The sequence below is a fragment of the Pandoraea sp. E26 genome (assembly GCF_000681415.1).
GTDB lineage: Bacteria > Pseudomonadota > Gammaproteobacteria > Burkholderiales > Burkholderiaceae > Pandoraea > Pandoraea pnomenusa.
The window spans coordinates 1-57,054 of sequence record NZ_AYXJ01000009.1; the positions used below are offsets into that span (position 1 = coordinate 1).

At 64.7% G+C, this 57,054-nt stretch carries 52 protein-coding genes and 1 pseudogene; 19 read left to right on the plus strand and 34 right to left on the minus strand.

Going from position 1 to position 57,054, the window contains the following annotated elements:
• The 5 genes from W930_RS0105455 to W930_RS0105475 all read right to left on the minus strand — a co-directional run.
• Positions 1-1,479, minus strand: a 1,479-nt coding sequence (locus W930_RS0105455) for a triacylglycerol lipase (RefSeq protein ID WP_051610631.1), incomplete at its 3' end; no start/stop codon positions are given.
• A complete protein-coding gene (locus W930_RS0105460; protein WP_174554935.1) occupies positions 1,476-2,429 on the minus strand; it encodes a DUF4105 domain-containing protein in 954 nt (317 codons plus the stop codon). The genes W930_RS0105455 and W930_RS0105460, both read right to left, overlap by 4 nt.
• Before the next feature lie 467 nt (positions 2,430-2,896).
• The gene (locus tag W930_RS0105465) at positions 2,897-3,901 is read right to left on the minus strand and encodes a sterol desaturase family protein (protein ID WP_023596076.1); all 1,005 of its coding nucleotides are present in this window, start codon (positions 3,899-3,901) and stop codon (positions 2,897-2,899) included.
• Between the two features lie 12 nt (positions 3,902-3,913).
• The gene (locus tag W930_RS0105470; RefSeq protein ID WP_023874266.1) at positions 3,914-4,945 is read right to left on the minus strand and encodes a beta-propeller fold lactonase family protein; all 1,032 of its coding nucleotides are present in this window, start codon (positions 4,943-4,945) and stop codon (positions 3,914-3,916) included.
• Between the two features lie 204 nt (positions 4,946-5,149).
• Complete coding sequence (locus W930_RS0105475) at positions 5,150-5,722, minus strand: PadR family transcriptional regulator (protein WP_023874268.1); 573 nt, start codon at positions 5,720-5,722, stop codon at positions 5,150-5,152.
• A 187-nt stretch (positions 5,723-5,909) separates the two neighbouring features.
• Here W930_RS0105475 and W930_RS0105480 point away from each other — a divergent pair, with 187 nt between their 5' ends.
• Together W930_RS0105480 and W930_RS0105485 are read left to right on the plus strand one after the other, a co-directional pair.
• Entirely contained in the window at positions 5,910-7,931 is a 2,022-nt protein-coding gene (locus tag W930_RS0105480; protein ID WP_023874270.1) for an NADPH-dependent 2,4-dienoyl-CoA reductase, read from the plus strand.
• Between the two features lie 197 nt (positions 7,932-8,128).
• Positions 8,129-9,904: a diguanylate cyclase gene (locus tag W930_RS0105485; RefSeq protein ID WP_023596072.1), complete on the plus strand. Its 1,776-nt coding sequence runs from the start codon at positions 8,129-8,131 to the stop codon at positions 9,902-9,904.
• Between the two features lie 69 nt (positions 9,905-9,973).
• On the opposite strand, the gene W930_RS26190 is transcribed toward W930_RS0105485, so the two are convergent.
• A complete protein-coding gene (locus W930_RS26190) occupies positions 9,974-11,353 on the minus strand; it encodes a CoA transferase (RefSeq protein ID WP_051399359.1) in 1,380 nt (459 codons plus the stop codon).
• A gap of 235 nt (positions 11,354-11,588) precedes the next feature.
• Between W930_RS26190 and W930_RS0105495 the strand changes: the two genes are divergently transcribed.
• A complete protein-coding gene (locus W930_RS0105495) occupies positions 11,589-12,794 on the plus strand; it encodes a citrate synthase family protein (protein ID WP_023874274.1) in 1,206 nt (401 codons plus the stop codon).
• 24 nt (positions 12,795-12,818) lie between these two features.
• Here W930_RS0105495 and W930_RS26195 read toward each other — a convergent pair whose 3' ends face one another.
• Together W930_RS26195 and W930_RS26200 are read right to left on the minus strand one after the other, a co-directional pair.
• Entirely contained in the window at positions 12,819-14,339 is a 1,521-nt protein-coding gene (locus W930_RS26195) for a PepSY domain-containing protein (RefSeq protein ID WP_023874275.1), read from the minus strand.
• A 168-nt stretch (positions 14,340-14,507) separates the two neighbouring features.
• Positions 14,508-14,930 carry a DUF2946 domain-containing protein gene (locus W930_RS26200; RefSeq protein ID WP_024788897.1) on the minus strand — a complete coding sequence of 141 codons (423 nt, stop codon included), beginning with the start codon at positions 14,928-14,930 and terminating at the stop codon, positions 14,508-14,510.
• Between the two features lie 234 nt (positions 14,931-15,164).
• Between W930_RS26200 and W930_RS0105510 the strand changes: the two genes are divergently transcribed.
• Positions 15,165-16,190, plus strand: coding sequence for an alpha/beta hydrolase (locus W930_RS0105510; RefSeq protein WP_023874279.1), 1,026 nt, complete (start codon positions 15,165-15,167; stop codon positions 16,188-16,190).
• A 68-nt stretch (positions 16,191-16,258) separates the two neighbouring features.
• Here W930_RS0105510 and W930_RS0105515 read toward each other — a convergent pair whose 3' ends face one another.
• Complete coding sequence (locus W930_RS0105515; protein ID WP_141571576.1) at positions 16,259-17,149, minus strand: hypothetical protein; 891 nt, start codon at positions 17,147-17,149, stop codon at positions 16,259-16,261.
• Positions 17,150-17,456: 307 nt separating this feature from the next.
• Here W930_RS0105515 and maiA point away from each other — a divergent pair, with 307 nt between their 5' ends.
• Positions 17,457-18,101: a maleylacetoacetate isomerase gene (maiA, locus tag W930_RS0105520; RefSeq protein WP_023596065.1), complete on the plus strand. Its 645-nt coding sequence runs from the start codon at positions 17,457-17,459 to the stop codon at positions 18,099-18,101.
• A gap of 77 nt (positions 18,102-18,178) precedes the next feature.
• Here maiA and W930_RS0105525 read toward each other — a convergent pair whose 3' ends face one another.
• Complete coding sequence (locus W930_RS0105525) at positions 18,179-19,045, minus strand: SAM-dependent methyltransferase (RefSeq protein WP_023874281.1); 867 nt, start codon at positions 19,043-19,045, stop codon at positions 18,179-18,181.
• Positions 19,046-19,431: 386 nt separating this feature from the next.
• Between W930_RS0105525 and W930_RS26205 the strand changes: the two genes are divergently transcribed.
• Positions 19,432-20,634, plus strand: coding sequence for a HipA domain-containing protein (locus tag W930_RS26205; protein WP_063599313.1), 1,203 nt, complete (start codon positions 19,432-19,434; stop codon positions 20,632-20,634).
• Between the two features lie 78 nt (positions 20,635-20,712).
• On the opposite strand, the gene arsB is transcribed toward W930_RS26205, so the two are convergent.
• Positions 20,713-21,798: an ACR3 family arsenite efflux transporter gene (gene arsB, locus W930_RS0105535; RefSeq protein WP_023596062.1), complete on the minus strand. Its 1,086-nt coding sequence runs from the start codon at positions 21,796-21,798 to the stop codon at positions 20,713-20,715.
• The gene (locus W930_RS0105540) at positions 21,798-22,319 is read right to left on the minus strand and encodes an arsenate reductase ArsC (protein ID WP_023596061.1); all 522 of its coding nucleotides are present in this window, start codon (positions 22,317-22,319) and stop codon (positions 21,798-21,800) included. Before W930_RS0105540 ends, arsB begins: the two co-directional genes overlap by 1 nt.
• Before the next feature lie 110 nt (positions 22,320-22,429).
• On the opposite strand from W930_RS0105540, the gene W930_RS0105545 reads away from it, so the two are divergent.
• Complete coding sequence (locus W930_RS0105545) at positions 22,430-22,753, plus strand: helix-turn-helix transcriptional regulator (RefSeq protein ID WP_023596060.1); 324 nt, start codon at positions 22,430-22,432, stop codon at positions 22,751-22,753.
• Between the two features lie 9 nt (positions 22,754-22,762).
• On the opposite strand, the gene arsH is transcribed toward W930_RS0105545, so the two are convergent.
• From arsH to W930_RS0105560, 3 genes are all read right to left on the minus strand, one after another.
• Positions 22,763-23,533 carry an arsenical resistance protein ArsH gene (gene arsH, locus W930_RS0105550; RefSeq protein ID WP_023596059.1) on the minus strand — a complete coding sequence of 257 codons (771 nt, stop codon included), beginning with the start codon at positions 23,531-23,533 and terminating at the stop codon, positions 22,763-22,765.
• Positions 23,534-23,683: 150 nt separating this feature from the next.
• Positions 23,684-26,152: a cation-translocating P-type ATPase gene (locus tag W930_RS0105555; protein ID WP_023874284.1), complete on the minus strand. Its 2,469-nt coding sequence runs from the start codon at positions 26,150-26,152 to the stop codon at positions 23,684-23,686.
• A gap of 90 nt (positions 26,153-26,242) precedes the next feature.
• Positions 26,243-26,722: a hypothetical protein gene (locus W930_RS0105560; protein WP_023874286.1), complete on the minus strand. Its 480-nt coding sequence runs from the start codon at positions 26,720-26,722 to the stop codon at positions 26,243-26,245.
• 244 nt (positions 26,723-26,966) lie between these two features.
• Here W930_RS0105560 and W930_RS0105565 point away from each other — a divergent pair, with 244 nt between their 5' ends.
• The gene (locus W930_RS0105565; RefSeq protein WP_025249192.1) at positions 26,967-27,413 is read left to right on the plus strand and encodes a hypothetical protein; all 447 of its coding nucleotides are present in this window, start codon (positions 26,967-26,969) and stop codon (positions 27,411-27,413) included.
• A 45-nt stretch (positions 27,414-27,458) separates the two neighbouring features.
• On the opposite strand, the gene W930_RS0105570 is transcribed toward W930_RS0105565, so the two are convergent.
• The 5 genes from W930_RS0105570 to W930_RS26210 form a co-directional block, all read right to left on the minus strand.
• Positions 27,459-28,325 (minus strand): sulfurtransferase, encoded by an 867-nt coding sequence (locus W930_RS0105570; protein ID WP_023596055.1) that lies wholly within the window; start codon positions 28,323-28,325, stop codon positions 27,459-27,461.
• A gap of 162 nt (positions 28,326-28,487) precedes the next feature.
• Complete coding sequence (locus W930_RS0105575; RefSeq protein ID WP_023596054.1) at positions 28,488-29,033, minus strand: hypothetical protein; 546 nt, start codon at positions 29,031-29,033, stop codon at positions 28,488-28,490.
• A 156-nt stretch (positions 29,034-29,189) separates the two neighbouring features.
• Entirely contained in the window at positions 29,190-30,590 is a 1,401-nt protein-coding gene (locus W930_RS0105580) for a HAMP domain-containing sensor histidine kinase (RefSeq protein ID WP_023596053.1), read from the minus strand.
• Positions 30,566-31,231: a response regulator transcription factor gene (locus W930_RS0105585; protein WP_023874290.1), complete on the minus strand. Its 666-nt coding sequence runs from the start codon at positions 31,229-31,231 to the stop codon at positions 30,566-30,568. The genes W930_RS0105580 and W930_RS0105585 overlap by 25 nt, the downstream gene beginning before the upstream one ends.
• A 196-nt stretch (positions 31,232-31,427) precedes the next feature.
• The gene (locus tag W930_RS26210; RefSeq protein WP_023596051.1) at positions 31,428-31,859 is read right to left on the minus strand and encodes a DUF4148 domain-containing protein; all 432 of its coding nucleotides are present in this window, start codon (positions 31,857-31,859) and stop codon (positions 31,428-31,430) included.
• A gap of 217 nt (positions 31,860-32,076) precedes the next feature.
• Between W930_RS26210 and W930_RS26215 the strand changes: the two genes are divergently transcribed.
• A complete protein-coding gene (locus tag W930_RS26215; RefSeq protein ID WP_081371775.1) occupies positions 32,077-34,491 on the plus strand; it encodes a plasma-membrane proton-efflux P-type ATPase in 2,415 nt (804 codons plus the stop codon).
• A gap of 47 nt (positions 34,492-34,538) precedes the next feature.
• Positions 34,539-35,047 (plus strand): annotated as a pseudogene (locus tag W930_RS29480) (PhzF family phenazine biosynthesis protein).
• A gap of 339 nt (positions 35,048-35,386) precedes the next feature.
• Here the strand turns inward: W930_RS29480 and W930_RS29040 are convergent.
• Positions 35,387-36,028 carry a helix-turn-helix domain-containing protein gene (locus W930_RS29040; protein ID WP_023596048.1) on the minus strand — a complete coding sequence of 214 codons (642 nt, stop codon included), beginning with the start codon at positions 36,026-36,028 and terminating at the stop codon, positions 35,387-35,389.
• A gap of 202 nt (positions 36,029-36,230) precedes the next feature.
• Between W930_RS29040 and W930_RS0105615 the strand changes: the two genes are divergently transcribed.
• Genes W930_RS0105615 through W930_RS0105625 form a run of 3 tightly spaced genes read left to right on the plus strand, consistent with a single transcriptional unit; the run spans position 36,231 to position 39,057 of the window.
• Positions 36,231-37,556: an MFS transporter gene (locus W930_RS0105615; RefSeq protein WP_223272165.1), complete on the plus strand. Its 1,326-nt coding sequence runs from the start codon at positions 36,231-36,233 to the stop codon at positions 37,554-37,556.
• A gap of 53 nt (positions 37,557-37,609) precedes the next feature.
• On the plus strand, positions 37,610-38,221 hold the full coding sequence (locus W930_RS0105620; RefSeq protein ID WP_028730851.1) for a glutathione S-transferase family protein: 612 nt from the start codon (positions 37,610-37,612) through the stop codon (positions 38,219-38,221).
• 56 nt (positions 38,222-38,277) lie between these two features.
• A complete protein-coding gene (locus tag W930_RS0105625; protein WP_024788880.1) occupies positions 38,278-39,057 on the plus strand; it encodes an aldolase in 780 nt (259 codons plus the stop codon).
• 95 nt (positions 39,058-39,152) lie between these two features.
• On the opposite strand, the gene W930_RS26230 is transcribed toward W930_RS0105625, so the two are convergent.
• The 10 genes from W930_RS26230 to W930_RS26240 form a co-directional block, all read right to left on the minus strand.
• The gene (locus tag W930_RS26230; protein ID WP_023596046.1) at positions 39,153-39,962 is read right to left on the minus strand and encodes a CoA ester lyase; all 810 of its coding nucleotides are present in this window, start codon (positions 39,960-39,962) and stop codon (positions 39,153-39,155) included.
• 46 nt (positions 39,963-40,008) lie between these two features.
• A complete protein-coding gene (locus W930_RS0105645; RefSeq protein ID WP_024788882.1) occupies positions 40,009-40,758 on the minus strand; it encodes a GntR family transcriptional regulator in 750 nt (249 codons plus the stop codon).
• A gap of 36 nt (positions 40,759-40,794) precedes the next feature.
• On the minus strand, positions 40,795-41,985 hold the full coding sequence (locus W930_RS0105650) for a CaiB/BaiF CoA-transferase family protein (protein WP_023596044.1): 1,191 nt from the start codon (positions 41,983-41,985) through the stop codon (positions 40,795-40,797).
• Entirely contained in the window at positions 41,982-43,154 is a 1,173-nt protein-coding gene (locus W930_RS0105655) for an acyl-CoA dehydrogenase family protein (RefSeq protein ID WP_023874307.1), read from the minus strand. The genes W930_RS0105650 and W930_RS0105655 overlap by 4 nt, the downstream gene beginning before the upstream one ends.
• Positions 43,155-43,183: 29 nt before the next feature.
• Positions 43,184-44,617, minus strand: coding sequence for an MmgE/PrpD family protein (locus W930_RS0105660; protein ID WP_023874308.1), 1,434 nt, complete (start codon positions 44,615-44,617; stop codon positions 43,184-43,186).
• A gap of 36 nt (positions 44,618-44,653) precedes the next feature.
• Positions 44,654-46,051, minus strand: a complete 1,398-nt coding sequence (locus W930_RS0105665; RefSeq protein ID WP_023874309.1) for an MFS transporter — start codon at positions 46,049-46,051, stop codon at positions 44,654-44,656.
• 105 nt (positions 46,052-46,156) lie between these two features.
• Entirely contained in the window at positions 46,157-47,668 is a 1,512-nt protein-coding gene (locus W930_RS26235) for an amidase (RefSeq protein ID WP_023874310.1), read from the minus strand.
• Positions 47,643-47,972, minus strand: a complete 330-nt coding sequence (locus W930_RS0105675; protein WP_023874311.1) for a hypothetical protein — start codon at positions 47,970-47,972, stop codon at positions 47,643-47,645. The genes W930_RS26235 and W930_RS0105675 overlap by 26 nt, the downstream gene beginning before the upstream one ends.
• A 125-nt stretch (positions 47,973-48,097) precedes the next feature.
• On the minus strand, positions 48,098-48,607 hold the full coding sequence (locus W930_RS0105680; protein WP_023596038.1) for a MaoC family dehydratase: 510 nt from the start codon (positions 48,605-48,607) through the stop codon (positions 48,098-48,100).
• Between the two features lie 229 nt (positions 48,608-48,836).
• Positions 48,837-50,222, minus strand: a complete 1,386-nt coding sequence (locus W930_RS26240) for a carboxymuconolactone decarboxylase family protein (RefSeq protein WP_072619101.1) — start codon at positions 50,220-50,222, stop codon at positions 48,837-48,839.
• Between the two features lie 91 nt (positions 50,223-50,313).
• Between W930_RS26240 and W930_RS0105690 the strand changes: the two genes are divergently transcribed.
• The 3 genes from W930_RS0105690 (at position 50,314) to W930_RS0105700 (ending at position 52,442) form a co-directional block, all read left to right on the plus strand.
• Positions 50,314-51,231 (plus strand): LysR family transcriptional regulator, encoded by a 918-nt coding sequence (locus tag W930_RS0105690; protein WP_023874313.1) that lies wholly within the window; start codon positions 50,314-50,316, stop codon positions 51,229-51,231.
• Between the two features lie 123 nt (positions 51,232-51,354).
• The gene (locus W930_RS0105695; RefSeq protein ID WP_023874314.1) at positions 51,355-51,951 is read left to right on the plus strand and encodes a TetR/AcrR family transcriptional regulator; all 597 of its coding nucleotides are present in this window, start codon (positions 51,355-51,357) and stop codon (positions 51,949-51,951) included.
• A gap of 11 nt (positions 51,952-51,962) precedes the next feature.
• Positions 51,963-52,442, plus strand: a complete 480-nt coding sequence (locus W930_RS0105700) for a nuclear transport factor 2 family protein (protein ID WP_023874315.1) — start codon at positions 51,963-51,965, stop codon at positions 52,440-52,442.
• 83 nt (positions 52,443-52,525) lie between these two features.
• Here W930_RS0105700 and W930_RS0105705 read toward each other — a convergent pair whose 3' ends face one another.
• Entirely contained in the window at positions 52,526-53,194 is a 669-nt protein-coding gene (locus W930_RS0105705; RefSeq protein ID WP_023874316.1) for a carbonic anhydrase, read from the minus strand.
• A gap of 343 nt (positions 53,195-53,537) precedes the next feature.
• Here W930_RS0105705 and W930_RS0105710 point away from each other — a divergent pair, with 343 nt between their 5' ends.
• From W930_RS0105710 to W930_RS29485, 3 genes are all read left to right on the plus strand, one after another.
• A complete protein-coding gene (locus W930_RS0105710; protein WP_158516333.1) occupies positions 53,538-54,506 on the plus strand; it encodes a MerR family transcriptional regulator in 969 nt (322 codons plus the stop codon).
• Positions 54,507-54,625: 119 nt separating this feature from the next.
• A complete protein-coding gene (locus tag W930_RS0105715) occupies positions 54,626-55,201 on the plus strand; it encodes a lipocalin family protein (protein WP_023874318.1) in 576 nt (191 codons plus the stop codon).
• Between the two features lies 1 nt (position 55,202).
• Positions 55,203-55,343, plus strand: a complete 141-nt coding sequence (locus tag W930_RS29485) for a DUF2256 domain-containing protein (RefSeq protein WP_072619102.1) — start codon at positions 55,203-55,205, stop codon at positions 55,341-55,343.
• 35 nt (positions 55,344-55,378) lie between these two features.
• Here the strand turns inward: W930_RS29485 and W930_RS26245 are convergent, their stop codons facing one another.
• Together W930_RS26245 and W930_RS0105725 are read right to left on the minus strand one after the other, a co-directional pair.
• Positions 55,379-56,308 carry an alpha/beta hydrolase gene (locus W930_RS26245; RefSeq protein WP_023874319.1) on the minus strand — a complete coding sequence of 310 codons (930 nt, stop codon included), beginning with the start codon at positions 56,306-56,308 and terminating at the stop codon, positions 55,379-55,381.
• A 129-nt stretch (positions 56,309-56,437) separates the two neighbouring features.
• Positions 56,438-57,022: a fasciclin domain-containing protein gene (locus tag W930_RS0105725; RefSeq protein ID WP_023596029.1), complete on the minus strand. Its 585-nt coding sequence runs from the start codon at positions 57,020-57,022 to the stop codon at positions 56,438-56,440.
• Positions 57,023-57,054 lie beyond the last annotated feature (32 nt).

Below are 57,054 nucleotides of genomic sequence, written 5' to 3' on the forward strand. Positions count from 1 at the left end.
ACCGCCCATGCTGTGCCCGATGATGACGGCGTCGTGCGACGCCGCGGACACTCCGTCCGGATCGAAGTGCCTGAGCGTGGTCTCGAAGGCGTTGCGAATCGCCATCGCATTCACGAGAATCGGCGAATTCGTCGGGTAGTACACCTGCCAGATCTGGAAATGTTCCCGCAATGTGGCGTCGCCCTGGATCTCGTTGGCCAGGTTCACCCATGCCTCGGGACTGCTTGCCAGTCCGTGCAGCATGAGAATCACGCGGCGCCCGGGGTCGAAGGGCTGCATCAGGTAGATATGCGGGCGAACAATGCCGCGGTCGCGCCCGAACAGTGTGCGCAGCGACTGTTCCGCGAAGCCCGAGCGGGCCAGCCAGAGACCGTACCCAGCCGTGAAATTGCCCGCCAGAGGCACGGTCTGATGGTTGATCTCGACGGACGATTCGCGATATGGGTCATAGACGACCAGTGTGGCGATGTGCGTGGTGAGTACGTCCTCGAGCGTTGTGCCGTCGAAGCGCAGCAGCAGCGTGAGCGACGGCGACGGCATTTCGCTGTAGACCTGCCCGGCCTTCGGGTCGATGGCGCGCCGGAAGTCGCGCGATGCCTCTCGCTCGCGGGCGTTGCGCGCCCCCCGGGCGCGGTCGTCTTCGCGCGTCGAGTAGACGTTGTCGTTGTCGGGGCCGGTCGAGGCGTCGCCGCGCGGCGCCGGCGTGCGGGTCGTCGACGACCACAGGGCTTCGGCTGCCGATTTGTCGTCGAGTACCGCGACGAGCTCGGCGCCGAAGCCGTCACGGCGATACGGGCTGCGTAGTCCGGCGAACGACAGCGTGGAAGCCGGCAGGACCTCTCTCGGGTCGATGCGCCGGCCGTCGAAGTTCACGCTGCTGGCATCGACCGGCAGGGTCCACCCCGAAATGGTGCCGTTGCCGGTCGTCTTGGCGCGGCGGAACAGCGCCACGGCGAAGGACTGCACGGCGTAGTTGTAGTAGTCCCGAACCTGTGTCTGCCGATCCTCGAAAGCCCGCTCGCTCGACGGCCTGTCGCTGTAGAAGAGATACGCGTAGGCGTAGCGTGCGGAGCGCAGCCAGAGATCGAACTGAGCGTCGTTCCAGGGCTTGTCGCCCGTCGGCGTTTGCGCAATGGCGAGTTGCATCGACATTTCGGCCATCGCCGCCAGGCGCCGGTCGATGTCGATTTCCTTCGCGCGACCCAGCGCGTCGATGCAGTCGAGCGACGATCTGGCACAGACCGTATCGTCCAGACCCGCGACGCGGATCGTTTCATCCGTCGAGGTGCTGAGCTTACCGGTGGAGAGAATGTCGCCTCGCTTCATGGCGATGTACTGCTCCGGTCCCAGCGAGCGGACTTCCACCATTGCGCAGCCGGAAATTCCCGTGAGCCAGACGGCTGCACTCAATAGGGCGATGCGTCGCCAGAGCGCGCCGCCGGGGAAGCGGGCAGGTCCCGCCAGACGGTGCGACGTCATGGCGTCACCTTCGGGTCGTCGCCCGGTACGCCCTCGCGGATCCGAGCCGAAAAGTCGGCCGCGTCACCGGCGGCCAGCGCGCGGGCGACGAAATTGCCGCGTTCGGCCAGTTGTGAATAAGTGAAGCCCGGCGTGAGGCCGCCCTGGTCGTAGGCGTACTCGGCGAAGTAGCCCGAGAGGAGCAGGCGGTAGTCCAGTGGGAGGCCCGGCGCGATGATGCGAGCCAGTTCGAACACGATGGTTGTGCAGTTGCTGGTGAGCGTGTTGTACCACTTCGCGTGTCGGCGAAGATCGCGTGCGCGCTCGAGGTAGCCGAGAAAGACCTCGCGCAATTGTCTGGGTGGAATGTTCAGGCGGTACAGATAGACGGTCTCGCCGCGGACGTTGCTGCGCACGCGCAGGATGTCGCGCTCATCGGCGGCGACCAGCGTCGCTTCGAAGTCCTTGAAAAAGCCTCCGACCGCGGAGAACTTCTGCCCCTGCTTCTTGCGGATCTCGATGGAGAACACCACGCGCTGGCCGTCAGAGAAGCCGAACGACACCAGCGTGTGCGCGATGGCGGGGCCCATCCAGTAGGAGAGTACGAGATCGGCGCTGTCGAGTTTGTCGAGATCGTACGTGCGCGTCTCCCAGCGGGGAGTGAAGTCGGTCTCGGTACGCCAGGCGAAGTTGCGCACATTGTGCAGGGTCACGTGCGAGCCGTCCTGCTGCGGATCGAGCAACTGGGCGACGTCGGCGGCCCAATCGCGATCGTTGGATGGCCGAATCGTCTGCCACCATCCGATAAGCAGGATCGTCGCGACAAGAAACGCGAGGGGCCATCCCTTGAGCGGCACCCCCGCGCGCACGCGCAGCAATGTCACCACGGCGGCCACGCCGAGGGACGCCCACAGGGCGATCACGAGGTAGCGCGCCGGCGCCGGGCCGGGACAACGATAGGCGAGCGCCATGGCGCCCCAGGCGCATGCCCCCAGAACGATCAGCGCGAGAAACGCACGCAGCACATAGACGTACCACGCGATAGGACCGGCGAGGGCATCGCCGGCGTGAGATTGCAGTTGCACCATATTCGCGGAAGTCCGGCGATGCCGGGCAGTCATGCCAAGCGCAGAAGAATACCAGCAGAACGCGTCGGGGATGCGTCAGAGTCCAGTGCGCCCCGGCGTCGACAAGCCGGTGGCGCACTGTGTTTCAGGAGAATTCATGGGGCCGGGGCGCTGACGCCGCGTTGGCGAACGCGCGCGAACGTGCTTCGGATCACGGCGCTCGTCGGGGGCGTGGGACGCGTGGCCCTGTCCGCCTGTTCGACGGGGCCGATTCGCTCCGCCCCGGCCCTGTTCGCGCGTCGGGCGGCAACGCGTCGAGGGTCTGCCGCAACGCGTTACCGAAGTGCCGATGTATCGATGGAATGCCGGTCTCAGACAGCGGGACGACCCGCCGTGCGCCGTGGCGCAAGGCGTTTGGCGATGCGGCCGAAGGCGCGCAGTTGCTGGGCGATCACGCCCGTGCCGTATCGACGCGAGCGGCCCTGCGGCGCGGGCAGCTGGTCGCGAATGCCGGTCGGCTCGACCTTGCGTTCCCAGGATGCCGTGCGAAACAGCATGTCCCACCAGGGGAACAGCACGCCGAAGTTGCAGCCGTAGCGGGTGCCTTCGTGTCCGTAGCCGATAGCGTGATGGCGACGGTGGAACGTCGGGCTCACGATCAGGCGCTCGAGCACCGGGCCGTACGGCAGCCGGGCGTTGACATGCTGCACGCTCTGCAGAAAGTTGCCGACCGCGACGAGCACGACATACTGCCCCGGTTGCACGCCGATGAACAGGGCGATCGCGGCGAAGAAGGCGGCTTGCAGGATGTCGTCGAGGAAATGATTGCGATCGTCGGACCACAACGACATCTGCTGCTGGCTGTGATGCACCGCGTGCAATTCCCACCATACGCCGAATCGATGCTGCCAACGGTGATACCAATAGCCCGCGAAGTCCAGCACCGTCAGGTACATCAGGAACGAGACGAGCGGCTGGTCGGTCACCCCGGGATAGAGGCTGTCGAGGTCGATACTGGCCAGACCGTGCATGACCATCAGGCTTTGGAGCGCGTCGAATGCGGGCCGGAGCACCATGAAGAAGAGCAGATTCAGGATGCCGAGCTTCGCAATCCACGTGTAGATCACGTCGGCGCGCACCTGGCGGCGGTCCTGCCAGCGCTCGACGGGGCGTAGCATCTCGAGCGGGCGCAGCAGCACGTAGGTCAGTCCGATCTGCAACACCCCGATCAGCACCCAATACAGGGCGTCGTAGATATCGTCGTCGTAACCCATCAGGTTGAAGTGGAACAGCAGCGGCTGCACCACGTCCACATAGACGAGCGTCTGGGCGGCGGAAATGCCGTTATCGACGAAATTGATCGCTTCCTGAATCATCTGGCAGTCTCGTCAGTCCGGATTCGGCGAGAGGACGGGCGCGCGCTCGGCGAAAAAGATGCCGTGCGGCGACCGGTTCACGGCAATGCGGTCGACCAGCTGGCGCGTCGTCAGGTCGATCACGCCGACATGGCGTGCGAACCGGAACGTCACCCAAAGATACCGCTTGTCCGCGGACAATTCCATATCGTCGGGGCCCGGCATCAGGCCGGTGATGTCGGCGACCTTGGTGAGCGATTCGTAATCGAGGATGCTGATGGTGCTCTCGACGCGGTTGCTCACGGCGATGTGACGCCCGTCGGACAGCGAGCGGAAGTTGTGCGCGCCGCGCCCGGTCTGGATCCGCTTGATGACCTTTTGGGCACGCCAGTCGACCACGGCCACGTCGTCTTCGCCGGTCATGCCCACGAGCAAGTACTTGTCGCCGGGCGTCATCCACAGACCGGCGGGCGTCTTGCCGACCGGCATGCGCCATTTCACCGTCTGGGTGGCCAGATCGATGGCCGCCAGTTCGCCCGAGTCCTGCAGCGTGACGAACACCGTTTTGCTGTCGGACGTAAAAGTCATGTGGCTGGGTGTCTTGGCCAGCGGAATGCGCTTGACGACGGACACGTTCTCGCCGTCGTAGCGATAGACGTCGACCCGGTCCAGACGCAGCGCGGCCGTCACGAACCACTTCCGATCGGGCGAAAAACCCAGCTGGTAAGGGTCGTCGATGTCCGCGACCTGCCGCTGCAGCTTGCCGGTATTCGGGTCGAGGAACATCAGGCTGTTCGAAACCGAGTTCGCGATGATCAGCGAGCGCTTGTCGGGCGTGATCATCAGGTGATGCGGCTCTTTGCCCGTGGGCATCGTGCCGACGACCCTGTGCGAGGCCTGGTCGATGAGCGACAACTGGGCGGCGCCGGAGTCGAGCACGATGACCGTCCCGGCGTGGGCGGGCAGAAGCGGAAGGGAGCCGGCGGCGAGGGCGCAGAGCGCTCCGAGTTTGCGAGCGCGGCCGGTCAGCCGGGAAAGCGTGAAGCGCTTGGAGGAAAACACCATGAATGCCTAGGGTGGGGCGAAAAACGGAGACGCGCGCCGGTAAGCGACACGCCGATTCTCACGTTAAACGCGCCATGGCGCCGGTTCGTTGACAGGAAAATGGGACGAAATTGCGTCGATCCGCGAGTCGGCGGCAACGGGGCTGGCCTCCGAAAGTGCGCTGTGGCTTGGGCAACGTGCCCGTGCCAGGTCGGCCGGCGGCCGTCAGGGAGCGGACGAGGTGCTTTCGACGGCGGCGCCGTCCCACGCGACCAGCAGCGCCAGCGCTTCCTGCGTCCAGTCGAGCCAACCTTGTTCGTATCGTATGCCCAGGCGGAGGATGTGCCGCTGCAGCGCCGCCTCGCGGGTCGGCGCTCGCCCGGGGGGGAAGTCGCGGGCTTCGATGGCCCGGTAGGCCGCCAGCTTCTGGGCATGAACGGCTGCACGACGTTGCAGTTCGGGTTGCAGGCCGAGCGGTCCGACGACGGCATCCGCGCGCAATAGGACCATGAGGTCGTCGCGCAGATCCGATGGCGCGGTGTCGGTGGCGGCCCAGGCAAGGAGTTCGTCGCGCCCGGCGTCGAGCACCCGGTATACCCGCTTGCGCGTGCGCCCGCCGTCCGGCGCGGCCATCGAATCGATCCATCCTGCCCCCTCCATGCGCGCCAGCTCGCGGTAGATCTGCTGGTGGGTGGCGTGCCAGAAGAATCCGATCGACTTGTCGAATCGGCGAGCGAGGTCATACCCCGAGGAGGACTTCTCCAGCAACGAGGTCATCAGGGCATGGGCGAGCGGCATGTGCGGCAGTGTAGAGACTCGCTACTAACTATGCAACCCGTTGCATAGTTGAAAATGGCCGCATAGAATCGGCATCCAACTATGCAACCGGTTGCATACCATCGAGCCGCGATATCGATGTGCCCCATGCTTGCCGGCATCTGCCCCCGAAACCCACGGCGTTCGCCGGACGACGAGAGAGACAGCGATGAGCGGATATCCCCACCTGATGCAGCCCCTGGACCTGGGTTTCACGACGTTGCGAAACCGGGTATTGATGGGTTCGATGCACGTCGGACTGGAAGAAGCGCGCGACGGCTTCGCCCGGATGGCCGAGTTCTATGCCGAGCGGGCGCGCGGCGGCGTGGCATTGATGGTGACGGGGGGTATTGCACCGAACGACGCCGGGCGCCCATATGCGGGCGGCGCCAAGCTCAGTACGGAGGAGGAGGCTGCCAGGCATCGGGTCGTGACCGACGCGGTACACGCGGCCGGTGGCAAGATCGCCATGCAGATCCTGCATTTCGGGCGCTACGCCTACCATCCCGATCTCGTGGCGCCGAGCGCGCTCCAGGCGCCGATTACGCCGGCCAAACCTCGCGAGCTTTCGGCGCAGGAAATCGAGTCGACCATCGATGACTTCGTGAACTGCGCCGCGCTCGCGCAGCAAGCCGGTTACGACGGCGTGGAGATCATGGGCTCCGAGGGGTATCTCATCAACGAATTCATCGCGGCGCGCACCAACCATCGCACCGACGCCTGGGGCGGCAGTTACGAGAACCGCATGCGTTTCCCGGTGGAGATCGTGCGACGGGTGCGGGAGAAGGTGGGCCGCGAGTTCATCATCATCTACCGGCTGTCGATGCTGGATCTGGTCGAGGGTGGCTCGACTTTCGACGAAGTGGCGCAACTGGCGCGCGCGATCGAAGCCGCCGGTGCAACGCTGATCAATACCGGCATCGGATGGCACGAAGCCCGCATTCCGACAATCGCGACGAGCGTTCCACGCGCGGCGTTTGCCTGGGTCACCGGCAAGCTCAAGGGGCACGTCGGCATTCCGCTCATCACGACCAATCGTATCAACACGCCGGAGGTGGCCGAGCGCCTGCTTTCCGAGGGGCAGGCCGACATGGTGTCGATGGCTCGGCCGCTACTCGCCGATCCCGAGTTCGTGAACAAGGCCGCGGCGGGTCGCGCGCAGACGATCAACACCTGTATCGGCTGCAATCAGGCATGCCTCGATCACACATTCGGCGGCAAAATCACGTCGTGTCTGGTCAATCCGCGCGCCTGCCACGAAACGATGCTGCGCATCGAGCCCGCCCCGCGCGTACGCCGGATCGCCGTGATCGGTGCCGGGCCTGCCGGTCTGGCCGCCGCGACCGTGGCGGCGCGCCGCGGGCACGACGTCACCCTGATCGAGGCAGACTCGGAGATCGGTGGCCAGTTCAACATGGCCAAGCGCATTCCGGGCAAGGAAGAGTTTCACGAAACATTGCGCTACTTCCGCCATGAGCTCGACGCCGCCGGCGTCAAACTCCACCTCAACACGCGCGCCAGCGTCGCATCGCTGCTCGACGGCGGCTACGACGACATCGTGCTGGCCACGGGCGTCGTGCCGCGCACGCCGGCCATCGACGGCATCGACCATTCGAAGGTGCTCAGCTATATCGATGTCCTGCGTGGCGGCGCGGCCGTGGGCAAGACCGTCGCCGTGATCGGCGCCGGGGGCATCGGCTTCGACGTGGCGGAATTCCTCACGCAAGCCGGCGAGAGCGCCACCCTGGTGCCCGAAAAGTTCTACGCGGAGTGGGGAATCGATCCGGCGTATGCCCACGCGGGTGGCCTACGGGCGCCCATGCCGGAGGCGTCGCCACGCAAGGTTTACCTGATGCAGCGCAAGACATCCAAGGTTGGCGACGCGTTGGGCAAGACCACCGGATGGATTCATCGCACGTCGCTCAAGCATCGGGGCGTCGAAATGATTCCAGGCGTGACCTATCGCCGCATCGACGACGAAGGACTGCATGTCACCATCGACGGCACCTCGCACGTGCTGCCCGTTGATAACGTAGTTTTGTGCGCGGGCCAGGAGCCGCTGCGCGAATTGGCGGATGGCCTTCGTTCCGCGGGAGCGCGCGTGCACGTCATTGGTGGCGCGGACGTGGCGGCGGAGCTCGACGCCAAACGTGCGATCAAGCAGGGAACGGAGCTCGCGATCGACCTGTAACTTTAGGGAGCCACGCGGGCGGCGGCAGATCGTTGTGCGACAATTACGCATCGTCGCGTTCGCCTTCCACCGGCGTGTCTGCGACGTCAAAGCGTCATTGCCGTGTGCCGGGCATGGGCGCAGATCGCTGCCGCGCGGGATCGTCCGATGCGGTCCCCGTGGGAATCCGTACCGTGTGGCCGACGGTGTCGTCGTCAATGAAACGCACGTTACTTTCCGCTGCTTCGCTCACCGGCCGCCTGCGACTCCAGAACCTTGCCGTTGTCTCTGTCGTCGCCATCCTCTGTATCGGCCTGTTTGCGATGGCATGGGGTGCGTTTCAGCGAGCCGGCGATGCCCGGGCGGCCCTCGATGCGCTGCAAGCCACATTGCTCGCCATGGAGAAGGCTTCCGCCGAGCGTGGCCCGGCCAACGCGGTACTCGGTGCCGATCTTCCGCTTCCCAACGAATCCGTCGCCGCGCTGCGCGGCGCCCGCGAAGTGACCAACGCACGCTTGCAGGCCTTGCTCTCGGCGCTCTCGGCCAGCCGCTGCGAACAGTGCGGTCCCAGCCTGCGCGCTGTCGAGCGGGCCAGGCTTGACCTCGCCGCCGCCAGCGCCAACGTGGACTTGCTGGCGCAGCGTCCGCGCGAGATGCGCAGCGACGCCGCCGTGCGTGACGCGGTCGATCGCATGGTCCGGGTCATCGCCGACTTCACGCCAGTGGCCTCGTCGCGCATCAACGTGGTCTCGCGCGGGGCGCCCGAGGCGCTTCACTTCCTCGTGCTCGCGCGGCTGGCGGCCGATCTGCGCGAGTACGCCGGGCAGCTCGGTTCTCATTTCACCGCCACACTCACGACGGGGCAGTCTCTCAGCGATACCGATCAACGTGCCATCGAACGGACGCTCGGCAGGATCGAGCAACTGCGCGACATGATCGCGTCGCGCATGACGGACGCGGCAGTGCTTGGCCCCCAGACGCTCGATGCGCTGAACACCCAGTATTTTGGGGCCGGTCTGCGTTACGTCGCCGCCGTGCGAGCGCTGGCCGGCCAGCCGCACCCGAAGGCGCCGACGACGGCCGAATTCGCGCACACTTACGTGCCGATGATGCGTGCCATCACCGATTTTCGCGACAACATGCTGTCGATCGCCCGCGGTAAGGTCGACGCGCAGTATTCATCCGCATTGCGACGGGTGATTTACACGGCGCTTGCCGAAGCCGCGCTGGTACTGGTGATCGCTCTCGTGTTGCGCAATTTCCGCCGCAGCGTGGTCCAGCCTTTCGAGGCCGCGGCGCGATTCGTGGACGCGCTGGCCCAGGGCAATCTCGACGTCGCGGTGCGCGACGAACGCCTGCCGAAGTGTCGTCCTCAGGTGCGTGCGGTGTTCGATGCGCTGAGGGTGCTGCGCCTGAACGCCGTCGAGTTGGCGCAACTGCGCCGCGAGCGGGCCCGTCTGCTGGGCGAACTGGAAATGAGCGCGGACACCGATCCACTGACGCATTTGATGAACTGGCGGGCGTTCGAGCGTCAGGCGCAGGCGCTGTGCGCGACGAACTCGCCGGGGCGCGTGGCACTGATCAAGTTCGACATCGACCACTTCACGAATCTCAACGCGACATACGGCCATGCGCTTGGCGACGACGTCCTGCGCCGTGTCGGTGCCGTGTGCCTGAACACATGTCAGCCCGGAGATGTCGTTGCACGGCTCGGGGCTGACGCTTTCGTCATTCTCGCGCGGGTGCTCGACGAATCCCGGGCACGACAGTTCGCGGAATTGTTGCGCGGGCGTATCGAGGCGACCACGCTCACCTTGCCTGACGGCGATGCGCTGCCATTGTCGGCCAGCTTTGGTATTGCGATGGCCGATCCGGTGGCGTTCGACGCCGAAGGTCGGGCGCTCGGTATGCCGACGAACGTGTCGGCGTTGCTGAGCCAGGCTGAACGTCAATTGCATGCCGCTCGTCAGGCGCGGCGGCATGCACTCGATTGAGCGGCATTTTCGACGTGTGAAGCCATGCCCGGGGCGACGGCCGGGCCCCCGGTCCGGGGCCCCGGCCGCTTACGCCCATCGCGGCGTGGCCGTTCCCAGTGCAAGGGCTGGCAGGGCCCAGTCGACGGCGGTGCCCTCGATCGACATGGGCGTGGCCACGCGACGTACCGGTCCCCACGACGTATCCTCGATCCGCGCCGACAGGTCGTGCGCCGTTTCCGGGGCAAGCGGTGAAGGCGCGGCGGGCGGCGTACGGTGGGCGACGAGCAGTCGTGCCGTTCTGGCGAGCGAGGCGCGCACGGTGGCGCCCTGGCGCTGGGTCTGACGGCGCTTCAACGCGTGGATGGCCGCCGCGGCCATCAGATAACCGGTTGCGTAGTCGATACCCTGGCCGGGCAGCGGCACTGGCCGCCCGGTACCTCCCGCATGCATGCCGGCGTCGGCGATTCCCGCGCTCATCTGTACCAGGCTGTCGAATCCCCGCCGCGCCTGCCAGGGGCCATTCCAGCCATAGGCGTCGAGCGAGACGTCGATGAGTCCGGGATTGAGTTCGCGGCGTCGCGCCTTGCCGAGCCCGAGACGCTCGAGCGCATCCGGCCGATAGCCGTGTACGAGGACATCGGCCTCGCGCAGCAGCGCCTCGAGCACTGTGCGGCCATCGTCGTGTTTCAGATCGAGCCGCGCGCAACGCTTGCCCAGCACGACTTCCGGCACCGTGCCGGGTTCGTCCCATCCGGGGGGATCGATGCGCAGTACCTGCGCGCCGAAGCCTGCCAGAAACCGCGTTGCCGTCGGTCCCGCGAGAATGCGCGTGAGATCGAGCACGCGAATGCCGCTCAGCGGTCGTTCGCGCATCGGCTGCCAGTCGCGGCCGCGCGCCTGAACGCCGGCATCGAACGTTTCCCAGTGGAGCAGGGGTTCGCCGGCAACCGCCATGCCTTGCGGATGCGCGTCCCATTGCGTCATCGAGCGCATCGCCGCTGCGCATCCGCCTTCGACGATGACGGCCGTTTCGAGCGCGTCGGCCTGCCAGCTCGCGACCTTTCGCGTCACGGCCTCTCGCTCGGCCGGCACGCCGAGCACTTTCAGCGCTGCGGCACGATGATGCGGGGCGTTGGTATGCAGGCGAATCCAGCCGTCGGACGTGCGATAGTCGCCCGCGATCGGATCCCAGATCGGGGGAGACGACCAGCCTTGGGCGCGCAACGATGTCTGGAACCAGAACGACGCCAGGCGCCGGTCCACATTGACCGCCGGCAGCGAGGACGCGCCATCGAGTCCGAAATCCGCCGCCGGGCCGGCGGACAGACCGGCGACGGCAAGGGTTGCGTTGGCGATCGCCGCAGTGGCGAAATCGGTATAGGGAAATACGCAGGGAAGTGCACCGTGGCCGCTTAGCATCAGTTCGGGTGGCGTCGCGGTGCTCGAAGCGTCGAGCGCGCATCGCATTTCGTTCAGATAGGGTTTGACGAAGCCGGTGTCGTCGGCAAGGGCAATGGCGCGACCGGAAACGGCGAGAGACATGGGGAATCCTCGATGAATTCGATGGGGGGCATCGCAACGCGTCGCGATACAGGACTGCCGGCGAATGGAAGCTTATGCCGATGGATTTTATTGTCAATATTGATTAGATTAATCAATCTGTTGCTTTCACCTGGACTTCCCGGAACGTCCGCCACGCCACATGAACTACTTCACCGCCGCACAGGCCGCCGAGCGTCTTGGCGTGTCCCTCCAGACGCTTTATGCCTACGTAAGCCGTGGATTGCTTCACGCCGAGCCCGGTAAAACGCACCGCGAGCGCCGCTATCGCGTCGCCGATGTCGAGCGTCTGGCGGCGCAACGCACCCGTGGTCGCAAGCCCAGGGAGGTCGCCAAGGCGGCGTTGGACTGGGGGATGCCGGTGCTCGAGTCCTCGATCACGCTGATCGAGGACGGACGATGCTACTACCGGGGGCGTGATGCCCTGACGATGGCGGAGTCGACCTCGGTCGAAGCCACGGCGGCGTGGTTGTGGCAATGCGACGAGGCAACGGCGTTCGCCGCGCGCGAGGACCGCGAATGCGGCCCGGACGATTGGCCCGCCTTGCTGCTCGATCGATATCGCGGGCAACGTGCCGAAGCAGCGTTGCTGCCGGCATTTACGGCCGCGAGCGACGATACCGCCACAGGCATCTGGCAGCGCGATGCGACGCGTGTCGCGCGGGGAAGCGCCGAACTGCTGAGGTTGATGACGGCCTGCCTGCTGGGCACCACGCCGAGCGACGCCCCCGTTCACGAGCAATGCGCGCACGCGTGGGGCGTTCGCGATGCGTCGGGGGCGGATCTGATTCGCATGGCGCTGGTGCTGTGTGCCGATCACGAGTTGAACGCGTCGAGCTTTACGGCGCGTTGCGTGGCATCGACGGGCGCCAGCCTGCGCGCGGCGGTCGTCGCCGGTCTGTCGGCGCTGACCGGGGGGCGTCACGGCGGCACCACCGCGCGCAACGAGGCGATGTGGGATGAGGTGGGCGAGACGCACGTTGCCGCGCGCCTGCGAGAGCGGCTCGCGCGTGGTGAGAAGCTGCCTGGCTTCGGGCATCACCTTTATCCAGCCGGTGATGTTCGCGCGAGCGCGATGCTTGCGCGGGTGCTGCCGTCGCACCCGACATGGCAGACCATGATCGAAGCGGCCGACACGTTGGTCGGGCAGCGCCCGTCGCTCGATTTCGCGCTGGTGGCGGTGCGGCGTCACCTCGGGCTGCCGGTGGGCTCGGCGTTCGGCCTGTTCGCGCTGGGCCGCACCATTGGCTGGATCGCCCATGCGCTCGAGCAACGAGAAAGCACCCGCTTGATTCGCCCGCGCGCGGCGTACGTGGGCGTAAGACCCGCGCCGATCTCCCGCGTGTGACGCGATAAGGCGTCGGGTATCCCTTCAGGTCGCGACCTGGCGCCGGAACGCGATGCGATCGGCCGCCCAGACGAGTGCCATCGTCGCGCCCATTAGCGGGAAGATGGCGCCGAGCGCGACCATGCCGGCGACCCAGGCGCGCATTGGCGGGCGCGACGCCGCACGAGCGGGCGCGCCCAGCGTCCGGGCCGGGCGGCGCATCCACCACATCGCGAATCCGGTCACGGACATCGCGAGCAACCCCATCGAGATCGCTGCACAGAGCCATTGATTCGCCGCGCCGAAGTACTTGCCCATGTGGAGCGAGGTGCCATAGGAGATCGCTTGTGCGATGGCGCCGTAAGCGTTGTAGTCGATGTCGCGAAGTACCTTGCCGCTGTATTGGTCGATGTGCATGGTGCGCTCGGCGCGCGGGTCGGCCGGGAAGTACGACACGGTGTACACGCCGTCCGCCGTCGATGGCACGACGAGGCTGTAGCCGTTCTGAACGCCGCGCCGCGCAGCGATGGCCATGACCTCGTCGACGGACAGCGCGCCCGTCGCGCGCAAGCGCGCGGGCGTCATGCCTGTCGCGTCGGCCATGCCGTCGTGCCCGGCATGGTTCGTGGGAGCGGCCGCCGCGGGAGGCGTCGCCTGCGTCGGCGCGCCATGTGGCGTACCCACCATGTCCGGCGCGCCGGACCGCGGCACGGGCATATTGCCGACGGCCCACGGAATCTGGGCGAGGGGCAGGTCGTCCATCGTCGTCGGCTTTTCGGGCACCGTTGAGCGCACAGGCGCCTTGCCCCAGGCGCCGGGTGGCGAGCCCATCCCGGCTTGCGTCGCGAGTGCCTTGAACTGGGCGCCCCACAAGCCGGTCCACGGCAGCCCGGTCAGCACGAACGCCAGCCCGCCGGCCGCCAGCCAGAGGCCCATCACGCCGTGCAGATTACGCAGCAGGGCCCGGCCGCGCAGTTGCCAGCGCGGTCGCAACGCATTCGCCCACGTCGCACCGGCGCGCGGCCACCAGAGTGCGAGACCGGTGCCCAGCATCACTAGCGTCCAGCAGCCGGCCAGCTCCATGAGCCACTCGCCGGGTTTGCCCAGCATGAGCGAGCGATGCAGGTTGCGCGCCTGTTGCATCAGCCGGTGTTCGACGCTCAGTGTGCCGAGCACCGTCCCCGTATAGGGATTGACGTAGACGCTTTGGCGCGCGCCGTCGGGCAGGCGAAAGATGAACTCGGCGCTGCGTTCGGGGGCGCGGTTGACTTCGACGCTGCTGATCCGAGCGCCGGTGGGCAACGCGGACGCTGCGTGTTCCATCAGCGTCTGCTCGGCGATTCGCGGCGAATCGGACGCCTCGACGATCATCCTGTCGTGATAGAGCCACGGTTCGATTTGCGGGGCAAAGACATACAGCGTGCCGGTGAGGGCCAGCACCATGAGCCATGGCATGACGAAGAGGCCCGCATAGAAGTGCCAGCGCCAGAGGGTGCGATATTGTCCGGCGGCTGTGCCCGGTTGCGCCCGTTGCGCACGGGCAAAGGGGATATTTGGGGGATGCATGAGGCAACGATTCCCTCTCGTGTCGCCGCGGGCTGCGCGATGCGAGTGCCGCGGCATGCGCATGCCGTCCTCGCGTGACGTCGTGTCCAGACGTCGACGTGCACGGCAGGCGCAAATGAAGAGCGACGCCACCACCGCCGTGGGCGGGGCGTCGGACTGAGCGCGAGATCAGGAAAGGGCGGGCGGCGCGCGTGCTGGCGGCGCGAAGGCGAGGCGGGGGGAGGGCGCGAGCGTGTCGCCGACGGGGCCGGCGCGGGCAACCCAGGCGAAGGCAACGGCGCCCGTGAGCGACGCCATCGTGAGCGGCGGGTGATTCGCGAGCAGCGAGCAATAGCCACAAACGTCCCCGGCGCTGTCGTGCGAGGCGTGGGGCATCGACGCCTCGTGGCTGTCATGCATGGCCGATGCGCGCGATGCCGACTTCGAGCTCAAGGGCCCGTCCACGCGGCACAGCGCGACGTCCAGCCATCGCGCCTGCTCAGCGCGATGCGCCGCCATTACCTGACTCACGACCGGCATGCCGATTGCCAGGCACATGGCGACGAGGCCAAGCCATGCGAACAGGCGTCGTTTGTGGGCGGTCAGGTGCATTGGACAGCGAAGGATGCCGTAGCGAGCGGAAAGCCGGAATGCTATCACGAGGGAATTTTGAATCCGTTTGTGTCGATGCTTCGAACGGATACATTCGGACACAAACGGCGGCGGGCGCGCGGATATAACTCTGACTACGCGCCCGGCAGGCATCGAAACGGCTGGCCCCAGGGCGTGTTGGCTTCGCTTTTCCGGCACGCGCCGGACCATCACTTACTGAGGACAACAACCATCATGTCGGAATCGATCAATCTTCGCCGTCGACGTCTGTTGGGCACCACGCTGGCGGGCGCCACGCTCGCGGAACTCGGCTTTTCATCGCTTGCGCGGGCATCCGTCTCGAGCTCGGCCGGAGGGCATGCCTCGTTCGAGGCGATGCGCCAGGTCGAAGCGGGAGACCTGAGCGTCGGATATGCGCAAGCGGGACCGGAAGACGGCAAGGTCGTGATCCTGCTGCACGGCTGGCCGTATGACATTCACAGCTATGTCGACGTGGCACCGTTGCTGGTCGCGGCAGGTTACCGTGTGATCGTGCCGTACCTGCGCGGCTATGGCTCGACCCGGTTGCTGTCGGCGGCGACGCCGCGCAACGGTCAGCAGGCCGTGGTGGCGGCCGACGTCATTGCCCTCATGGACGCCCTGAAGATCGATCAGGCGATTCTCGGCGGCTACGACTGGGGAGCGCGCACCGCCAATATCGTGGCCGCGATCTGGCCGGAGCGGGTGAAGGCGCTAGTCTCGGTGAGCGGGTATCTCATCGGCAGCCAGGCGGCCAACCGCGCACCGTTGCCGCCGCAGGCCGAATTTCAGTGGTGGTATCAGTTCTACTTCGCCACGGCGCGTGGCGCGCAAGGTTATGCGGCGAACACCGATGCGTTCAACAAGCTCATCTGGCAACTGGCGTCGCCGAAGTGGCAGTTCGACGATGCCACTTACGCACGCTCGGCGGCCGCGTTCCACAATCCCGACCACGTGGCCATCGTGATCCACAACTATCGCTGGCGTCTCGGGCTGGCGCAGGGCGAGCCGCGCTTCGATGCGCTCGAGCAGCGTCTGGCGGCGGCGCCGAAGATTGCCGTGCCGACCATTACGATGGAGGGTGACGCCAACGGGGCGCCGCATCCCGCGCCGGCCGCTTACGCGAAGCAATTCACCGGGAAGTACCAACATCGCAACATTGGCGGCGGCGTGGGCCACAACCTCCCGCAGGAGGCGCCGAAAGCTTTCGCCGACGCGATTCTGGAGGTCGTGGCGCTGTGAGGGGGAAAGCGCCGCGCGCCTGCAAAGGCTCATCAGCCTCGACGGCATGATCGGAGCGGACGGATGCCTTACCCGACACGCCGCACGCGCAGCATCAACCAGACCATCACGGCGGTGATCAGCACGGTCGCGAGCACGGCTTTCCAGAGCGAGTGCGTGAGCACCCAGGTGGCTGCGGCGGAGACGCCGAACAGGAGGATTGCCAGCCACTCGAGCGTCTTGTCCAGCGAGGTCTGGTCGCGGTAGGTGTATTTGCCCCCGGCTTTGGGGGCGTCGGTGGATCCCCTCGCTGTGCCGCGAGGGCGGGGCGCACAGGCAGGGAAGGCTTCCACGAGCCGGGGGCTCGGCCACGGGTTGACCTCGGCGCGCGGATCGCCCACGCCCGTGGTGAGCCAGACCGCGTTGCCATCGGACGCGCGGCGCGCCTCTTCGACGTCTCGCGCGAGACCGGCATCGATCGGCGTGCCATGCTCCAGTGCGCCCATGCGCTCCAGTTGATCCGTCAACCAACCGGTGGCGTCCATGACGTCCGGCAGCCCGCTCGTGCGCACCAGAACGAAAGGCCCATACGCCGTGCGGATGTACTCGACGAAGGCGTCATGAATGAGGCGATAACGTTCGCCCAGCAACGCGACAAGGGCCTCGCGCCGCCGGGCGGTGCGCTCGAGTGCCAGCGCCTTGGTCGTCACCAGATAGGGATATGTCGCATCCCTTTCGTCCGGGGGCACGCTTTCCAGGAACTCCTCCAGTTCGATGGCTTCGTCTTCAGGGTCGAAGTCGTCGATGACATGCGCGAAATGAACGTCTTCAACACTGAACAGCGTACGCCAGAAGAGGGGCAGGCAGGCATTCGCTTCCAGCGACGGACCGCCAGCGGCGAAGTATGGCTTCAGTTCCCCCTTGCGACCCTCAGGCATGCGTGGCCACGGCGGACTCTCGAGAAAGACAGGATGGGACATGTCTTGAGCCTTTAGCTGATTGGGTCGGTGCAACCCGGAGTTGACACGCCGAACTTTCGGGGCGGTCGGCAGCCGGGGAAATTCTGTCTGAAGCGCGCCGATTTGTCACCTTGCGGGCGGGGCGGCGGGAAATGCGCAAGGCAACGCGGAAGCGGAGGGGGAACGAGTGCGTTGCAATTGCAATTGGCGCATGGCATGATCGACGGCGATGAATTGCAAATGCAATCGTATGGTGGGCGTGCACTCGGGCGTGCGCTCGGGTGTCGCCGGTTTCCTTCCCTCCGGACATTGAATAAGGACAGTTCAAATGGCGCTTCAACTCTATGGATTCTGGCGTTCGAACGCGGCGTTTCGCGTTCGCGTGGCGCTGGCACTCAAACGTTTGCCGTACGAAGAAATCGGCGTGGACTTGCTGGCGGGACGGCAGTTCGATGCGGCGTACGCCGAGGTGAATGCCGGGCATATGGTGCCGACGCTGGTTCACGATGGGCATCGAGTGTTCCAGTCGCTGGCGATCATCGAGTATCTGGACGAGTTGTACCCCGAGCCCCGCCTGGTGCCTGGCGATGCGAAGGATCGGGCTCATGTTCGCGCGCTGGCTTCGGTTAGCGCCGCCGACTCGCATCCGCTGGTCGTGCCGCGAGTGCGCAAGCATCTGGCGCAGGCGTTTGGGGCGGACAAGGAGTCAATCGAGGCGTGGTGCCGCCATTGGGGCGAGGAGGGTCTCGCCACGTACGAGCGTATGCTCGGGCAACGACCGGCGTCGCCATTTGTGATGGGCGATACGCCGACGCTTGCAGACATCTGCATTGCCGGGCAGGTCGTCATCGCCGATCTCTACGGTATCGACGTAAGCGCGTTTGGGCGTGTGGCCGCGCTGTCCGAGCGCTGCTTCGCGCTGCCAGCGTTCGCGGATGCCCACCCGAAGCGTCAGCCTGGCTTTCTGGCCTGATTCAAGCTCGATTCGCGCGCGAAGCCGGTGTGAACCAGGGGGAAGCCGGTTTGCGTCAGCCTTGAACCCGACTTGAATCAGGCATCGACAGGCGCCGTCGAGAACCGTTCACGGAGTTCTTCGAGCCCCAGCGATTCGAGCACGTGTTCGAGTCGCTCCGCCGGGCGGCGGCGCGGCAGATCCTTGTACTGCGCGACGATCAGTTCGTTCTTCATCGAGTGTTCCCAGCCCACCAACTCGGTCACGCTCACTTGGTAGCCATGCGCCTCCAGTTGGAGGCAGCGCAGCACATTCGTGACCTGGCTGCCGAATTCGCGCGTATGCAGCGGATGCCGCCAGATTTCGGTCAGCGGATTGCCTGCCAACTGCTTGCCTTTGTGCTTGCGCAATACGCCGGCGACTTCGGCCTGGCAACACGGCACCAGCACGATGTGGCGCGCCTGCTTGGCCAGCGCGAAACGAATGGCGTCGTCGGTCGCGGTGTTGCAGGCGTGCAGCGCGGTGACGACATCGATCGTCGCCGGCAGCTCGGGCGACGTGATCGAATCCGCCACCGACAGGTTCAGGAACGACATCCCTGGAAAGCCGAGGCGCTGCGCCAGTGCCTGCGACGTCCTGACCAGTTCCTCGCGCGTTTCGATGCCGTAGATATGCGAGTCGTCGGCGAGCGCCTTGAAGAAGAGGTCGTAAAGAATGAAGCCCAGATAAGACTTGCCGGCGCCGTGATCGGCGAGCGTGACGCGACCGCGGTCGTTCTTGACTTCCTGAAGCAGCGGCTCGATGAACTGGAACAGATGATAGACCTGCTTGAGCTTGCGACGGCTGTCCTGGTTCATCTTGCCGTCGCGAGTCAGGATGTGCAGTTCCTTGAGCAACTCGACGGACTGTCCAGGGCGGATCTCGTGGGTGTTCGGTGCGGGCGGTGTCAGGGGCGTTTTCGACATGGGGGCTGAATTTGCTGCGGGCGGTGAAGCGGCCCGGAAAGACCGATAGTTTACCGAATTCCGGTGTTGCACGAGCATGGGTCGCCGAGGCAGTCGCCCGCCGGGTCGGCCGCGGCCGCCTGATTGGCGTCGTGGGCAATGCGTTGGCGCGACGCGACAAGGCGGTGGATCGTTTGTGCTATTCTTGAACTATTCACAAACTATTCAATGGTCAATGCGCCGGGAGGGCAGTCATGCCGGATCCTTTGCCGCGAGTCGACGAACTGCGCCGCCTCTTGTCCCATGGAATAAGGACGGCGGCGGAAATCACGTCAGTCCTCGCCATCAGCCAACCAACGCTTTCTCGCCTGGTTCGAAGCGCACCTGAACTATTCACCAACTTTCGGGTGGCAGGTGAGCGTACGCCCAAATACGGACTGCTGCGGCAGTTGCCGGGAGGGCTGGGTCCGCGTCAATCGGTGTACCAGATCAACGAAGCCGGGGCCATCGGGCCGTTCGCGGGGATCGAGTTTCTCGGGGGCGGCGCAACACTGGAGCTGTCGGACCGGGGCAATGTCCTCTATGACGGATTGCCGCCTTACATGCATTTCGCGTCGCCGTCGGGCTTCCTGGGACGTCAGGTGGCCCGCTCAGTGGCCATGGACAAGCAATTTCCGGAGAGTTTGCGCGACTGGAGCGACGAGCACCGTATCGCGTATCTGTTCTCGCGGGGGCTGAACTTGCCCGGCAATCTCGTCTATGGTGACGCGTCGCTGCAGCGGGAAATGGAGTTTCGCGAATTGCCGCCCGTGCCGCGTGACGAGAAGCTTGCCTATTACGAGAGCATGGCGAACCAGTTGAAGGATGCGTCGTATGGGTCCAGCGCCGGTGGTGAGCAGCCGAAGTTCCTGAGCTTCACGCAGGACGTGGGGCACGTGATCGTCAAGTTCGCGAAGCGCGGTGGACGCATGGCCGACCTGCTGCTGCTGGAGCACATCGCGCAGCAATCGTTGTCGCTTGCCGACGTGCCGGCCGCATCCACGACGGTCCTCATGTCGGAGCGCTACGTCTTTCTCGAGGTACAGCGTTTCGATCGCGTGGGCCGTTACGGCCGCATCGGCATGCTGTCCGCGGGCGCCATTGACGACGAGCGCTTCGGACGGCGCGATACCTGGTCGCAATTCGCGACACGTTGCGAACAGGCGGGCGTTTTGTCGGAGCGCGAGGCGGCGAAGATTCACGTCATGGCCGCGTTCAGCGAACTGATCGGTAACGGTGACCGCCATTTCGAGAACATTTCGTTGCTCCTGGACGCAAGCGGGCGCTTTACACGCGTCGCGCCCGCATACGACATGCTGCCGATGCGATACGCTCCGCTGGGCGGCGACGTCGATCCGGATCTGCTGCCGGTCACGCCAGGCGTGGGCACGATCGGCGCGCGCCCGGTCGTGTGGGAGCGCGCGTTTCGGGCTGCGGAGGACTTCTGGGGGCGTGTGCACCGCAGCGAGTCGCCGGTGGCGATTCCCGAAGCTTTCCGGGCGCTCGCCCGCGTCAATCTGGACGTCGCCACCCGGTTCGTGGCGCCGCTTTTGCCCTCGACGCGTCGATGAGCGCCGCCCCGGGACCGGGTGCTGCGGCGTGGGGGATCGCAGGCCCTCCGCCCGTGCACGCAACCATGAGCGACTGCGTCAGCGCGTGCGCTGCGATGTCGCCTCGTACCACCCCTTCGTGCTGTTCACGATGCGCACGACGAGCAGCATGAGCGGCACCTCGACGAGCACACCGACGACCGTCGCGAGGGCCGCGCCGGAGCGCAAGCCGAAGATGCCGATGGCGGTGGCCACTGCCAGCTCGAAGAAGTTGCTCGCCGCGATCAGGCACGACGGCCCCGCCACGCAGTGAGCGACGCCAAGCTTGCGGTTCGCGAGATAGGCCAGTCCGGCGTTGAGCAGGACCTGTACGACGATCGGCACGGCCAGCAGTGCGATGACACGCGGTTCGGCGAGCAGGACTTCTCCCTGAAAGGCAAAAAGCAGGACGAGCGTCGCGAGCAGGGCGCTCATCGAGTACGGCGCGACAGTCGATACCGCTGTGTCGAACGCCCGCTGGCCGCGGCGCAGAAGCCCTCGCCGGAGGGCTTGCGCAATGGCGACCGGAATCAGGATGTACACGATGACCGAAACGATCAGTGTCTCCCATGGCACGGTGATTGCCGACACGCCGAGCAGCAATGCCACGATGGGGGCGAAGGCGACCACCATGATGGCGTCGTTCAGGGCCACCTGCGAGAGGGTGAAGTACGCGTCGCCCTTGCAGAGTTGCGACCAGACGAAAACCATGGCCGTGCAAGGCGCCGCGGCAAGCAGAATGAGCCCGGCGGTGTAGCTGTCCAACTGATCCGCCGGCAGCCAGGTGGCGAAAAGGTGGCGGATGAACAGCCACGCGAGCAGCGCCATCGAGAACGGCTTGACGAGCCAGTTTACGGCCACCGTGACTGCCACGCCGCGCCAATGTTCGGCAACCCGGCCGAGCGAGCCGAAATCGATCTTGAGCAGCATCGGCACGATCATGGCCCAGATCAACACGGCGACCACGATGTTCACGTGCGCGACTTCCAGGTGCGATAGCCGAACCACGAGGGTCGGCGCGACATGACCGATCCCAACGCCCACGACCATGCACAGCGCGACCCATAACGACAGGTATCGCTCGAACGTGCCCATCGCTGCGGGGCGCGCGCCCTCGGGGGCTTGAGAAGGCTGCAATCCTGACATCACTGCCCCTTGGCGCGAAGCGCATCGCCCATTTGCTGCAGTTCGCCATGAGCGGCAGCCGGGTCGAGCTTATCCAGCGGCAAGTCCACCAGGAACTCGATTCGCGTGCGCAGTTGCAGGTATGCCTGCACGAATGCCTTGCGAATGTCGTCGGGCGAACCCGTCGCTTGCGACGGGTCGGGCACGCCCCAATGCGCCTTGGCCGGATGACCCGGCCAGAACGGACAGGCTTCACCCGCGGCGTTGTCGCACACCGTGAAGATGAAATCGATGACCGGGGCGCCGGGTTGCGCGAACACGTCCCAGGACTTGCTTTGCAAGCCCGACGTGTCGATGCCGCGCGAAGCCAGCAGCTCGAGGGCATACGGATTGGGCTTGCCGGACGGCTGGCTGCCCGCACTGAACGCGACGAAGCGTTCGCTGCCGATCTCATTGAGAATGGCCTCGGCCAGGATGGAGCGGGCCGAATTGTGCGTGCACAGGAACAGCACGTTGCGTTTGGTGGTATCCGCTTGACTCATATTTGACTAGAATTCCAGAAATATCGAAATTTAACGAGGCCTTTCACGACCCATGGGCGTGTCGCTGCCTCGCGATTGAAAACACCGTCCCATCCTTGCCAAAAGCCACTTTGAACGATTCCGACGCCGTCAAAGCCCTCGCCGCCCTGGCGCAGGGCCACCGTCTTGCCGTCTTCCGGCTGCTTGTCGTCGCGGGCCCCGACGGCCTCAGCGTCGGTCACATTGCCGAGGCGCTGGGCCTGGCCAACGCCACGCTTTCGTTTCACCTGAAGGAGCTGGCCAACGCCGGTCTCATTGCCTCTCGTCAGGAGGGCCGATTTGTCTTCTATTCGGCGTCCATCGACAGGATGAACGCGCTCATTGCGTTTCTGACCGAGAATTGCTGCCAGGGCGTACCGGGGCTGTGCGAGCCGTCGTCGCCCCGGAAGTGCTGATCCGTTGCATCATTTTCCTTCTTCCGAGGGCGGCGTCGCGCGTGCGCCGATCGCGATCGCCGACAGATCCGTCGACACGTCGAGCGGTGTTTGCGCCTCGACGCGCTCGCTGTAACGGTCGACCAGATAGTCACTCCTGCCGCGCAGCAGGAGGGTGAACTTCACCAGCTCTTCCATCACATCGACGACGCGGTCGTAATACGCGGACGGCTTCATCCGGCCAGCCTCGTCGAATTCCTCGAACGCCTTCGCGACCGACGACTGGTTGGGGATGGTGAACATGCGCATCCATCGTCCGAGCTGGCGGAGCTGATTGACCGAATTGAACGATTGCGAGCCGCCGCTGACTTGCATGACGGCCAGTGTCCGGCCTTGCGTGGGACGAATGCCGCCCATCGATAGCGGCAAATGATCGATCTGGTTCTTGATGACGGCGGAGATCGTGCCGTGCCGCTCGGGGCTGCACCAAACGTGGCCTTCCGACCAGAGGGACAGGTCACGGAGTTCCTTCACCTTGGGATGCGCGTCAGCCTGGACTTCGTCGGGCATGGGCAGGCCGCGCGGGTCGAAGATGCGAACTTCCGCACCCATGCGTTGCAGCAGGCGCGCCGCCTCTTCGATCAGCAATCGCGAATAAGAGCGCTCGCGCAGCGAGCCGTAGAGCATCAGAATGCGCGGTGGTGCGGCGCCCGGCATGCCGAGTTTCGCCGCGATGGCGGTATCGAGAAACGCCGGCTTGATGGCGGGAAGGGGCGAATCCAGGGCAATGCAGGATGTCATGACGGCTTGCGGAAGGTAATTGTTTCTATATTTCCAATTTTATGGAATTGTTTGGCTCGGCGCAAGCGCCTTCCATGCATCGAGGGCAACGCGCTGCGGGGTTGGTCGGTCGGGGGCTCGTGGGGCGCGTCTGACCGCCGGTATCGAAGATCACGCTCCGCCCGACAAGGCGACAAACCCGAAAATCCTCGCCAACGACGGCACGCATGTCACGAGCGTGAGGCTCACGACAGTACCGACCAGCACGATCCAGAGATATCGATTGCGCACCAGGGGTCTGTCTCCGGTCGTGGCAAGGCCGGAAAGGGCGGGGGTCACGAAGATCAGCGCCACGTTGGCGAGAACGAGGAGCACGAAGGCGAGCGTGCGCGCCCGGGCGACCTCGCCGTCGAGTCTCAGGAGCGTCGCATAGGCGGCAAGGACAAGCAGCGCGCTCAACGTGCCCGCCACCGCGCTGCTCGCCAGCGCACGCGCGTCGAGCAGGCGTGCCTGGGCCGGGAGAGGCGGCAAGCGCATCAGGTTCCGAGCCCCCGGCTCGTTTTCGAAGACGATCGAACAGACGGGATCGATGATCAACTGCAGGAAGACGATGTGCACGGGCGCGAGCATCGGCGGCAGACCGGCGACGACCGGCAAGGTCGCGGCCGCGACCATCGGAATATGCACGGCGACCGTGAAATTGATCGCGAGCACGATGTTGGCGTAAATGCGCCGCCCCAGGCGAATCGCCGCGACGATCGGGCTGAAATCGTCGCGCAACAGCACCAATGCCGCGACCTCGCGGGCGACCTCCGCGCCGCGCAATCCCATCGCGATGCCGATATGCGCGGCCTTGAGGGCGGGGGCATCGTTCACGCCGTCGCCCGTCATTGCCACGATTTCGCCGTTTTCGCGCAGCGCGTTCACCAGTTGCAGCTTTTGCCCGGGGCTGATGCGAGCGAAGATCTCCGACGCGTTCACCGCCTCGCGAAGCGCCGCGCCGTTCATGGACGCCAGATCGCGTCCAGTGACGACACGGCGATTGTCGATTCCCACGTCGGTTGCGATGGCCTGCGCCGTGGTGGCGTAATCGCCCGTCATCATGACCACGCGGATGCCGGCGGTCCTGCATTCGGCGATGGCGCCCGCGACCTCTGGACGAACCGGGTCGGACAGACCCACGAGTCCGACGAACGCGAACGCGAAGCCGTGCTGATGCGCGGGCCATTCGCCGGGCAGGTATTCCGATTTCGCGACACCCAGCACGCGCAGACCGCGCGCGGCCATGTTGCGCGCCCGCTCGAGGACTTGCCCGGTCTGTGTCACGCTCATCCGGCACAGGGCGCACACCGCCTCCGGCGCGCCTTTGCAGGCAATGGCGTGATACGCGCTGTCCGACTGCGTGCGCCAGGCATGCGACATGGCGGGCAGCTCAGGCGTCAAGGCGTATTCGTGCACCAGCGACCAGTCCGTGTGCAGGCGCCCCGTGCCGGCAAGCGCCGACCGGCCCACGGCGTGAAACGCGCGCTCCATCGGATCGACGGGGTCGATCTCGCTGGCGAGCACGAGGTATTCGATGAGCTCGTGAAAGGGTTCTTCAATGTGGGCCGTGTCCGGACCGATGTCGAGCATCCGGCCGTCGATCGACAACGCACTGACCGACATCCGGTTTTGCGTGAGTGTCCCGGTCTTGTCCACGCACAGCACGCTTGTCTGTCCCAGCGTCTCGATGGCGTTCATCCGCCGCGTCAACACACCTTCCCCGGCGATGCGTCGCGCACCCAGCGCAAAGAATACGGCGAATATGACGGGAATTTCCTCCGGCAATATGCCCATCGCCAGCGTGATGCCGGCGAGCAACCCGGGCAGCCACTGCTCGAAACGCCACCGATAGATGACGCTCAGCGCCACGACCAGTAACAGCGCAATGAGCGCAAACCCGTTCACCAACGATTTGGCCTGTCGCTGAAGGGGGGATGGCGCCTCCGAGATGTCGCCCAGCGACTTGCCAATGCGACCGAGGGCGGTGTCGGGTCCGGTGGCGATCACGCGCATGCGCCCTTGTCCGCGCACGACCATCGACCCGAGGTATAGCAGGCGGTCAGTTGAAGCATCGGCGCCGGCGGGTGTGTCGCCGCCACGCTTGTCGATCGGCGTGGACTCTCCGGTGAGCAAGGCTTCGTCCACGCTGAGTTCGTGGGCTTCGATGACGATGCCGTCGGCCGGAACGCGGTTGCCCTCGTCCACAAAGGCGATATCGCCGGGGACCAGTTCGGTGGCGGGCACCCATCGCCGCTCACCGTCACGCAGCACCTCGGCGCGCGGCGCGGACAGCTCCCGCAGGGAATCGAGGACTCGCGCGGCCCTGCGGGACTGATAAACCGTCAGGCTCACCACGCCGAGCACAAAGGCACACAGCGTCAACGCTTCAGTACGGTCACCCAAGGCGAAGTAGACGCCGCTGGCCGCGAGCAACAGCAGGAACATGGGCTCGCGAAGGACGTCGGCAAGCACGAAGCGCCAGTCGCCGCGACTTCGGGCGTCCACCACATTGCTGCCATGGCGGGCGCGTTGCTGCGTCACCTGAAGCGTCGAGAGCCCGCGATCGGCGTCGACGCAAGGCAGCTGCGCGCATTCCATGCCAGCCACCGGTTCGGGAAGCGGGGGTGCCAACGATTCGCGCGTTCTGAGCACGGGAGCGCCGGATGTCGGGGGGAGGCCGTTCGCCGATCAGCGTCGCGGCTTCGGGCAACCCTTGCAGAGATACATATTCCCGAAGTAGTCGGGATCGTCCCATGCGAAGTGCAGATCGAGGTTGCCGCGCGTCGGCACTCGCACCTTTCGCACTTCCGAGTTGCGCGCCGTTTGGGCCACGATCCGGTAGCCGCCCGCGGGAATGCGGACGAAAAGGAACGGGCCCTCGGTCCGCACGGCCAGCATCTGGTGTCCCGCCAGCGTCGTGATGGTGACGTCGACGTCGGAAAGATAGCTTCCCGTTTTCGAGGCAAACGTCATGCGAAGGTTGTATTTCGGCGCGACTTCACGGAATTCGCGCACCTCGTCTTCGCCGATGCCGCCGGTGATATAGCTGACCTCGTCGCCGGCCTGAACGGGCTGGCCTGGCGCCGCCCTTGCCGCCAGCGACGTGAGACAGCAGGAGAGGAGCGCGAGCGCGAGCAGGCGCGTCATGTGGCGAACTTCCCGGAACATGGCAATTCTCCAGACGAATCGATACCTCAAGCATGGACATCGCCGGCCGGTCGCATGTTGATGGATATCAACGCCGGACGGATTGCCGCACGCATGGCGAGGGTCGGCGCGTGTTCGGCGTTGTTCTCTTGACGTGCCTCAAGTCGCGCGTGTGTGGCGCGACTAGCGTTGATACACGTGCCCATGATCGGTGCGCGCGGCGGGTGCCCATGCCCCCGCCTTCAACGCAGAGGAGAGGATTGCCATGCAAAGTGAAATGAAACAACGAGGCTTTTCCGTCGCCCTTCGGGTCGCCCTGGGCGCCCTGGCCGTCGCGGCAGCACCTGCCATGGCGCAGCCGGCGGGCGGCGGCTGGGGCTGCGCACAGGGCTATGGCCCCGGCATGATGCGCGATGGGTACGCCGGTCGCATGATGGGGCCCGGCATGATGGACTGGTCGGGCGGATGCGGGCCCTGCGCGGGGCCGGATGGGGCACCCCAGCGAGAGAACCTGAACCTGAGCGTGGACCAGGTTCGGAGCAACATGGAACAGTGGCTCAAACGGTCCGGCAATTCACGCCTGAAGCTTGGCAAGGTCGCGGAGCGCGATGCCGATACGATCACCGCCGATGTGGTCACTGCGGAGAAAGACGTGCTCGTGCAGCGTTACGAGGTGAACCGGCACACGGGATTCATCCGGTCGGGCAAATGACCGGCGGGGCATGTCCTCCTGGCCCGGGGGCAGGGGATATGCCCGTCACATCCTGTAGGGAAGCCCTTCCTCGATCGGGAGCGAGGGGTCGCGGGACCACTCGTTCCAGGAGCCGAAGTACAACCGAACATTCCTGATCCCGGCCTCTTCGAGCGCGACGAACGTGTTGGATGCACGCGCGCCCTTGAAGCAGAACACGATGACCGGCGTGTCGCGCGAAATGCCCACCGTGGCGCATTCGGCGAGAATTTCGCTGGGCGATTTGAACATCTTGCCCGTCGGGGTCGGTTTCATCATTCGATACCATTCGATCCATACCGAACCGGGAATTCGCCCTTTGCGGGGGCAGAAGTCCTTGCCGTACGGCGATGAACTCTCGGCGATCCATTCGTCCACGTCACGCACATCGAGTTTCACGATGCGTTTATCGGCGACGGCGATCTTCATTGCGGCGAGATCGACGAGAATGTCGCGCGCGCCGGCGTTCTCCGGAAACGCCACCGGCGCCGGATGCGGAACCTCGGTCGAGCTGGGCAGCCCGGCCGCGCGCCACGCCGCAAAGCCGCCGTGGAGTACCTTGATCTTGTCGCGCGGGTAGCCGAGAAAGCGTAGCAGGACATAACCCCGACAGGATTGCCCGAACCCCGTTTCCATCGATTGCTCGTAGATCACGGCGGTTTCCTTGCCGGACAGCCCGGCCTTGCCGAAGGCGTTGGCAAACGTGTCGTGAAGCGCATTCAGGCCCTCGGGCGTCGAGGTCGCAAGATAGGTAAAGATCTCGTGAATATTGACGGCCCCCGGGATGTGGGCTTCGGCGTAATTGGCCGCGTCGCGCGTGTCGACGACGACGGCGGCCTCCGTGTTCAGCATGGCGGACAATGCTGCCGGCGAAATCAGAACGTTGGCGTTCACGGGCGACCTCCTGTCCATGCGCAGCGCATGATACGCAAGCGTAGATCACGCCCGGCATCGCGCGTTGATGTGGATCAACCCTCCCGGCACGGCGCGATCGTCGCTTGGTCGAGGCCTGCGCGCAAGGCGAGGGGAGGTTGGCAGTCTGCCCGGGATCTTCGACTATTTCGTCGGCATGTCCATCGAGTGATGGTGGGTCATGCCGACGTCCTGTTTGTCGGTTGCGTCGTGGCCATGGTCTGATAACTGGGCATCGAACCACTGGTGCAGCGCGGCGACCAGACGCCCGTGTTTCGAACGGTACGCAATTTCGCCGCCGTTGGGCAAGTCGCGATAGCGAATGTCAAGTTCCCCCGGCTTCGCTGCGCGCAGTGCGGCCAAACCGGGCATGTCCGCGCCATGGATCTGACCGGGCGCTCCGAAATCGCCGGCGGAGAAACGCCGGGCGATGGCCGACAGGTGTTCGCGAATCAGCGTGACCTGCTTCGGATCGTGTGTCTTGGTCACGACCTGCTGGATGCCGCCGTCGGCAGTTTTCGAGAAGACGTGGGTCGTCGCCGCAAGGGAGAACGGCATGACATCGGCGCCGCGTCGCGACACATCCATCTGGCGCGGCGTATCGTTGGCACGCGCCGACGCTGCAAGCGCGAGGGTGCCCAGCAGAAGAATGGGAGATGCCGCGGCAGCGGCGTACAAATGGCGTTTCATGTAGGGACTCTCCATGGCGGGTTGCCGTGCGCGTCATGTGCGTCGTTTTCGTGAGCGCCCGTGCGGCTGCGGAACGACGAGGCTCGTGCTCCCCGTACGTCACCGAATGCCCAGTGTAGCCGTATTCCGGTCGGTGCCGACAGACGCGCCAGCGCATTATCCCTTGGTATTGGCGACGGAGACTGGCGGGAAAATGACGCTCACGTCCAAGCCGTAGCGGGCGCTTTCGTCGGAAGTGCTTTCGTTGATATAGGAAAGACGAATCCGCGCCCCGGATTTGTCGGCGACGGCCTTCGCAATCGCCAACCCAAGGCCCGAGCCCGTGGTCTGTGTTCCAAGGACGCGATAGAACGGATCGAACACACGCTCACGTTCTTCCGGGGCAATGCCGGGGCCGGTGTCCCTGACCCGAAGCACGACCTGACGGGAATCCGACTCGAGCACGAGGTCGACGCGCCCACCGGACGGCGTGTAGCGAATCGCATTGTCGACAAGATTCTTCATCAGCATCTCCAGGTCCGTCTCGCTCACAGGCAGGGCGGCGTCCTCCTGCGCCTCGATGCCGATGTCGATCTGTTTGGCTTCGGCAAGCGGGTGCAGGGTTTCTAGCGTGCGACGGAATATCTTGAGGGCGGAGTCGGTGCGCGCATTGGCGTCTTGCTGTGTTGCCTGCACACCGGAGAGCGCGAGCAAGTGATCCAGAAGATGTCGATTTCGCTCGATGCCCTGCCGCAATTCCACCAGACGCTCGCTTGCGGACTCGGACATCGGCGCTTCGGCGAGCCGCTCGGCTTGCAGGGAAAGCGCCGTGAGCGGTGTGCGAAGCTCGTGGGCCGCGTCGGCGACGAAGCGGTGCTGGGCATCGACCGACGTGGACACGCGCGCCAACAGGTTGTTGATCGCGTGAAGGAACGGCCGAATTTCGTTGGGCAGGTGTTCCGTCGGAACGGCATGCAGTTCGCTGTACTGACGCTGATCGATCTCGCGCGAGAGGCTGGCCACTGGGCGGAATACTCGCCGAACGAGCCAGCCGACCACGAGCAGCAATACCGGGACGAAGGCGATCAGCGGCATGACGGTGCGAATGGCACTGGTGCGTGCGATTTGGTCCCGGACGTCGGTTTCCTGCGCGACGGCGATGCGCTCGCCGGATTTCAGTGTCTTGGCGAGCACACGGTAAGGTTCTCCGCCGACCTTCACTGTCGCGAGCCCGTCCGGAATCGACAACGTCAACGGCAGCGGCAGCTTGTCGTCGCCATCGGTTGGACCGCTGCCGGGCGGCGGGGAGACCCCGAGGCGCTGGACGACGACGCGTGCGTCGTCGCTGTTTGCCTGCGGCGCCTGGATGTCCTGAAACTCGCTCGCGGGGAGATGGTTATTGTCGACGAGCGCGGCGACCTGCCTCAGGATGTCGTCCTGGAGTTCGTGGGCTTCGTCGAAGGCGGCGCCAAACGAGATCACGCCGGCAATGCCGGCGAACACCAGGATGGCGACCGAGAGCCACAGGCTCAGGCGAAGCCGAAGCGAGTCGCTCAGTCGCGCTTTGTGACCATCCATCCTGCGCCTCTCACATTCCGGATCGTGTCCGTGCCGAGTTTCTTGCGAAGCGAATGGATGAGGAATTCGATCGCGTTGCTCTCGACTTCCTCGCCCCATCCATAAATCCGGTCTTCGAGGTCGCTGCGCGACAGGATCGCGCCGGGGCGAGTGAGCAGCGCCTCGAGCAATGCGAACTCCCGATTGGACAGTTGCACCGCGGCCGATGCGGTTGTCCGCGCCTCGCGCGTTGCCGGATCGAGGGTCACGACCCCGTTCGTCATGACGGGCAATGCCTGTCCGGATTGGCGGCGCATCACCGCACGAATGCGCGCGAGCAATTCCGCCATTTCGAACGGCTTCAGGATGTAGTCGTCAGCGCCGGCGTCAAGGCCTTTGAGTCGTTCTGGCAATGCGTCCCGGGCCGTAACGATGATGACCGGAACGCGCTGCCCTTTGGCTCTGAGGTTTTGCAGAACGGTGTGGCCATCCTCGCGAGGCAGGCCAAGGTCGAGCAACACCAGATCGTAATGTTGGCACTCGGTGGCGGCGAGGGCCGCCTGTCCGTCGTTGACCCAATCGACCGCGAACGTCGCATCTCTGAGCGAGTCGCGCACGACGCGGCCAATCATCGGATCGTCTTCGACGAGCAAAATTCGCATGTCCTGGTCTCTGAGGTGACACGGCGATGCGCTTTCGTCGGTGCGCGTTGCCGGCATTGGGCCCGATCGACACTCCCCGCGGAATGTCGTGCCTCACTCGGACACATTGTGAGGCACGACGCTTAGCAAAGACTTAGCGTGCCCGCGTTGGTGGTCCCGCGTTGCCCAAGGCGAGCGGCGCAGTCCTGCCAGGAGATTACGGATTTTCATAAAGGTGCTGGATCGACGCCTCGCCCGCGACCTGCATCTTTGGCTTCCAGGCCAGGCTTGTCCGAGGGGCGACGTGGAGAACAGGGTACGCGTTCCGGGGCTCGGTCAGCAAGCCTTGCCGTTCGGCGCGGCGCAGGCTTTGTTCTACTGAGGCTCGTGTGAGGTTGGCGTTCGGCCGATGGCTCGTCGCGGTTCTCGGATAGACGGTGTCGCCTTGTTGAAGCGCGCCATGTCGTTCCGCGCTCACAAGCTGTCGATACACCTGCGCCCGGGTCAGCGGCGTCAGCGAATCGACGTTGGCGGGAAGGGACATCGTTGATTGCATCGACGACGGGAGGGACGCTGCCTGGGCGTTTGCCTGAACGGCGCCAAACGATCCCAGCAGGGCGAACAGGACGGCAACATATGACATCTTCATGATTGAGCTCCTAACGTTGACGATCAAAAGGAAGGTGCGAATATCGAAGCCATCGCAGAGCCTTCGATTCGATCGTAGGCGTGAAGCCTTAGCAAAACCTTAGCGGGGCGAACCGCAGGCGCCTTGCCGCGGAGTATGCTTAGGTCAAGGCGGGCGGCGGTCGCCCGAGCCGACATCACGCGCGTTTGTGGCCCTGGAAAACGGATCTCGCCCGACGATGACGATCATGGCTGAACCACCTGCGCAAGCCGCGGCGGCATTGCCGCCGACGGACCGCTTGACGGGGCTCACCTCCGCGCAGGCGCAGTCCCGGCTGCAATCCTATGGCGCGAATGCCGTTCAGGCGGTTGGCACATCTGGGTGGCGCCAACTACTAGGAAAGCTCTGGGGGCCGATACCGTGGATGCTCGAAGGGGTGATCGTCCTGCAGCTATTGCTGCGCCGTGATCAGGAAGCGCTGATCATTCTGCTTCTGCTCGTGTTCAATGCGTTGGCCGCTTTCCTGCAGGAGCGTCGCGCGCAAGACGCGCTGGCTTTGTTGCGCAGGCAGCTTCAGGTCAGCGCTCGCGTGTTGCGCGACGCCCGATGGGGGCGTATTTCCGCGCAACAGTTAGTGCCGGGAGATGTGGTGCATCTGCGAGCCGGCGATATCGTCCCGGCGGACCTCGTGCTTTTCGCCGGCGCGGTGACGCTCGACCAGTCAACGCTGACCGGTGAGTCACTCCCCGTCGACGCGGGCCCGGGGCAGCCCGCCTATGCCGGATCGATCGTGCATCGGGGTGAAGCGAGCGGCGAAGTGACTTCCACCGGATCGCGCACCCGCTTTGGCCGGACCGCAGAGCTTGTGCGCACATCCAACGCGCCCAGCCACATGCAGCGCACCATTCTCGCCATCGTGAAGTGGCTGGTGGCCTTCGACTTCGTGCTCGTGGTGCTGGTCACGCTTCATGCTGTCACGCACGGTCTTGCACCGGGCGACACGGTGGTGTTCGCGTTGCTGTTGCTCGTCGCTTCGGTCCCTGTTGCGTTGCCGGCAACCTATACCTTGGCCACCGCGATGGCAAGCATGCAACTGTCGAAGCAGGGCGTGCTGGTCACGCGGTTGCCCGCGGTGGAAGAGGCTGCGGCAATGGACACGCTCCTTTCGGACAAGACGGGCACGCTCACGAAGAATGCGCTTGGCGTTTCCGAAGTCAGGACGTTGGCGGATGTGGACGAGCAGACGGTGCTTCGCACTGCCGCGATGGCCAGCGACGATGCGTCGCAAGATCCGCTGGATCTGGCAATTCTTGCGGCTTATCGCGGGAGTGCAAAGGCGGACAGCTTGCCTGTGCGTACGGACTTTCGGCCGTTTGATCCGGAGACTCGATTCAGCGAAGGCATCTATGACGTGGAGGGGCGGCCGTGGCATGCGCTAAAAGGCGCGCCCCGCGCGGTATTCGAGCATTGCTCAGCCGATGCGGCGCAGCTTCAGGTGGCGCAGGCGCAGGGGAGGGAGGTGGCCGGCGGCGGCGCACGCGTGCTCGCCGTTGCCGCGGGGCCGGCAGGGGCAATTCGGCCAATCGGCCTGATCGGGCTCTCGGACCCACCCCGGGACGATGCAGCGGAACTCATCGCGGCACTTCGGCGGCTGGGCGTGCGCGTTTGCATGGCCACTGGCGACGCACTCGAAACGGCACGGGCGATGGGAGCCCGACTCGGGCTGGGAGTGCGGATCTGCGTGCCCGGCGGCAACGATCTTGACAAGCCGGAGCAGTGCGACATCTTCGCCCGGGTCCTGCCCGAGGAAAAGCACGCCATTGTCGTCGCGCTGCAGCGGGCAGGGCATGTCACGGGGATGACCGGGGATGGCGTCAATGACGCGCCTGCGCTCAGGCAGGCGGAGCTCGGCATTGCCGTGGCAAGCGCCACCGACGTAGCCAAGGCTGCGGCGGGCGTCGTCTTGACCGATGCGGGCCTGGGCGGCGTGCTGACGGTAGTTCGTACCGGGCGAGAGGTCCACCGGCGCATGCTCACGTATGTGCTGAACAAGATTGTGAAGACGTTGGAGATCGTGGTTTTCCTCACGCTAGGGCTGTGGCTCACCGATGGCTTCGCCATTTCCCCGAAGTTGCTGGTGCTGTTGTTGTTCGCGAACGACTTCGTCACGATGAGTATTGCCGCCGATCGTGCGCGGCCGGCGGCAATGCCGCAACGCTGGCGAGTCGGACAGCTCATGGGGGCTGCTGCCGCGCTCGGCGCGGTTTCGCTCGTTTTCACGTTGTCGCTGTATTTCGGTGCGCGCTCGTTCTTGGGGCTGAGCGAGCCACAGAGACAAACGCTGGTTTTCCTGCTGCTTGTCTTTACGACACAGGCCAACATTTACGTTCTGCGCAGCGACGGTCCCATGTGGGCCGTGGCGCCAGGCAAGCTCATGGCGTGGGTCAGCGTCGTCGATGTGGTTTTGGTGTGCGCGTTGGCAGTGACCGGGACGCTGATGGATGCGGTTCCCGTAGCGCTCGTCGGCGCCTTGATCCTGGCGGTTGCCGTGTTCGCTTTGATTTTGGATCGGGTCAAGCGAACCGTGTTTCGCCGTTTCGCGCTTGTTGCCTGGTCGGATAGGACGGATAGGACGGATAGGAGCGCTGATTGAATTGGGCGTAGACTCGCCATCCTACGAGGGCACGAGGCAGGCATTCCATGAGTTCACCGAGATTCAAGCAGGTCGACGTTTTCAGTTCCGTGCCGCTAAAGGGCAACCCGGTGGCGGTGGTGTTCGATGCCGAAGCGCTGAACGACCAGCAGATGGCGACATTTGCCAACTGGACGAACCTTAGCGAGACCACTTTCATTCTTGCGCCGACCGATCCGCGGGCCGATTACCGTCTGCGGATATTCACCACCCGGGAGGAGCTGCCGTTCGCCGGACTTGCGATCCGCGGCGCGACGACAGCGACGCACAGTTCGAGGTACGGGCCTTCATCGCCGGCGACGGAATGCCGGAGGATCCGGCGACCGGCAGCCTGAACGCGGGCATCGCCCAGTGGCTGCTCGGGGCCGGATTGGCGCCTGCGCGATACCGCGTGAGCCAGGGCCTGACCATGGGGCGTGCCGGCTGCATCGAGGTCACGCAGGTCGGCGACAAAGTTTGGATCGGCGGCGACGCCGTGACCTGCATCGAAGGCCGTCTCATTCTGCAATTCGCATAATGTACATTATGTTAAATGATGAATATGCGAGCACAATCGGACATGAGGGCCGACTTCCGTCTGTTTGCAGAATTTTGTCAAGCCAGCGCCCCCGTTCGCGGCGCCTTACTTCCAACAGCTACCGATGGCGGTTGATCTCGAACGAAGCGTTCTACCGAAACCGTAGCGCATCGACCGCGACGCCCGACCCGCGCTCGGCCCCCGGGGTCATATTCGTGACCCGGCGGTTCCCCGCAGTTTCTACAAAGGTGACCTACTTTCTGTCCGCCAACCCTATACGCCTGAAGCCTTCATCGAGCAAGCGATCAAGCCGAGCGGCGAACGCGCCGCCCTCAACCCTCACTCGTGATCGCCCCGCCCCTTTCCGGTCACCACGATTAGCAATTCGGCGTCGCTTCCCACGCTGCGAATGCGGTGCTTGACCAGCCCGGGGAACTGCGCGAAATCGCCTTCGCGCAGGATCAGCGACTGATCCGCCAGCTCGATCTCGATCGCCCCTGACAGCACGTAGAACACTTCATCTCCCGAGTGGAACGCGGCTTCCTTCACGTTCGCGTCGGCCGACAGGCGCAGCAGCATCGCGGTCGGACCGTCGCCGCCGTTGGCACGGCTGAGCGGCGCGTACTCGTACTCGCCGCCCGTGTCCTTGCGGAAATGGCGATCCCCCGCGCGCACCATGTGCAGGACGCTGCGGTCGACCTGCTCGCCAAGCAGCGACGCGGCGGACGTGTCGAGCGCCTGCGCCACGCGCATCAAGCCTGCCAGCGACACCGTCTTCTCGCCCCGCTCGAAGCGTGAGAGATGGCCTTTGCTCATGCCGGCCAGCGTGGCCAGCTCGTCGAGCGTGAGGCCGCGTCGCTGGCGGATGGCCCGCACCAGTTCGCCCGGATGCTGCGTGGCAGCGTCCGTGGCCCCGCCCTGCGTTTCTGCCGTCGCCCGAGCGCCCTTGCGCGCCGGAGTGTGCCGTCTTTCTGTGGACAAAAGTTGTCTCTCGCTTGGTGCCGTCGCCCTGCCCCAGCAGCGTCCGCAACGGCTTGTACTTACTCGTAAACACCTATTTTGACAGGGGGGCATAACGCATTCTAAACGAATAGACTGGGCGCCATAGGACAACACAGTTGTCTTATGGGCGAAACTGGACAACAATACAGCGCGGCGACGCGTACGACAGGACGAAACTCACATGGACACGACCCAGCACGAGGCGTCGACGATGACGCAAAGCGGTGCCCCATCCGATCGGCGCATGTTCCGCGTGGCGGCGGCGTCGATGGCGGGCACGGCGATCGAGGCCTTCGATTTCCTCGCCTACGGCACGGCCGCGGCGTTGGTATTCAACAAGCTGTTCTTCCCAAGCCTGGATCCGTCGACGGGCACACTGGCCGCGTTCGGCGCGTTTGCCTCGGGCCTGTTCGCGCGCCCGGTCGGCGGCATTCTGTTCGGTCACTTCGGCGACCGCATCGGGCGCAAGTCGATCCTGATCCTGAGTTTGGTGCTGATGGGTGTGTGCACCACGCTGATCGGCCTGCTGCCGACCTATGCCGACATCGGCATCTGGGCTGCGGTGCTGCTGGTGGCGTTGCGTATCGGCCAGGGCATCTCGTTTGGCGGAGAGATGGGCGGTGCGGTGCTGATGGCCGTCGAGCATGCGCCGGCGGGGTCCAAGTCGTTCTACGGCAGCTTGCCGCAGGCGGGGGCGCCGATCGGCATCCTGCTGTCGACGGGCGCTTTCGCGCTGGTCAACCTGCTGCCGAACGACCAGTTCCTGTCATGGGGCTGGCGCGTGCCGTTCCTGGCGAGCGCGGCGCTGATCGTGGTGGGCGTGTTCATTCGCATGAAGGTCGAGGAGTCGCCGGAGTTCGTCGCGGTGAAGACCCGGCGCAAGGTCGCCACGTTGCCGGCGAAGGAAGTACTGATCAAGCACTGGCGTCCGCTGTTGCAGGCCATCGGCGGCAAGCTGGCCGAAGTCACGCTGGTGTACACGATCATCGTGTTCTCGATTTCGTATGCCACGGCACGACTCGGCTTTACGCGCGGCGATGCCTTGAACGCGGTGCTGATCGGCTCGCTGTGCCAGGTCTTCACGATTCCGCTGTTCGGCTGGCTGGGCGACCGTATCGGTGCACGCCGGCTGTACATCTTCGGCACGCTGTTGCTGGCCGTGACGGCGATCCCGCTGTTCCACGCAATGGGTACCGGGTCGCTGCCGTTGTACACGTTCGCGGTCGTGCTCACGCTGGCGTTGAACTACGCGATCATCTTCGGGCCGCAGTCGAGCCTGTATGCGGCGCAGTTCCCGGCCGAGCTGCGGTATTCGGGCATTTCGATCGGCATCCAGGTGGCCGCAGCCCTCGGTGGCGGCCTTGCCCCGCTGATTGCGGCCACGCTGGTGGCACGCATGGGCGGCATCGGGTCGGTGGGCATCTATCTCAGCGTGCTCGGGCTGATCGGCGCGTTCAGTGCGTGGAAGATGAAACCGTCCCCGTCGGACCCCGCACCGCGCAAGTGATGGCGCTTATGTTCCCTGGCGCGCGCTGACGCGCCTTCAATCGGACCTTATTCGTGATCACCCTTTACGACCATCCACTGTCCGGCAATTGCCACAAGGTGCGTCTGCTGATGTCGATGCTTGGCCCGACGTGGCAGAGCGAGTTCGTCGACGTGCCGAACGAGGCGCATCACGCGCCGTGGTACGGCGAGATCAATCCGCTGCGCGAGATTCCTGCGATCGACGACGACGGCCATATCGCGTGCGACAGCCAGGCGATCCTGACGTATCTCGCGTGGAAGCACGACCCGACGTGGCTGGGCGATTCGGCAGAGGAGCGTGGCCGCGTGGTGCAGTGGCTGTCGTTTGCCGCGAACGAGATTGGCAACAGCCTGCAGCCGGCGCGACTGTATTACCTGCTTGGCGAGGAGGTCGACATTGCGGCCGTGATGGTGAAAGGCCTGCGTGTGTTGGGCGTGCTCGATACCAGGCTGGCACAGCAGCCGTGGCTGGCGGCGGCGCGCCCGACGATTGCCGATCTGGCGTGCCTGCCGTACGTGGCGATGGCGCGCGAGGGTAAGTTGCCGCTGGACGAGTTTCCGCATGTGATGGCGTGGATCGACCGGGTTGCGGCGCTGCCGGGCTACGTGTCGATGCCGGGGCTGCCGGCGGCGAAGGCGGCATGAGCGACATGCAATGCCTGACGAGAGTTTGCAGTAATTGCTGACGAAGGAGAGATGGGATGCTGGATGAAGCCAAACAGGCGGTAACCGATCGTGCAGTGACGGAGATGGCGTCGCGTCTGGACGTGGGCGACTGGACCGAGAAGGAAAAGGTCGTGCTGACGTGCCGGATGCTTGCGATGGAGAATCACTCGGAGACGCTGGCGGGACAGATCACGGTGCGGTGTGCCGACGGTACGTTCCTGACGACGCCGCTGGCGGTGGCGTTCGACGAAGTCGAGCCGCGCCACGTAATTCGCATGGACGATTCGCTGCGGGTGCTTGAGGGGGTAGGCATGCCGAATCCGGCGGTGCGTTTTCACCTGTGGGTGTACCGCCGCCGGCCGGATGTGCAGAGCATTGTGCATACGCATCCGCCGTACGTGTCGACGTTGTCGATGACGGGGCAGCCGTTGCGCGTGGCGCATATGGATGCGACGCCGTTCTTCGACGACTGTGCGTTCCTGAAGGAGTGGCCGGGGTTGCCGATTGCGGATGACGAGGGCGAGATCATTTCCTCAGCGTTGGGCAAGTGCCGATCGATCCTGCTGGCACACCACGGGTTCCTGGCCGCGACGTCGTCGGTGGAGGAGACGGCGTATCTGTCGATGCTGATCGAGCGGGCGGCGCGCAACCAGATCATGGCGCAAACGATGGGGCCGGTGACGGAACTCAACCCCGTGCTGGCGAAAGAGTCACACGACTTCCTGTTGCAGCCGAGCATCGTGAAGGCGAGCTTCGCGATGTTCGCCCGCCGCGTGCTGCGTCAGGCACCGCAGGCGTTGAAGGATGAGGCGTGACGAAGCGCCAGCCAAGAGGCCCCCGCCGACACGCGGGGCCTCTGTCTCTTCGGCGGAAGCCATTCTGCTTAATGAATTGCATTTGGTGCCAACCGCTAGCTCAACTGCCCCATGATCGCCCTGGCCCGTTCCACGACAGGCCGGTCGACGAGCTTGCCGTCTACGGCGATCGCGCCTGCGCCCGCTGTGGCAACCGCATCCAGCACCCGCATCGCCCAATCGGTTTCCTGCGGTGTCGGTAGATATCCATCGCGTACAATCGCGATCTGCTTCGGGTGAATGCAAAGCTTTGCCCCGAATCCGAACTTGCGCGAATGGCGCACGTCGGCCCGCAGTACCTCGTCGTCACCGATCGCGACGGTGACCCCGTCGATGGGCGCGGGCAACCGTGCGTAGCGGGACTCGATCACGAACTGCGTGCGAATCGCATCGAGCGCGGCGCCGTCGTCGCCGATACCCGCGTCCGCACAGAAGTCGACCGTACCGAAGGCCAGGCGCGTCACCCCCGGCGCGCCTGCGATCTCGCGCAGACGCACCACCGCATCGACCGTCTCGATCAGCGCATATAACGTCTGTGCCTCGCGCAAGCACGCGCGCAACGCCTGCATCTCGTCGGCACGCTCCGTCTTTGGCAACATGATTCCGGCGACACCCGGCATTTCGACCAGGCGCATATCGTCGGTGTGCCAGGGCGTATGCACGCCGTTGATGCGCACCAGCACACGCGGATCCTCTCCGTGCTGCGCCAGCCATGTGAACAAGGCGTCGCGCGCCGTGGGTTTGTTCTCGGGAGACACCGCGTCCTCGAGGTCGAGGATCACAAAGGCGGCGTCGGTGGCGAGCGCCTTGTCGAAGCGATCCGGACGATCACCCGGAACGAAAAGATACGTCGATGCTGCTTGCATGGGAGCCCCTTTGCGCGGGCGCCCTTCCCCACGCATTGACGGGTTGTCAGGAGGTGGCGCGCCAGTCGCGTTGAAATGTTTCCGAATAACTGAAGCGGTCGGCCGGATGAATGCTGATCGCCGCCTCGACAATTTCCTCACGGCGATTCAGATACCGCCGGCAAATCCACAAGGCCGCCGACTTCGGCTTGACGTTGAGCCAGCGTGCCTGTGCCGCTGTGATCAATGTGGCCCGAATCTCCTGCTGCACGGCCGCGATGTGCTCGCCGAACTGCTCTTCGATCAGCGTGTAAATCGGCACATGCGAACTGCCCTCGATCCCCTCCAGCGCACGAAATGCCGGGTGGATGTAAATGTCGCTGACACAAATCGGCTCCGGCTCGGCGCCACTGCGCCGCAGTGCCGAAATGTGCAGCCACGACTCGCCATTGCCGGCACGTAGCACCGGCGCCAGCGTTTCGTCCACTTCGACCAGATCGCGCGCGAGGATCTCCAGCTCGGTGTCGGCCGTGTATTGCTGCAAGTCGCTCAGCTGCCGCATCACCTGCTGGTAGCCGCTGACCGCCTCGCGCGCCAGTACGCGCGTGCCGACGCCGGGCTGACGATCCACCAATCCCATCTGTACCAGGCGCTTGACCGCCTCGCGAACCGTGAAGCGGCTGGCGCCGAACTGCTCGCACAGATCGAACTCGGTCGGCAGGAAGTCACCGACCGAGTATCGGCCATCGCGGATCTCCTGGATCAGTGTCTGCGCCAGTTGCAGATAGCGTGGCTGCTGGTTAAGCAATGGGGTCATGCGCGTGGTCGGCATTGCCGGTGAGGAGTAATGATGTCATTGCACCACAGCTTGCTCGCGCAGCCAAGCAATCGCGTCGTCACCGAATCCGGCCTCACGCAGCACCTCGTCGGTATGCTCGCCCATGCGCGGCGCTGCACGTGCCGGCAGCGGCGTGTCGATTCTCACCGGCGACGCCACGCCCTTGATCGGGCCATGTTCCGGATGCTCGAAGTCCCTCACGCGCGCCTGTTCGGCAACGAAGGGGTTGTCCAGCGCCTGGGCGACGTCGTGCACCGGTGCCGCCGGCACCTTCCCCGCAAAGCGCTCCATCCACGTCGCCGTGTCCTCGGTCATCAACACTTCGTCGAGCTCGCGACGCACGCGGTCGCGATGCTTCAGGCGCGCCGCATAGTTGCATAGCTCAGGGTCGGTAATCCATTCCGGCTTGCCGATCTCCTGCGCCAGCACCCCCCAGAACTTCTCCTTGTTGCACATCAGGAAGATCCAACCGTCGCGCGTGCGATACAGCTCGCTGGGCGTGAGCGACGGGTGGCTCGAACGCGGTTCGCGCCGCGTCATGTGCCCGCCGTTCAGATACCAGGTGGCGACATAGGCCAGGTTGTGCATCGCCACGTCGAACAGGCTCACATCGAGGTCGCGCCCCTTGCCCGTCTTGCGCGCTTCGAGCACCCCGGCAAGCAATGCCATCGACGCCGTCGTGCCGGTCATCAGGTCGATGATCGACAGGCCGAAGCGTGCCGGAGGACCGTCCGGCTCGCCCGTCAGCGACAGATAGCCGGCCTCGGCCTGCATCAGGTAGTCATAGCCCGGCCACGCCTTGCGCGAACCGGTGCGGCCGTACGCCGACAGGTGAACGCATACCAGCGCAGGGTTCGCGCGCGACAGTGACGCATAATCGAGCCCGAGCTTGACCGGCAGATCGCCGCGCAAATTGTCGAACACGGCGTCCGCCGACTCGACCAGCTTGAGCAGGATCTCCTTGCCTTCCGCGCTCTTGAGATCGAGCGCAATGCTGCGCTTGTTGCGGTTGAACGCCTCGTAGAAGTGGCTGTCGCCCTCGCCGAAGAAGTGGGGGCCGACCGCGCGACCAACGTCGCCGCCGTCCTTCGCGTTCTCGATCTTGATGATATCGGCGCCAAGATCGGCCAGGTGCTGCGTGGCGAACGGGCCGGCACCGTATTGCTCGACCGCGATCACGCGCAGTCCGGAAAGTGGCAGGCTCATACCGGATTCCTCTCGATCAGTTGCTTCGCGATGATGATGCGCTGCAATTCGTTGGTGCCCTCGCCGATCACGAGCAATGGCGCATCGCGATACAGACGCTCGATGTCGAATTCCTTCGAATAGCCGTAGGCGCCGTGGATGCGCATCGCTTCCGCGCTGTTCTCGACGCCGGCCTCCGTGGCGAAGTACTTCGCCATGCCGGCTTCCATGTCGCAACGTTCGCCGCGATCGTACGCCTGCGCCGCCGCATCGACGAGCAATCGCGACGCATGCACGCGTGTGGCCATCTCGCCGAGCTTGAGCTGGATGGCCTGGTGCTCGCAGATCGGCTTGCCGAAGGTCTTGCGTTGCTGGCTGTAGGCCACCGAGGCGTCGAGTGCCGCCACCGCGATGCCCAGGCCGCGTGCCGCGACGTTGATGCGACCCAGCTCGAGCCCGCTCAGAATCTGCTTCAGGCCACGCCCCTCCTCGCCTCCGATCAGACGGTCGACCGGCACGCGGTAGTTGTCGAAGTTCAGTTCGCAGGTGTCGATGCCCTTGTATCCGAGCTTCTCCAGCTTGCGGCTAACTTCGAACCCCGGGCCCTTCTCCGCGATCAGCAAGCTCATGCCGCGATGGCGCGGCTGAGCCGTGAGATCGGTCTTGACGAGCAGCACCAGGCAGTTGCCATACAGGCTATTGGTGATCCAGGTCTTCGCGCCGTTGACCACATAGTGATCGCCATCGCGCGTGGCGCTCGTGCGGATCGCCTGCAGGTCCGTGCCGCAATCCGGCTCGGTCAGACCAATGCCGCCACGCAGTTCGCCCGTCGCGAAGCGCGGAAGGAATTCCGCCTTCTGGTCCGGCGTGCCGTTGCGCTGCACCGTCATCGCCATGATCAGATGCGAGTTGACGATGCCGCTCAGCGACATCCACACCGCCGACATGCGCTCGATGATGCGCGCATAGGTGCGCGTCGAAAGCCCCAATCCGCCGTACTCGGGCGCGATCAGGCAGCCGAACAGCCCCATCTCCTTCATCTGCTCGACGATCTCGGCGGGATACTCGTCAGCCTTCTCCAGGGCATGCACGTAGGGCTTGACCTCGACCTTGAGGAATCGCTCGAGCATATCGAGGATCAGGGTGTCGTCCCCGCCTTGCTCCGCGATGTTGTTTTCTACTTGCGTCATCACACTATCTCCAGACATTCATGCGCGGCTCAGACCGACTCGCCGAGCACGGCGTGCAGGGCGCCGGCCGGCAACCGGTCGAGCGAGAGCACGGTCTCTCGCACCTTGTCGACGCGCGCCTGCGGCAACACACGCGCGGCGTTGGCAACGTATTTCTCCACGATTTCCTCGTTGCTGAGCGGACGATCCGCACTGCCACGATTGATGGCCTCGCGATGCGCGAGCGTGGTGCCATCACGCAATTCCAGCACGACCTCCCCCGTGTAGTGGCGCGGGAAGGTGCTCGCCGGGTCGATCTCGTACTCGACCTTCGCGGCCAGCGCGAGCACCGCGTCGTTGCGCAGTGCCCCCGGCTCCAGTTCGTCGAGTGTGAAGCGGCCCTTGATCAGCGCGCTGGACACCACATAAGGCACGCTGAACTGGGCATCGTAGCTGTTGGCCGGACGGCGCTTGTTCGTCACCGGCTCGCATACCGTCTTGACGACTGCCTCGGGCACCTTCACGCGAATGCGGGCTATCCGCTCGGCCAGTTCGCTTATCTTCGCGCCGCGTTGTTGCCATAGCTTGTGCAACTCAGTGCCCGCATCGGCGAAGGCGTGCGTGAAATGACAGGCCGGCACGGGCTTGATCGCCACTTCCTCGATCTGCCACTGCTCGCCAAGGCCGTCGGTAGCGAGCGACAGATCGGCATTGCCGCGCTGCTCGCCGAGGTAGCTCGAGAACAGACCGAAGCGCCCTTCATAAGGTGCGGATGCGCCGATATAGCCATGCGCGGCCAGGGTTGCGGCGGTGAACGCCGACTGTGCGGCCCAGCCCGGATGCATGCGCTTGGTCCAGGCGCCGTCCTGCAGGAACTCGAGGCTGCCGCTGGCCATCGACAGCGCGATGCCCTGCGCCATGGCGGTCTGGTGCGCGTTCAGGCCAAGCAGGCGCGAGGCGGCGAGCGTGCAGCCGAAGATCCCCACCACACCGGTTGGATGGAACCCGACCTGGTGGAAGCCGCCCTTCGCCACCGAGCCGATGCGCGTGGCCGCTTCCATGCCGGCGATGTAAGCCGCCAGTGTCTGGGCACCATCGGCGCCGCGCGCCTCCGAGACGCCGAACACGCACGGCAATACGCTCGCCGTGGCATGGATCACGCCACGCGAGTGCGTATCGTCGAAGTCGAGGCCATGCACCAGCACGCCATTCATCACCATCGCGTCGCGGGTGTTGAGGCGATGGCCACGGCCGATCACCGTCGCGACCGGCTTGTCGCCGGCGCTCAGCGCGGTGAGGCCGTCGAGCGTAACCCGCGTGAAGTCGGCCGGCTGAGACGCGTAGGCCAGGCCAATCGCGTCGAGCAGCAGATGCTTGGCGCGCTCGCGCACGACCGCCGGCACGGCGTCCAGCGACAGGCCCAAGGCGAACGAGGCCAGCGTTGCCGAGATCCCCTGGGGCGTGTGGTTCACTTCTGAAGTCATGCTGTCTCCCTCCTGAACGGATGTAAGGTGTTGGGGCTAGTGCTCGGCATGCATGGCAGCGGTTGTGGCGGTGCCACCGAGACTGGCGTCGCTGGGCACGCTGATATCTTCGAGCGACTGTTGATTGGTTTCCACGCGCAGTACCAGCAGCGCGACGATCAACAGGCCAAGCACGCCGCTCACCATCGCCAGCACACCGGAAATGCCGAAGTGCTGGAACAGGGCGACTGCCAGATACGGCGTGCTCATCGATGCCGCACGGCCGCATACGCCGGCAAAGCCCGTACCGCGCAGACGGAACGCCGTGGGGAACAACTCGGGGATATAACCGTACAGACCGAGCGTGACGATCGTGTAGATCGACGTCACGAGGCAGAAGCCGACGATCGAGATCGACATCGCATCACGCATCTGGGGGTACAGGAAGCCGAGCACGATCGTGGCCGCCGAGAACAACACGAGGCCGCGCTGCCGCCCGAGGCGATCGCCGAGCAGATAGCCGACCAACGCACCGCCCGGGGCACCGAAGGCCATCAGCGTCGTGAATCCGAGCGACTGCACCACCGTCAAGCCTTGCTTGACGAAGAACGTCGGCAGCCAGGCCACGAAGCCATACACGGCCACATTGATCGCGACACAGGTGAGCGCGGCGGTGAGCGTTCGGCCGATCACGGGCTTCGAGAACAGCACCGACAGGGGCACGTTGCGTGCCATCACCGGCTGTGCGGGCGGCACCGGCGGGAGCGCGCCGAACTGACGCTTCACCTGACCCTCGATGTCGGCGAGCGTGGCTTCTGCTTCCTGGGTGCGACCCACCGATTCGAGCCAACGCGGCGATTCCGGCATGCGCTTGCGCATGATCCAGATGGCGAGCGCGCCCGCGCCTGCGATAGCGAACATCCAGCGCCAGCCGAGGTTCGGGATCACGATGTACCCGACACTCGTGGCGATCAGCAGGCCCGAATTGATGATGAGCCCCATCAACGAAATCCAGCGCCCCCGATAGGCCGGCGGCACGAATTCGCAGAGCGTACCGGCGGCCACGACAAGCTCCGCGCCAAGGCCCAGGCCCATGATGAAACGCAGCACGATCAGCGTGGGCATGTTCGGCGCGAAGCACGCGAGCAGCGAGGCGATGCCGAACACGGCGAGATTGATCTGGTAGGAATAGCGTCGACCGAAACGGTCACCCACGTAACCGGCCAGCGCCGAGCCGATCAGCATGCCGAAGAACGTGGCCGAGATGAAGGCCGCGTTGAGCTGTAGTGTCGAGAAGCCGCTCTTGACCAGCGCCGCGAGCACCCCGGCGGCGAGATAGACATCGAAGGCGTCGAGTAGCGCGCCACCACTGATGAGTCCGAGAATCTTCCAGTGAAACCTCGCCAGGGGAAGCCGGTCGAGCCGGGCCCCTGCGTTGACGGAGGTTGCGTTCATACGGTTGTCTCCTGAACGTTGGCGGCATCCGTTCGTCTGAAGCGAACGTAATGCGAGCAAAAAATGACGTGCGGCGAACGACGGCGTCCTCGTTCCCGGCTTGCGTTACTCCATCCTTTCCATCGATGACTGCGACACTGGCGATCCCGCCGTATCAAGACCCGCCGGCATCGCTGCGCGGTCGAGCGGTCCAACTCGGTTCACCGACGGCAGATGCCAGCCGGTGTGTTGTTGCAACTGGTGTGCGAGACGCAGCAGCGCGGCTTCGCGCCATGCGCGACCGATCAACTGAACTCCGGTCGGCAATCCGTTCTGTGTGCGTCCCGCCGGCAAGGCAACCGCTGGCAGACCGAGGTAGTTGATGCCGCGTGTCCAGTACGAGAAGTCGCCGAAGCGTCGCTCAATCGCGTCCGCGTCGCCGTCGAGCGTCTCGGCAATCGTCGGCACCGCATACGGCAAGGTCGGCAGCAGCAACGCTTGTGCCCCTGCCAGATAGCGTTCGACGAACGATTGCGAGTAGCCGGCACGCAGGCGCAGCGCGTCGACGTAACGGGTGGCCGGATACAGCAGGCCGCGCTCCAGCCGGCGCAACACCTGCTCGCCGTAGGCGTCTCGACGCTCACGCAGCCACGGACCGTGGATCGACGCGGCCTCGGCGCCGAGCATCAGCGTGGCCAGCGCTCCGGCCTCGCGCAGATCGGGCAGCGGGACTTGGCGAATCGTCACGCCACAGGCTTCGAGCGCCTGCTTCACCCCGGCAACGGCCGCACGAATTTCGTCGGAGATCAGCGCCGAGGCGTCGAACTCGGGCACTGCAACGACATCGCGATCGCTCAAGGGTTGCGCCAACGCGCGCGTGAAGTCGCGCGCCTGACTGACGAGGCAATGAGGATCGTTGGCGTCCGGCCCCCAGATGGTTTCAAGCACCGCCGCCGCGTCTGCCGCGGTACGTGCCAGCACGCCAACACAATCGAGGCTCGGCGACAGCGGCATCACGCCGTGCGTGGAGACCGCGTGCTGGGTCGGCTTGATGCCGGTGACGCCATTGACTGCTGCGGGAATTCGAACCGAGCCCCCGGTATCGGAGCCGAGGGCGGCGAACGCCAGGCCACGCGCGACGGCCACGCCGCTGCCGCTGGACGACCCGCCACTGACGTGATCCGGCGACCAGGCGTTGCGGCCGTGCCCGAGATGCGCGTTGAAGCCTGTCGGGCTCATGGCAAACTCCGCCATGTGCAAGGCACCGAGGTCCACGGCGCCCGCGGCATCGAGACGCGAGAGCACCGTGGCCGTCTGCGACGGCCGATGCCCGGCGAGGATGCGACTGCCGCATTCGCTCAGTTCGCCGGCGCGGAAAAACATGTCCTTGTGCGCGAGGATTGCCCCAAGCAAGCGGCGGTTGGGCTGCGCGACCTCGTCGCGGATCGCATGGTCGACGGCTCGTGCCTGATCGAGAGCGGAATCGTTGCGCAGGCGCACGAAGCCGCCCGCCAGGCCGGCCGCCCTCGCCTCATCGAGCGCGACGGTCGTGCGTTCGACGCAAGCGGCGCCGGACAAGTCGCGCACCACCGCGGCGTCCGTCGCCGGGCCGTTATCCTTGGCGTGCAGCGTTCGCATCGTTTGTCTCCTGCTGGCGCAGCGTGGCATGGAAGGCATCGGGCGTCAGCCAGTCGAGCGCGCGCGCGGCCCCTGCCGCGGCGTCGGTAATGCCATGCGCGGCATTGACGAGTGCGAGCGCATGCACCGGACTCAGGGGCGCCGAGCCGAACTGATCGACCCAGCGCGCGGCGCTGGTGGCGTCGGGTTCGCCGGATCCTTCGGCAGAGGGCGCGGAACGGTACGCGGTCCGACCGGCGTCTCGGGATTGCCCGAGCGAGTCGGATTTCGGCGCTGTACCCCCTTGCGGGATATTGCCTTGCATCCTTACCTCCATCGCCACGCCATCACGGCGAGCCGTAACGCGGGTGTGAAGCGGCGGGTGCCAAGCGTCTCAGGGCACCCCGCGTGATGTCGATTGGAACTACCGTGTGAGCCGCACTGCCCTGCTCAGTCGCCGACACCGTGGCCGCGTTTCGGAATCAGTGCGCTGCGCACGAACTCCATGACCTGCACGCCGTGCTGGTTGAAGGCGCGGGTATGCACGGTGACGATACCCTGCGTGGGACGCGAGCGCGATTCGCGCTTTTCAAGCACCTGCGATTCGGCGTAGAGCGTGTCGTTGCAGAACACCGGGGCGGTGAGCTTGATCTCTTTCCAGCCCAGGTTGGCAATGGCTTTTCCGCTCACGTCGTTGACGGTCATGCCGAGCACGATGGCGACGGTCAGGCCGCTGTTGACGAGCAATTGGCCGAATTCGCTCTTGGCTGCATGCGCGGCATCGCAATGCATCGGATGGAAATTCATCGTCAGCAGCGAGAAGTGGATATTGTCGGCTTCCGTGATGGTGCGCCCGGGGCGATGCTCATAGATGTCGCCAATCTCGAAGTCCTCGAGATAGCGCCCGTAGCTCGCGCGAATGCGTCGGGTGGTCTCCGTCTGGGGTTGTAGTCCGTCCATGTCTCCCTCCTCCTGAATACGATGCTTGGCCAGGTCTACCGACTTTGTTCGGTGTTTATTGCTTTGTACGGACAAAGTATTGGCGAAAGAAAATCGGAAGTCAAGATGATGGGAAACCCTTAGCGGAGGGTTCGACGACCCGGCCGGGTGGGCTTGGCGTCGGCGAACGGTGCGTCGCCGTCGCGCGGCGGGCACCGTCAGGTGCCGCGGCCGTGATCAGCGTCGGATTTCATTGCCGTTCTGCCGCCGCCTTTTGGCCGTTGTCGCCGCGCTTTCTGAATTCCTCGCCAACGACGCGCATGCTTTCCTCAACGGCAGGATATCCACGGTAAGGCAGGACGTTTAGCAGCGTCTCGACGATTTCCGCCGGCGTCGCGCCCGCAGTCAGGGCCGCATTCACATGGACCCGCAGCGGCGTCTGCGTCGCCTTGCTTCCCACCGCGGCGAGCGCTGAGCATGCGGCAAGTTCGCGCGTTATCGCGTTGAGCCCCGCACGGCTGAAGATGTCGCCGTAGGAGTGCTCGATGATCGCGCGGCCGATATCCGGAGCCAGGTCGTTGAAGCTGTTGACCACGGTCGCGCCCGCTTGGGCGGAAGTCTTGGCGAGTGTCGCCAGTCCGCGTTCATGGCGAGCCGCGCGAGTTTCAGAGACGATGGCATTCCCGCCTACCCTGCCGCGTGCCCCTTCCCGCTCTTGTGGGTCTGTCTTCGTGAAGACGGCGTTCGCAATGCCAAAGGCATTGAGCGCGCTGGGGAATCCGGCATAGATCGCCAGTTGCATCAGCGCTTCGGTGATTTCCGTGGGGGACAGGCCCGCCTTGACGCCGGCTTCGATATGAAGGCGCAACAGATCATCGCGATTGCCCGCGGCGCCGAGCATCGAGACGATCGCGATCTGTCTTGTCTTTGGATCGAGTCCCTTGCGGCCGAATATCTCACCGAACGCAAACTCGACCGACCAGCGGGCGAGCTCAGGTGAAGTGCCTTGCAGCGCTTCCATGTACGCCTCGGGATTGGCCATCAGTTCGTCGAGCACCTCGAGGCCCCGCTGGTATCGTGCTGCGCCATCGTCGGACGCCGGGTCCGGCGGATCGAAAACAAGACCGCGCTCTCGAAAAATCTCGCGAACGATGCCCACCGCATTGATCGCGACCGGAAAACCCAGAATTGCGATCGCCAGGAAAAGCATTTCGACCAGTTCCGCCGGCTCGCCGCCAACATTGAGGAAGCCGGTCATGTGATATTTCAGCTGTGGCTGCACGCTGCCATTGGTCATCAATGCGGCAACGGTGGCGACCTGGCGAAGGCTCAGATCCAGCCCGGGCCGCGAGAGGATGTCTCCATAGGCAAATTCAACCGTGAATCGTGCCAAATCCGGGGCGACCTGCGCCAGACGGTGGATCGGGATATCGTAGCCCGCGCCACCGATCCGCTTGAGTACCTCGGTACCTCGGGAATAACGTTCTGCACGGGTTTCGCCAGCGCATGCACTAAAGAGAGTCGCCAAGTCTGGCTGGGCCTCGGATTCGCTCATCCGTGGCATGCCTTCGGCGTCCAGCATCTTTCCGGCTGCGGGAGTGCTCTGCAAAGTATCTCTGCGATTGCGCGTTTCCATGTCTGATCAGCTCCTTGTTGAATTCAGTAGCCCCGAGCATATGGGCACAAGGGGCCATTGGCTAAGACCAAATTCGTGATACCTTTTCTGCATGAGGATACGAATCGATCTGCGCCAGTTGGAGTGCTTCGTTGCCGTGGCCGAGGAAGGCACGTTCCGCGCCGCGGCTGAGCGACTGCACATGTCGCAACCGCCGCTAAGCCGTCAGGTGAAGCAGCTCGAGAGCGAACTCGGAGTGACATTGCTCAATCGCGACTCGGCGGGCGCGCAACTTACGCCGGCGGGCCGCGCCTTCCTGAAGGGAGCCAGGAAGACGTTGCGTCAAGCCGCGGAGGCGGTCGAAACCGCACGGCAGTATTCCACGAGCACGTCCCGGCAGCTCAAGATTGGTTACACGAAGGTGTTTGATCCGGAGGTCTTCCCTTCTCTCGAGCCCGCCTTCAAGAAGGCGGTTCCTGACGGGGCTCTGGTTGTCGTTGCGGGCGTTTCCGTCGAACTTATCCGGCGCCTGCAGCGCGGCGCGCTTGACGTGGCCTTGATCGGACTGCCCAGCGCAACAGGGGAACTGGTGGTTGAACAGTTGCATAAAGAGCCGCTGGTCGCGGTCATCCCTGCACGGCATCCGCTCGCGCGGCACAAAGTCCTGTCGATCGCGCAGTTGAAGGACCAAACACTGTTCTGGCCGCAGCGCCGGACAAATCCCGGATTCTTCGATCATTACGAGGAAGTTTTTGCAAAGCTAGGGCATGCGCCGAGCCGCAGACTCGTGGAACCCGTGGATCATCACTTGCTGCTGGCCGAGGTGGCGAACGGACGGGGCATTGGTTTCATCCCGAAATCGATGACCAAAGTGCGGCGCGCCGGGGCGACTTTCAGGCCGCTCAAGGAAAAGGAATTCTGGATCGGATTTGGCCTCGCCTACAGGAATGCGCAACACGGATCGGACCTCGAAGCATTGTTGCGCATCGTGCGGCGCCAAACGGCTAAGCGCTCCCCGGACATGGATTAGCCGCAGCCGTGCTGTTCGTCCCGCGGCGCTTCCGGCGCTGTTACAGCGCCCAGTGAAAATCGCGTTGACTCGGGAGAATGATCGTTCTACACTCTGGGGAACGATCATTCTCCCTGTTGCGTGATGACTTCCTCCAGCCAAGCCGCCGATCTCTCTCCGGCTCAACTCGCGCTCCTCGACACGACGGAGCGCCTGGTCTACGCGGGCGGCATCCACGCGACGGGCGTCGATGCCATCGTCAAGGAGTCGGGCGTGGTACGCAAGACGCTATACCGGCACTATCCGAACAAGGAGGCATTGGTTGAGGCTGCGCTCCTGCGGCGTGACGAGCGCTGGATGCAATGGTTCATTGCGGCGACATCGACAAGAGACGATCCCGTCGAGCGCCTGCAGTCGTGTTTCGACGCGCTTCGCGCATGGTTCGCCTCCGAGGGCTTCCACGGCTGCGCGTTCCTGAACGCGGCCGGCGAGATCGGCGACCCGGCCAACAGCATCCGGCGGGTGTCGCAATGGCACAAACTGCGTTTGCGCGACTACCTGCGCGAACTTACCGCCGCGAGCGGCTTGCCCGAGCCCGATTCGCTTGCGGACGAGTTGCTTGTCCTGATTGACGGCGCGATTTCGGTTGCGCTCGTTTTCGGCGGCACTGAAGCCGCCGACACTGCCGCACGCGTAGCGTGCCGGCTTCTTGCCGTGCCCCAACCCAAACCCAAACTTTGAGGTCACCCATCGTGTCATCCACAAACGAAACCCGCCCGCCGCTTCCGCCGTTCACGCTTGAAACCGCAATTCAGAAAGTTCGCCTCGCCGAGGACGGATGGAACAGCCGCGACGCCGCCAAGGTCGCGCTCGCGTACAGCGTCGATACGAAATGGCGCAACCGGGCCGAGTTCGTGAACAACCGTGCCGACGCCCAGGCATTCCTCGAACGCAAATGGGCCAAGGAGCTCGAGTATCGCCTGATCAAGGAGTTGTGGGCCTTCACCGATAACCGGATTGCGGTGCGCTACGCGTACGAATGGCGGGACGATTCCGGCAACTGGTTCCGCTCGTACGGCAACGAGAATTGGGAGTTCGGCCCGGACGGTCTGATGTCGAATCGCTATTCCAGCATCAACGATCTGCCAATCAAGGCGTCCGAGCGCAAGTTCCACTGGCCGCTCGGGCGCCGGCCCGACGATCATCCGGGACTGTCCGATCTCGGCCTCTGAGGTTCACGTCGGGCCAGCCCCCGCCGCATGAGGGGTTCGGCGGATGCTGAGTCAGGGCAGTCCCGCGATGCCGAATCTCGGCCTCACCTTGTCGGATTGTCGTCGGGGCGGCGGGACGCGACGGCCACCGTGCTGGGTGAATCCGCAAGCGAGACGAACTTGCGTGTGGTGCCGTCAAGCGCAACGATGCCGCCGCTTTCAATGTCGTAGACCCAACCGTGCAGGGTCATGCGCCCCTGCTCCAGCGCGAGCGCCACCGACGGATGGGTGCGAAGGTTTGCCAGTTGCGCAATCACGTTCTCGCGCACCAGACCGTCGAGCTTGGCGCGCGGATCGTCGAACGTGTGCGCGGCATTGATCGCTTTCGCGGCGTCTGCGTGACGCAACCAGTTGGCGACGGCCGGCATGTGGTCCAGACAGGTGCAGCGAGAGATGGCGCCCATGGCGCCGCAGTCCGAGTGACCGCAAATCACAATGTCCTGCACGCCCAACACCGCGACCGCATATTCGACGGTAGCGGAAACCCCACCGGGCTCAGGACCGTACGACGGCACAATGTTGCCTGCGTTGCGTATGACGAACAGCTCACCCGGCTCACGCTGCGTCAACAGTTCGGGAACGACGCGGCTGTCCGAGCAGGTGACAAAGAGTGCCTTGGGGTTTTGACTCGTGGCGAGCTGCTTGAAAAGCTCGGCACGTTGAGGAAACGCCTCGCGCTGAAAGCGCAGGAAGCCGTCGATGATGTCACGCATTACGAATCTCTGGAAAAAAGACGTCGCGCGACGGCGATCGCTTCGGCGAAACGATGATCCACCCGCGACCGGTCCCCATTATCCCTGATCCGCACGCGCACGCCGATATGCCTGTATCGCGCGGTGTCGATTCCGGGCGTCGTTCACCTGCCGCAGCGCACGGTAACCTCGTGACACGCGCATTTCGAACACTGCTGACCGCGACGCCGAGTCTAATTTCAAACTCACGCCGTGAGGCGACACATTGAATGAGTCAATTTATTGACTCGATCGGGCCCGCGAGTTAAGGTTTGAGAGAAGGTGCATTTTTTGAAATGACAACAAGCTCGGGATGGAAGACACGGTGAATTCAGTTCGGCGTTATCGAAGTGGCGAGGCCGCAAAGCTCGTCGACATGCCGGCCGCCACGTTGCGGATCTGGGAACAGCGATATGGCGTGATTTCGCCGCCCACGAGTGCCTCGGGGCAGCGTCTTTATTCCGACGTCGATGTGAGCCGTCTGAGAACGATCAAGTCGCTGGTCGACAAGGGCCACGCGATCAGCGCCATCGCGCATCTCGACAACGCGCAGTTGGGCCGATTGGCGAGTGGCGCCGCCGTGGCCGCCGCTTCGGTGGACGCGTCGCACGGCGCCAATCTCTTCATCGTGGGCTTTGGCGAAGGCGTCTCGATCGAGTTGCCCGAGGGCGTCACGCATCAGGCATTTCATCAAGCCGAAGAGATTCCTGTCGCCGAAGATTCGAGCGGCACGCCTCGCGGCATGGTCGTGCGGGTCGAGGCGCTGCACGAAGACACGGTGATGTCCGTCGTCGCGGCGGCGCGTCGGGCGCATTGCGATCACGTGCTTGTCGTCTACGCATTCGGCACGCGGCGTGCCGTCGATCTTGCGCGCCTTGAAGGCATGCAGCTCGCGCGCACGTCCGATGCCCTGCTCCATGCCCACGACGTACTTTTCGATTTCGTGCAGTCGATGGCGCACAAGGATGGCGTCGGCTCGAGTCGGGAACGGCTCTGGTCAAGGTCGCCGCGCCGGTTCGATGAAGCCACCCTGACCCGACTGGCGCAACAGTCGACGACGATCGCTTGCGAATGTCCGAAGCACCTGGTCGAGTTGGTGATGCAGATCGCCGCCTTCGAGCGCTACAGCGACGAATGCGTGTCGCGCTCCGCCGCCGACGCCCTGCTCCACCAGCATCTGGGCGATGCCGCCAACCGTGCCGTGGCGCTGTTCGAAGACGCGCTGGCCGCGGTTGTCGAGCAAGAGGGCTGGTCGGTGCCGGCGGCCGCTCCACGCCACATGTCCGAGGACTGAGCCCTCCCTGCGCATGTAGGTCGCAAGGGATGGATCATGCCGATACCATGGGCTGTGCATCCTGCCGATTCCGGACCGATTCCGAACGTTTTCTTTTCATCAACGCTTTGAGGTACGCCATGAGAGACAACATTCGCACCAAGGCATCATTGCGCTTGCCGCTGTTGGGTCTGATCTCGTTTGCGCTGATTTTCCTGTCCGCCTGCGCGAGCACAAAGCCGCCGCCGGGTGTCGTTCCCGTATCGCCTTTCGATATCGGGCGCTACGAGGGCCGCTGGTATGAATTGGCACGACTGGACCATTCGTTCGAGCGTGGCATGACCGACGTCTCAGCAACGTACACGCGTGAGCCGGACGGCACGGTCAAGGTGCAGAATCGCGGATTCGATCCGGCAAGCGGACGCTGGAAGGAGGCGATCGGCAAGGCCCGCTTCACTGGCGCGCCTGATGTCGCCTCGTTGAAGGTATCGTTCTTCGGGCCGTTTTACGGTGGTTATCATGTCGCCGCCCTCGATCCCGACTATCGATGGGCGCTGGTGCTCGGACCCGACACCGGTTACTGCTGGATCCTGGCCCGGGAGAAGCATCTCGACGACGCACAGCTGAAGCAGATCGTGGCGCGCGCGCGGGCGCTGGGCGTCGATACGGCGTCGCTGATCTGGGTGAGCCACAATCGCACCGACCCTGCGCAGTGATATGCATCGCAAGCCTTTTCTGCCAAGCAAGGTCTGCCAGACGTGCGGCCGTCCGTTCGTGTGGCGAAAACGATGGGCAAGGACATGGGACGACGTGAAGTACTGCTCCGAGCGTTGTCGTCGACATCGGGCCCCGGCATGACACCGGGCAGCAAGGGTCGCGCAGGCGGCAACGCTTCACCGGGGCGACATCTGGCCAGCGGCGACCCGGTCCGTCTGCGTGCAGGCCACACGGGTTGCGCGCTGTGAATTTCCGTTCACGAACGCGGCGATGTCGCTCAGCACCGGGAAGAATCGGCGCAGCGGCGCGCTGATCGCACCCAGCATCAACGCGTGACCAAGGTCGTAGTGCCGAATCTCGACCTTGGCCCGCATCTCTCGCAACCGCTGCCCGAATCGAGTGGTGTTTCCCGGCTCGACAATGCGGTCAGCGTCCCCCACCCCCAGAAACATCGGCGGCTCCCGTCCCGTGACGAACCGGATCGGCTGGCTCGCGTCACGCACGGGCGCCGGGAAGACCCGGCGAAGCGCCGCGCTTTGCAGCGGCAGGAAATCGTAAGGGCCGGCCAGCCCAACTACACCCGAGACCGCGCATGTCGTGAGGCCGGCGCCGAGCAGGTATCGTTCGTCGGTTGCCAGCAAGGTCGCGATTTGCGCCCCTGCTGAATGCCCCATCAGAAACAGTCGCCCCGGATCGCCGCCGAAATCCCTGGCGTGATCGGCGGCCCATCGCACCGCGCTTGCCGCATCGTCCATGAACGCCGGAAACGTGACCTCGGGATACGTCCGGTAGTCGGGCAGAATCGCCAGAAAGCCCTGCGACGCTAAGGCCTCACCGACGAAGCGGTACTCCGCACGGTCGCCGTTTTGCCAACTGCCGCCATAGAAGAACACGACGACCGGCATACCCCCGACGTCTGCCTCGGCTCGCGTGGGCACATAGACATCGAGCCGTTGCCGCTCCGAATCGCCATAGGCCACATCGGTGACGGCATGGTAGGTCTTGCTTGGCGTGAGCGCGTTGACCATGTTGATCGGCGCGCAGGCGCAAAGTGTCGCGCACGCGGACAGGGCTGAAAGAATGCTGGAGAAATGAAGTTTTGCCATGCGCATGGTGAAGTATTCAGCAGGGAACGCCGGTCCATTTCCCCGCCGGTCGGATGCGCGCGATGAAGCACCTCATCGCGCGGCGGCTGGAAGCGGCGCACTCAACGTGCGCCACTTCGTCACATGTCGTTACGGCAGCAATACCTTGTCGACGACGTGGATCACGCCGTTCGATTGCATGACGTCGCCAATTGTCACGCGTGCGGTATCGCCCTTGTCGTCGGTCACGGTCAGATGGTCGCCCTGTTGCATCACCGTGAGCGAATCGCCTTCGACCGTCTTCAGCATCGCCTTGCCGCCGCCATCGCTTACCGCTTTCATCAGATCCTGGGCCGAGAGGCGGCCCGGCACGACGTGGTAGGTCAGCACCTTGACGAGAGTTGGCTTGCTTTCCGGCTTGAGCAGTCCGTCGACCGTCCCTGCCGGAAGTGCCGCGAAGGCCTCGTTTGTCGGCGCAAAGACCGTAAAAGGACCTGGACCCGAGAGGGTGTCCACGAGTCCCGCCGCCTTCACGGCCGCAACCAGCGTCGTGTGATCCTTCGAGTTGACGGCGTTCTGGACGATGTTCTTCGACGGGTACATGGCCGCACCGCCCACCATGACCGTTGGCTCCTTCGCATCCATGGCGGCTGTGGCCGTGACCGCCTGGAGGCCGGCAGCGGCCCCGACAGACAGGAGTACTGCGAGAAATCCGGCTGACTTGATTGTCTTCATTCGTTCACCCGATTGATGGCGCTTCTCCGATG

Excerpts from the sequence above, each read along its gene's own strand:
- W930_RS26215 (WP_081371775.1), top strand. The coding sequence starts at position 32,077 with ATGACGATCATGGCTGAACCACCTGCGCAAGCCGCGGCGGCATTGCCG.
- W930_RS0105580 (WP_023596053.1), bottom strand. The coding sequence starts at position 30,590 with ATGGATGGTCACAAAGCGCGACTGAGCGACTCGCTTCGGCTTCGCCTG.
- W930_RS0105660 (WP_023874308.1), bottom strand. The coding sequence starts at position 44,617 with ATGACTTCAGAAGTGAACCACACGCCCCAGGGGATCTCGGCAACGCTG.
- W930_RS0105705 (WP_023874316.1), bottom strand. The coding sequence starts at position 53,194 with ATGCGTGACATCATCGACGGCTTCCTGCGCTTTCAGCGCGAGGCGTTT.
- W930_RS29485 (WP_072619102.1), top strand. The coding sequence starts at position 55,203 with ATGCATCGCAAGCCTTTTCTGCCAAGCAAGGTCTGCCAGACGTGCGGC.
- W930_RS0105690 (WP_023874313.1), top strand. The coding sequence starts at position 50,314 with ATGAGGATACGAATCGATCTGCGCCAGTTGGAGTGCTTCGTTGCCGTG.
- W930_RS26190 (WP_051399359.1), bottom strand. The coding sequence starts at position 11,353 with ATGCGATGCGCGCTCGACGCTTCGAGCACCGCGACGCCACCCGAACTG.
- W930_RS0105585 (WP_023874290.1), bottom strand. The coding sequence starts at position 31,231 with ATGCGAATTTTGCTCGTCGAAGACGATCCGATGATTGGCCGCGTCGTG.
- W930_RS26210 (WP_023596051.1), bottom strand. The coding sequence starts at position 31,859 with ATGAAGATGTCATATGTTGCCGTCCTGTTCGCCCTGCTGGGATCGTTT.
- W930_RS0105495 (WP_023874274.1), top strand. The coding sequence starts at position 11,589 with ATGAACTACTTCACCGCCGCACAGGCCGCCGAGCGTCTTGGCGTGTCC.
- W930_RS0105645 (WP_024788882.1), bottom strand. The coding sequence starts at position 40,758 with ATGACCCCATTGCTTAACCAGCAGCCACGCTATCTGCAACTGGCGCAG.
- W930_RS0105650 (WP_023596044.1), bottom strand. The coding sequence starts at position 41,985 with ATGAGCCTGCCACTTTCCGGACTGCGCGTGATCGCGGTCGAGCAATAC.
- W930_RS0105575 (WP_023596054.1), bottom strand. The coding sequence starts at position 29,033 with ATGAAACGCCATTTGTACGCCGCTGCCGCGGCATCTCCCATTCTTCTG.
- W930_RS26195 (WP_023874275.1), bottom strand. The coding sequence starts at position 14,339 with ATGCATCCCCCAAATATCCCCTTTGCCCGTGCGCAACGGGCGCAACCG.
- W930_RS26200 (WP_024788897.1), bottom strand. The coding sequence starts at position 14,930 with ATGCACCTGACCGCCCACAAACGACGCCTGTTCGCATGGCTTGGCCTC.
- W930_RS0105485 (WP_023596072.1), top strand. The coding sequence starts at position 8,129 with ATGAAACGCACGTTACTTTCCGCTGCTTCGCTCACCGGCCGCCTGCGA.
- W930_RS26240 (WP_072619101.1), bottom strand. The coding sequence starts at position 50,222 with ATGGAAACGCGCAATCGCAGAGATACTTTGCAGAGCACTCCCGCAGCC.
- arsH (WP_023596059.1), bottom strand. The coding sequence starts at position 23,533 with ATGACATCCTGCATTGCCCTGGATTCGCCCCTTCCCGCCATCAAGCCG.
- arsB (WP_023596062.1), bottom strand. The coding sequence starts at position 21,798 with ATGTCAGGATTGCAGCCTTCTCAAGCCCCCGAGGGCGCGCGCCCCGCA.
- W930_RS26235 (WP_023874310.1), bottom strand. The coding sequence starts at position 47,668 with ATGCGAACGCTGCACGCCAAGGATAACGGCCCGGCGACGGACGCCGCG.
- W930_RS0105480 (WP_023874270.1), top strand. The coding sequence starts at position 5,910 with ATGAGCGGATATCCCCACCTGATGCAGCCCCTGGACCTGGGTTTCACG.
- W930_RS0105655 (WP_023874307.1), bottom strand. The coding sequence starts at position 43,154 with ATGACGCAAGTAGAAAACAACATCGCGGAGCAAGGCGGGGACGACACC.
- maiA (WP_023596065.1), top strand. The coding sequence starts at position 17,457 with ATGGCGCTTCAACTCTATGGATTCTGGCGTTCGAACGCGGCGTTTCGC.
- W930_RS0105460 (WP_174554935.1), bottom strand. The coding sequence starts at position 2,429 with ATGGCGCTCGCCTATCGTTGTCCCGGCCCGGCGCCGGCGCGCTACCTC.
- W930_RS0105525 (WP_023874281.1), bottom strand. The coding sequence starts at position 19,045 with ATGTCGAAAACGCCCCTGACACCGCCCGCACCGAACACCCACGAGATC.
- W930_RS0105725 (WP_023596029.1), bottom strand. The coding sequence starts at position 57,022 with ATGAAGACAATCAAGTCAGCCGGATTTCTCGCAGTACTCCTGTCTGTC.
- W930_RS0105565 (WP_025249192.1), top strand. The coding sequence starts at position 26,967 with ATGCAAAGTGAAATGAAACAACGAGGCTTTTCCGTCGCCCTTCGGGTC.
- W930_RS0105515 (WP_141571576.1), bottom strand. The coding sequence starts at position 17,149 with ATGTCCCATCCTGTCTTTCTCGAGAGTCCGCCGTGGCCACGCATGCCT.
- W930_RS0105475 (WP_023874268.1), bottom strand. The coding sequence starts at position 5,722 with ATGCCGCTCGCCCATGCCCTGATGACCTCGTTGCTGGAGAAGTCCTCC.
- W930_RS0105615 (WP_223272165.1), top strand. The coding sequence starts at position 36,231 with ATGGACACGACCCAGCACGAGGCGTCGACGATGACGCAAAGCGGTGCC.
- W930_RS0105665 (WP_023874309.1), bottom strand. The coding sequence starts at position 46,051 with ATGAACGCAACCTCCGTCAACGCAGGGGCCCGGCTCGACCGGCTTCCC.
- W930_RS0105625 (WP_024788880.1), top strand. The coding sequence starts at position 38,278 with ATGCTGGATGAAGCCAAACAGGCGGTAACCGATCGTGCAGTGACGGAG.
- W930_RS0105555 (WP_023874284.1), bottom strand. The coding sequence starts at position 26,152 with ATGGAATGCGCGCAGCTGCCTTGCGTCGACGCCGATCGCGGGCTCTCG.
- W930_RS0105465 (WP_023596076.1), bottom strand. The coding sequence starts at position 3,901 with ATGATTCAGGAAGCGATCAATTTCGTCGATAACGGCATTTCCGCCGCC.
- W930_RS0105715 (WP_023874318.1), top strand. The coding sequence starts at position 54,626 with ATGAGAGACAACATTCGCACCAAGGCATCATTGCGCTTGCCGCTGTTG.
- W930_RS0105675 (WP_023874311.1), bottom strand. The coding sequence starts at position 47,972 with ATGCAAGGCAATATCCCGCAAGGGGGTACAGCGCCGAAATCCGACTCG.
- W930_RS0105470 (WP_023874266.1), bottom strand. The coding sequence starts at position 4,945 with ATGGTGTTTTCCTCCAAGCGCTTCACGCTTTCCCGGCTGACCGGCCGC.
- W930_RS0105510 (WP_023874279.1), top strand. The coding sequence starts at position 15,165 with ATGTCGGAATCGATCAATCTTCGCCGTCGACGTCTGTTGGGCACCACG.
- W930_RS26245 (WP_023874319.1), bottom strand. The coding sequence starts at position 56,308 with ATGGCAAAACTTCATTTCTCCAGCATTCTTTCAGCCCTGTCCGCGTGC.
- W930_RS0105695 (WP_023874314.1), top strand. The coding sequence starts at position 51,355 with ATGACTTCCTCCAGCCAAGCCGCCGATCTCTCTCCGGCTCAACTCGCG.
- W930_RS0105560 (WP_023874286.1), bottom strand. The coding sequence starts at position 26,722 with ATGTTCCGGGAAGTTCGCCACATGACGCGCCTGCTCGCGCTCGCGCTC.
- W930_RS0105680 (WP_023596038.1), bottom strand. The coding sequence starts at position 48,607 with ATGGACGGACTACAACCCCAGACGGAGACCACCCGACGCATTCGCGCG.
- W930_RS26230 (WP_023596046.1), bottom strand. The coding sequence starts at position 39,962 with ATGCAAGCAGCATCGACGTATCTTTTCGTTCCGGGTGATCGTCCGGAT.
- W930_RS0105540 (WP_023596061.1), bottom strand. The coding sequence starts at position 22,319 with ATGAGTCAAGCGGATACCACCAAACGCAACGTGCTGTTCCTGTGCACG.